This window comes from Vibrio sp. 1580 (genome assembly GCF_033340055.1).
Genome location: NZ_JAWOVT010000016.1, coordinates 1 through 57369 on the forward strand (window position 1 = coordinate 1; position 57369 = coordinate 57369).

The 57369-nt window shown below is 46.7% G+C and carries 60 protein-coding genes (1 of these 60 only partly in view); 23 read left to right on the top strand and 37 right to left on the bottom strand.

Going from position 1 to position 57369, the window contains the following annotated elements; genetic code table 11:
- The first annotated feature begins 84 nt into the window (after positions 1-84).
- Positions 85-636, top strand: coding sequence for a gamma carbonic anhydrase family protein (locus R7093_RS20465; protein ID WP_047104439.1), 552 nt, complete (start codon positions 85-87; stop codon positions 634-636).
- Positions 637-650: 14 nt separating this feature from the next.
- On the opposite strand, the gene R7093_RS20470 is transcribed toward R7093_RS20465, so the two are convergent.
- From R7093_RS20470 to R7093_RS20485, 4 genes are all read right to left on the bottom strand, one after another.
- Positions 651-914 carry a DUF1488 domain-containing protein gene (locus tag R7093_RS20470; RefSeq protein ID WP_038896204.1) on the bottom strand — a complete coding sequence of 88 codons (264 nt, stop codon included), beginning with the start codon at positions 912-914 and terminating at the stop codon, positions 651-653.
- Positions 915-917: 3 nt separating this feature from the next.
- Positions 918-1751 (bottom strand): shikimate dehydrogenase, encoded by an 834-nt coding sequence (gene aroE, locus R7093_RS20475; protein ID WP_318146787.1) that lies wholly within the window; start codon positions 1749-1751, stop codon positions 918-920.
- 101 nt (positions 1752-1852) lie between these two features.
- Positions 1853-2770: an oxygen-dependent coproporphyrinogen oxidase gene (gene hemF, locus R7093_RS20480; protein ID WP_047104448.1), complete on the bottom strand. Its 918-nt coding sequence runs from the start codon at positions 2768-2770 to the stop codon at positions 1853-1855.
- 47 nt (positions 2771-2817) lie between these two features.
- Positions 2818-3375, bottom strand: a complete 558-nt coding sequence (locus R7093_RS20485; protein ID WP_005379084.1) for an L-threonylcarbamoyladenylate synthase — start codon at positions 3373-3375, stop codon at positions 2818-2820.
- 199 nt (positions 3376-3574) lie between these two features.
- Between R7093_RS20485 and purE the strand changes: the two genes are divergently transcribed.
- Positions 3575-4060, top strand: coding sequence for a 5-(carboxyamino)imidazole ribonucleotide mutase (purE, locus tag R7093_RS20490; RefSeq protein WP_005379082.1), 486 nt, complete (start codon positions 3575-3577; stop codon positions 4058-4060).
- Positions 4061-4064: 4 nt separating this feature from the next.
- Positions 4065-5198 (top strand): 5-(carboxyamino)imidazole ribonucleotide synthase, encoded by a 1134-nt coding sequence (locus R7093_RS20495; protein ID WP_047104450.1) that lies wholly within the window; start codon positions 4065-4067, stop codon positions 5196-5198.
- 65 nt (positions 5199-5263) lie between these two features.
- On the opposite strand, the gene R7093_RS20500 is transcribed toward R7093_RS20495, so the two are convergent.
- The 4 genes from R7093_RS20500 to R7093_RS20515 all read right to left on the bottom strand — a co-directional run bounded on the left by R7093_RS20500 (position 5264) and on the right by R7093_RS20515 (position 8581).
- Positions 5264-5833 carry a type I DNA topoisomerase gene (locus tag R7093_RS20500; protein WP_047102572.1) on the bottom strand — a complete coding sequence of 190 codons (570 nt, stop codon included), beginning with the start codon at positions 5831-5833 and terminating at the stop codon, positions 5264-5266.
- Positions 5834-5911: 78 nt separating this feature from the next.
- Positions 5912-6391, bottom strand: coding sequence for a DUF494 family protein (locus R7093_RS20505; protein WP_005379074.1), 480 nt, complete (start codon positions 6389-6391; stop codon positions 5912-5914).
- A 2-nt stretch (positions 6392-6393) separates the two neighbouring features.
- Positions 6394-7503, bottom strand: coding sequence for a DNA-processing protein DprA (gene dprA / locus R7093_RS20510; protein WP_047102571.1), 1110 nt, complete (start codon positions 7501-7503; stop codon positions 6394-6396).
- Positions 7487-8581 carry a LysM peptidoglycan-binding domain-containing protein gene (locus R7093_RS20515; RefSeq protein WP_047102570.1) on the bottom strand — a complete coding sequence of 365 codons (1095 nt, stop codon included), beginning with the start codon at positions 8579-8581 and terminating at the stop codon, positions 7487-7489. Before R7093_RS20515 ends, dprA begins: the two co-directional genes overlap by 17 nt.
- Before the next feature lie 138 nt (positions 8582-8719).
- Between R7093_RS20515 and def the strand changes: the two genes are divergently transcribed.
- The 6 genes from def to R7093_RS20545 all read left to right on the top strand — a co-directional run bounded on the left by def (position 8720) and on the right by R7093_RS20545 (position 15090).
- Entirely contained in the window at positions 8720-9238 is a 519-nt protein-coding gene (gene def / locus R7093_RS20520) for a peptide deformylase (RefSeq protein WP_005379068.1), read from the top strand.
- A 33-nt stretch (positions 9239-9271) separates the two neighbouring features.
- Positions 9272-10219 (top strand): methionyl-tRNA formyltransferase, encoded by a 948-nt coding sequence (fmt, locus tag R7093_RS20525; protein ID WP_005379066.1) that lies wholly within the window; start codon positions 9272-9274, stop codon positions 10217-10219.
- A gap of 80 nt (positions 10220-10299) precedes the next feature.
- Complete coding sequence (rsmB, locus tag R7093_RS20530; RefSeq protein WP_047102569.1) at positions 10300-11583, top strand: 16S rRNA (cytosine(967)-C(5))-methyltransferase RsmB; 1284 nt, start codon at positions 10300-10302, stop codon at positions 11581-11583.
- Positions 11584-11647: 64 nt separating this feature from the next.
- The gene (gene trkA, locus R7093_RS20535) at positions 11648-13024 is read left to right on the top strand and encodes a Trk system potassium transporter TrkA (protein WP_005379062.1); all 1377 of its coding nucleotides are present in this window, start codon (positions 11648-11650) and stop codon (positions 13022-13024) included.
- A gap of 9 nt (positions 13025-13033) precedes the next feature.
- Positions 13034-14479: a TrkH family potassium uptake protein gene (locus R7093_RS20540; RefSeq protein ID WP_017821575.1), complete on the top strand. Its 1446-nt coding sequence runs from the start codon at positions 13034-13036 to the stop codon at positions 14477-14479.
- Between the two features lie 26 nt (positions 14480-14505).
- A complete protein-coding gene (locus tag R7093_RS20545) occupies positions 14506-15090 on the top strand; it encodes a DUF3157 family protein (RefSeq protein WP_017821574.1) in 585 nt (194 codons plus the stop codon).
- A gap of 33 nt (positions 15091-15123) precedes the next feature.
- On the opposite strand, the gene trhA is transcribed toward R7093_RS20545, so the two are convergent.
- Complete coding sequence (gene trhA, locus R7093_RS20550; RefSeq protein WP_005379047.1) at positions 15124-15777, bottom strand: PAQR family membrane homeostasis protein TrhA; 654 nt, start codon at positions 15775-15777, stop codon at positions 15124-15126.
- Between the two features lie 70 nt (positions 15778-15847).
- Complete coding sequence (locus tag R7093_RS20555; RefSeq protein WP_031781056.1) at positions 15848-16654, bottom strand: sporulation protein; 807 nt, start codon at positions 16652-16654, stop codon at positions 15848-15850.
- A gap of 296 nt (positions 16655-16950) precedes the next feature.
- Between R7093_RS20555 and R7093_RS20560 the strand changes: the two genes are divergently transcribed.
- From R7093_RS20560 to R7093_RS20580, 5 genes are all read left to right on the top strand, one after another.
- Positions 16951-17118 carry a hypothetical protein gene (locus tag R7093_RS20560; protein ID WP_005379043.1) on the top strand — a complete coding sequence of 56 codons (168 nt, stop codon included), beginning with the start codon at positions 16951-16953 and terminating at the stop codon, positions 17116-17118.
- Positions 17119-17284: 166 nt separating this feature from the next.
- Entirely contained in the window at positions 17285-17551 is a 267-nt protein-coding gene (locus R7093_RS20565) for a YihD family protein (RefSeq protein ID WP_033906580.1), read from the top strand.
- Positions 17552-17859: 308 nt separating this feature from the next.
- A complete protein-coding gene (gene ccoG / locus R7093_RS20570) occupies positions 17860-19281 on the top strand; it encodes a cytochrome c oxidase accessory protein CcoG (RefSeq protein ID WP_005379038.1) in 1422 nt (473 codons plus the stop codon).
- A gap of 53 nt (positions 19282-19334) precedes the next feature.
- Positions 19335-20321 (top strand): serine/threonine protein kinase, encoded by a 987-nt coding sequence (locus R7093_RS20575; RefSeq protein WP_031777274.1) that lies wholly within the window; start codon positions 19335-19337, stop codon positions 20319-20321.
- Between the two features lie 34 nt (positions 20322-20355).
- On the top strand, positions 20356-20958 hold the full coding sequence (locus R7093_RS20580) for a thiol:disulfide interchange protein DsbA/DsbL (protein WP_005379036.1): 603 nt from the start codon (positions 20356-20358) through the stop codon (positions 20956-20958).
- A 46-nt stretch (positions 20959-21004) separates the two neighbouring features.
- On the opposite strand, the gene R7093_RS20585 is transcribed toward R7093_RS20580, so the two are convergent.
- Positions 21005-21883 (bottom strand): acyltransferase, encoded by an 879-nt coding sequence (locus R7093_RS20585; RefSeq protein ID WP_047102568.1) that lies wholly within the window; start codon positions 21881-21883, stop codon positions 21005-21007.
- Between the two features lie 149 nt (positions 21884-22032).
- On the opposite strand from R7093_RS20585, the gene R7093_RS20590 reads away from it, so the two are divergent.
- Complete coding sequence (locus R7093_RS20590; protein WP_005379034.1) at positions 22033-22989, top strand: DUF2860 domain-containing protein; 957 nt, start codon at positions 22033-22035, stop codon at positions 22987-22989.
- A gap of 55 nt (positions 22990-23044) precedes the next feature.
- Here R7093_RS20590 and R7093_RS20595 read toward each other — a convergent pair whose 3' ends face one another.
- Positions 23045-24568 (bottom strand): YifB family Mg chelatase-like AAA ATPase, encoded by a 1524-nt coding sequence (locus R7093_RS20595; protein WP_047102567.1) that lies wholly within the window; start codon positions 24566-24568, stop codon positions 23045-23047.
- 464 nt (positions 24569-25032) lie between these two features.
- Between R7093_RS20595 and ilvG the strand changes: the two genes are divergently transcribed.
- From ilvG to ilvA, 5 genes are read left to right on the top strand one after another with little or no spacing between them, the layout of a single operon-like run.
- Positions 25033-26679 (top strand): acetolactate synthase 2 catalytic subunit, encoded by a 1647-nt coding sequence (gene ilvG / locus R7093_RS20600; RefSeq protein WP_005378960.1) that lies wholly within the window; start codon positions 25033-25035, stop codon positions 26677-26679.
- A gap of 11 nt (positions 26680-26690) precedes the next feature.
- Positions 26691-26975 (top strand): acetolactate synthase 2 small subunit, encoded by a 285-nt coding sequence (ilvM, locus tag R7093_RS20605; RefSeq protein ID WP_005378958.1) that lies wholly within the window; start codon positions 26691-26693, stop codon positions 26973-26975.
- 12 nt (positions 26976-26987) lie between these two features.
- Complete coding sequence (gene ilvE / locus R7093_RS20610; RefSeq protein WP_025768922.1) at positions 26988-27926, top strand: branched-chain-amino-acid transaminase; 939 nt, start codon at positions 26988-26990, stop codon at positions 27924-27926.
- A 13-nt stretch (positions 27927-27939) separates the two neighbouring features.
- The gene (ilvD, locus tag R7093_RS20615) at positions 27940-29781 is read left to right on the top strand and encodes a dihydroxy-acid dehydratase (RefSeq protein ID WP_005383859.1); all 1842 of its coding nucleotides are present in this window, start codon (positions 27940-27942) and stop codon (positions 29779-29781) included.
- A gap of 2 nt (positions 29782-29783) precedes the next feature.
- A complete protein-coding gene (ilvA, locus tag R7093_RS20620) occupies positions 29784-31331 on the top strand; it encodes a threonine ammonia-lyase, biosynthetic (RefSeq protein WP_017635600.1) in 1548 nt (515 codons plus the stop codon).
- 54 nt (positions 31332-31385) lie between these two features.
- Here ilvA and punR read toward each other — a convergent pair whose 3' ends face one another.
- A complete protein-coding gene (gene punR, locus R7093_RS20625) occupies positions 31386-32288 on the bottom strand; it encodes a DNA-binding transcriptional activator PunR (protein WP_005378948.1) in 903 nt (300 codons plus the stop codon).
- A gap of 152 nt (positions 32289-32440) precedes the next feature.
- Here punR and punC point away from each other — a divergent pair, with 152 nt between their 5' ends.
- The gene (punC, locus tag R7093_RS20630) at positions 32441-33646 is read left to right on the top strand and encodes a purine nucleoside transporter PunC (RefSeq protein WP_054579443.1); all 1206 of its coding nucleotides are present in this window, start codon (positions 32441-32443) and stop codon (positions 33644-33646) included.
- A 44-nt stretch (positions 33647-33690) separates the two neighbouring features.
- Here punC and R7093_RS20635 read toward each other — a convergent pair whose 3' ends face one another.
- Positions 33691-34467 carry a transporter substrate-binding domain-containing protein gene (locus R7093_RS20635; protein ID WP_005378944.1) on the bottom strand — a complete coding sequence of 259 codons (777 nt, stop codon included), beginning with the start codon at positions 34465-34467 and terminating at the stop codon, positions 33691-33693.
- 115 nt (positions 34468-34582) lie between these two features.
- On the opposite strand from R7093_RS20635, the gene R7093_RS20640 reads away from it, so the two are divergent.
- Positions 34583-35323 (top strand): amino acid ABC transporter permease, encoded by a 741-nt coding sequence (locus R7093_RS20640; RefSeq protein ID WP_005383852.1) that lies wholly within the window; start codon positions 34583-34585, stop codon positions 35321-35323.
- 84 nt (positions 35324-35407) lie between these two features.
- Here R7093_RS20640 and glmU read toward each other — a convergent pair whose 3' ends face one another.
- From glmU to R7093_RS20755, 23 genes are all read right to left on the bottom strand, one after another.
- A complete protein-coding gene (glmU, locus tag R7093_RS20645) occupies positions 35408-36769 on the bottom strand; it encodes a bifunctional UDP-N-acetylglucosamine diphosphorylase/glucosamine-1-phosphate N-acetyltransferase GlmU (RefSeq protein ID WP_047102566.1) in 1362 nt (453 codons plus the stop codon).
- Between the two features lie 149 nt (positions 36770-36918).
- A complete protein-coding gene (locus tag R7093_RS20650; protein WP_005378937.1) occupies positions 36919-37341 on the bottom strand; it encodes a F0F1 ATP synthase subunit epsilon in 423 nt (140 codons plus the stop codon).
- Between the two features lie 18 nt (positions 37342-37359).
- Entirely contained in the window at positions 37360-38763 is a 1404-nt protein-coding gene (gene atpD, locus R7093_RS20655; protein WP_005383849.1) for a F0F1 ATP synthase subunit beta, read from the bottom strand.
- Between the two features lie 35 nt (positions 38764-38798).
- Positions 38799-39665 (bottom strand): F0F1 ATP synthase subunit gamma, encoded by an 867-nt coding sequence (gene atpG, locus R7093_RS20660; protein WP_005378932.1) that lies wholly within the window; start codon positions 39663-39665, stop codon positions 38799-38801.
- A gap of 44 nt (positions 39666-39709) precedes the next feature.
- On the bottom strand, positions 39710-41251 hold the full coding sequence (gene atpA / locus R7093_RS20665; protein WP_005378931.1) for a F0F1 ATP synthase subunit alpha: 1542 nt from the start codon (positions 41249-41251) through the stop codon (positions 39710-39712).
- A gap of 13 nt (positions 41252-41264) precedes the next feature.
- Entirely contained in the window at positions 41265-41798 is a 534-nt protein-coding gene (gene atpH, locus R7093_RS20670; RefSeq protein ID WP_017635596.1) for a F0F1 ATP synthase subunit delta, read from the bottom strand.
- A gap of 14 nt (positions 41799-41812) precedes the next feature.
- Entirely contained in the window at positions 41813-42283 is a 471-nt protein-coding gene (gene atpF, locus R7093_RS20675; RefSeq protein ID WP_005378929.1) for a F0F1 ATP synthase subunit B, read from the bottom strand.
- 74 nt (positions 42284-42357) lie between these two features.
- Positions 42358-42612 carry a F0F1 ATP synthase subunit C gene (gene atpE / locus R7093_RS20680; RefSeq protein WP_002540812.1) on the bottom strand — a complete coding sequence of 85 codons (255 nt, stop codon included), beginning with the start codon at positions 42610-42612 and terminating at the stop codon, positions 42358-42360.
- A gap of 57 nt (positions 42613-42669) precedes the next feature.
- Positions 42670-43482: a F0F1 ATP synthase subunit A gene (gene atpB / locus R7093_RS20685; RefSeq protein ID WP_005378922.1), complete on the bottom strand. Its 813-nt coding sequence runs from the start codon at positions 43480-43482 to the stop codon at positions 42670-42672.
- Between the two features lie 8 nt (positions 43483-43490).
- Positions 43491-43880, bottom strand: coding sequence for a F0F1 ATP synthase subunit I (locus R7093_RS20690; protein ID WP_005378921.1), 390 nt, complete (start codon positions 43878-43880; stop codon positions 43491-43493).
- 189 nt (positions 43881-44069) lie between these two features.
- The gene (locus tag R7093_RS20695; protein ID WP_005383840.1) at positions 44070-44951 is read right to left on the bottom strand and encodes a ParB/RepB/Spo0J family partition protein; all 882 of its coding nucleotides are present in this window, start codon (positions 44949-44951) and stop codon (positions 44070-44072) included.
- Positions 44952-44975: 24 nt separating this feature from the next.
- Positions 44976-45749, bottom strand: coding sequence for a ParA family protein (locus R7093_RS20700; protein WP_005383838.1), 774 nt, complete (start codon positions 45747-45749; stop codon positions 44976-44978).
- 10 nt (positions 45750-45759) lie between these two features.
- Positions 45760-46395 carry a 16S rRNA (guanine(527)-N(7))-methyltransferase RsmG gene (gene rsmG, locus R7093_RS20705; RefSeq protein ID WP_318146788.1) on the bottom strand — a complete coding sequence of 212 codons (636 nt, stop codon included), beginning with the start codon at positions 46393-46395 and terminating at the stop codon, positions 45760-45762.
- Complete coding sequence (gene mnmG, locus R7093_RS20710) at positions 46395-48290, bottom strand: tRNA uridine-5-carboxymethylaminomethyl(34) synthesis enzyme MnmG (protein WP_005378901.1); 1896 nt, start codon at positions 48288-48290, stop codon at positions 46395-46397. The genes rsmG and mnmG overlap by 1 nt, the downstream gene beginning before the upstream one ends.
- A gap of 477 nt (positions 48291-48767) precedes the next feature.
- A complete protein-coding gene (gene mioC / locus R7093_RS20715) occupies positions 48768-49202 on the bottom strand; it encodes an FMN-binding protein MioC (protein WP_005378900.1) in 435 nt (144 codons plus the stop codon).
- A gap of 100 nt (positions 49203-49302) precedes the next feature.
- Positions 49303-50664 carry a tRNA uridine-5-carboxymethylaminomethyl(34) synthesis GTPase MnmE gene (mnmE, locus tag R7093_RS20720; protein ID WP_005383836.1) on the bottom strand — a complete coding sequence of 454 codons (1362 nt, stop codon included), beginning with the start codon at positions 50662-50664 and terminating at the stop codon, positions 49303-49305.
- A gap of 130 nt (positions 50665-50794) precedes the next feature.
- On the bottom strand, positions 50795-52417 hold the full coding sequence (gene yidC / locus R7093_RS20725; RefSeq protein WP_005383834.1) for a membrane protein insertase YidC: 1623 nt from the start codon (positions 52415-52417) through the stop codon (positions 50795-50797).
- Positions 52418-52419: 2 nt separating this feature from the next.
- Positions 52420-52677, bottom strand: coding sequence for a membrane protein insertion efficiency factor YidD (gene yidD / locus R7093_RS20730; RefSeq protein ID WP_318146789.1), 258 nt, complete (start codon positions 52675-52677; stop codon positions 52420-52422).
- On the bottom strand, positions 52644-52967 hold the full coding sequence (rnpA, locus tag R7093_RS20735; RefSeq protein WP_005394102.1) for a ribonuclease P protein component: 324 nt from the start codon (positions 52965-52967) through the stop codon (positions 52644-52646). The genes yidD and rnpA overlap by 34 nt, the downstream gene beginning before the upstream one ends.
- A 46-nt stretch (positions 52968-53013) precedes the next feature.
- On the bottom strand, positions 53014-53148 hold the full coding sequence (gene rpmH / locus R7093_RS20740) for a 50S ribosomal protein L34 (protein WP_005378825.1): 135 nt from the start codon (positions 53146-53148) through the stop codon (positions 53014-53016).
- 242 nt (positions 53149-53390) lie between these two features.
- Positions 53391-54128 (bottom strand): amino acid ABC transporter ATP-binding protein, encoded by a 738-nt coding sequence (locus R7093_RS20745; protein ID WP_005378827.1) that lies wholly within the window; start codon positions 54126-54128, stop codon positions 53391-53393.
- Positions 54125-54796 (bottom strand): amino acid ABC transporter permease, encoded by a 672-nt coding sequence (locus R7093_RS20750; RefSeq protein WP_005378829.1) that lies wholly within the window; start codon positions 54794-54796, stop codon positions 54125-54127. The genes R7093_RS20745 and R7093_RS20750 overlap by 4 nt, the downstream gene beginning before the upstream one ends.
- Before the next feature lie 114 nt (positions 54797-54910).
- Positions 54911-55657: an amino acid ABC transporter substrate-binding protein gene (locus R7093_RS20755; RefSeq protein WP_005378831.1), complete on the bottom strand. Its 747-nt coding sequence runs from the start codon at positions 55655-55657 to the stop codon at positions 54911-54913.
- Positions 55658-56069: 412 nt separating this feature from the next.
- On the opposite strand from R7093_RS20755, the gene dnaA reads away from it, so the two are divergent.
- On the top strand, positions 56070-57369 hold the 5' portion of the coding sequence (gene dnaA, locus R7093_RS20760; RefSeq protein ID WP_005378835.1) for a chromosomal replication initiator protein DnaA. It continues 107 nt past the right edge of the window; 1300 of the gene's 1407 nt are visible here — the first part of the coding sequence; its start codon is at positions 56070-56072; the stop codon falls past the right edge of the window.

Consider the following 57369-nt stretch of genomic DNA (forward strand, 5'->3'; position numbering starts at 1 on the left):
TGGGTGTTTTTTATTCTAAAAGGCGAGTTTTCACTACTATTCTACCTCCATACACCCTGTAATCGCCCTGAATAAGGAAAAAAGATGAGCTCAATGAGAAGCTACAAAGGTATAAAGCCTGAACTTGGTGAACGTGTTTACGTTGACTCAACCTCTGTTTTAGTCGGTGATATCCGAATTGGCGATGATTCTAGTATCTGGCCATTGGTCGCAGCTCGGGGGGATGTAAACCACATCCACATCGGAGAGCGAACCAACATTCAAGATGGCAGCGTACTTCATGTAACTCATAAGAACGCAGAAAATCCCAATGGCTACCCACTCCTCATTGGCAATGATGTCACCATAGGTCACAAAGTGATGTTGCATGGCTGCGAGATCCACGATCGCGTATTAGTCGGTATGGGAGCTATTGTATTAGACAACGTGGTGGTGGAATCAGATGTGATGATTGGTGCAGGAAGTTTGGTGCCACCAGGGAAGGTATTAGAAAGTGGTTATTTATATGTTGGAAGCCCTGTTAAGCAAGCTCGCCCTCTATCAGATAAAGAACGAGCTTTCTTGCAAAAGTCTGCCAACAACTATGTGCAGAACAAAGACGACTACATTAACGAAGTAGAAGACATCAATGAGTAGTCAGGTATAGTCCGCTAATCGATAATGATATGGCCTTCTTCATCGAAGGCTTCATCTTCTATTAGCTCTTCGGCGATTTCTTCTAGATCGAATCGGTAATCAGTAAACACTTTGATTGCCGCTTGCTCAGTTTCAATCAGAGAACCACTAAGCTTTTCTAGCTTTTGTTTTGTTACATAGCACTCAATCAACGCACCAGATTGCTGCGCAGCAAAATTTATCGATTGCGAGGCTTCATCCCAAGACTGCATGTCAGGGAATAGGATAGATTGATTCATTGATTACTGACCTTCAAGGTTCTTTCTTAGTTCTCTGAGAATTTGTTTGGCACCAGGACGTAACCCGCGCCAGAGCATGAAGCTTTCTGCAGCCTGCCCAACTAGCATTCCAAGACCATCATACGCATGAGCGGCACCATTTTCTCTTGCCCATAAGTTAAAGCTCGTGACCCCTTTACCATAAATCATGTCATAGCTTGTGCTATTGACGGCAAAGATAGAGCAAGAAATAGCAGGCAGTTCACCACTAAGAGAAGCAGAAGTAGAGTTAATGATGACATCATACTCTTCATTAATACTTTCCATCTCTTTGGCGACGATAGGACCGTGAGAGACAAACAACTCTGCAAGCTCCTGTGCTTTACTAAAGGTACGGTTAGTAATGGTTAAAGAAGCCGGCTTTTGATCAAGCAGTGGCTTAATAACACCACGAGCGGCACCACCAGCACCAATAATTAGGATTCGCGCGCCTTCCAATACAACCTGATGCTGAAGCAGATCTTGCACTAGACCTGCACCATCGGTGTTGTCACCAATGATTTCACCATCATCTAACTTCTTGAGAGTGTTCACTGCGCCCGCCAATTGAGCACGCTCAGTCAGACGGCTAGCAAATTGATAAGCGTCCTCTTTAAATGGCATGGTAATGTTGCACCCCTTGCCACCTTCAGCAAAAAACACCTTAGCTGCGTCAATAAAGCCATCAACAGGTGCACTTTCTGCGGTGTACACCAAAGACTGATTGGTTTGACGGGCAAACAAGGTGTGAATGAATGGCGACTTACTGTGTCCGATAGGGTTACCAAACACGGCATAGCGATCAATTTGCTGGGTCATTTCCTTACCTTTGTTCCTTACTTAGATATAGAGAAAACAGGGCCACCTGATTACAGATGACCCTATCACTATCTATCTATATAGAAAAGGAGATTCCGTGCTTACCACTCTCGGGGCGTTAGGTATCGCTCGTAAAGTTCAGCTTCTGGCGATCCCGCTTCTGGCTCGTAGCAGTACTCCCAGCGAGCGAGCGGCGGCATTGACATCAGAATCGACTCAGTACGCCCACCACTTTGTAAACCAAATAAGGTGCCACGGTCATACACTAAGTTGAACTCTACGTAACGGCCGCGACGATATAGTTGGAATTCACGCTCACGCTCACCATACTCGATCTCTTTACGACGAGAAACGATCGGCAAATAAGCCTGGCAATAGCCTTCACCGACTGCTTTGATGTAAGCAAAACACTTATCAAATTCCCACTGGTTTAGATCATCAAAGAACAAACCGCCAACACCGCGAGTTTCATTACGATGTGGTAGGAAGAAATATTTGTCACACCATGCCTTATGCTCTTGGTAAACATCGTCACCAAATGGTGCACAAAGCTGTTTTGCAGTGTCGTGCCATGATTGGCAATCTTCTTCAAATGGGTAGAACGGCGTTAGGTCAAAACCACCACCAAACCACCAAATTGGGTCTTCGCCATCTTTTTCTGCAATAAAGAAGCGGACATTGGCGTGTGAAGTCGGTACGTAAGGGTTTTTAGGGTGAATAACCAAAGAAACACCCATCGCTTCAAAACGACGACCCGCTAGCTCTGGGCGATGCGCTGTCGCAGATGCTGGCATTTCTTTCCCTTCCACATGCGAGAAATTCACGCCTCCCTGCTCGAAAACAAGGCCATCACGCAAAACACGTGAGCGACCACCGCCACCCAGACGCTCTCCTTTTTCACGTTGCCATGCATCTTCGACAAAGACGGCCTTTCCATCTTCTTGTTCTAACTGCTGACAAATGGAATCCTGAAGTGACATCAAGAACTGCTTTACGGCGTGCTTATCGATCGCTGACATACGTTATTACCTATTACGTGAAACCTAATGATGGCTGGCTAGCAGGGTTAACCCTGTCTTAATATTTGTGAAGTTTTGGCGTCACGAATCTCGCTGGGTTTATCACGACCGCTGGTCTCGCCACGAAGAATGGCGACCAGCTTATCACCCAACTGCTCTTCGACTTCTTCCGTGGTCATACACGGTGGTAAGCCGGAAAGATTCGCGCTGGTAGAGGTTAACGGCTTTCCGAATGCATTACACATTTTTTGCACCAAAGGATGATCAGTCACACGAACCGCAATTGAATCAAACTGCCCTGAAACCCAGTTGGATACTTTATCGCTCGCTGGCATGATCCAAGTGTATGGGCCTGGCCAAGTGGCATGAACAGTCTGTAATTGTTCTTCAGTCAACTGAGATTCATCAATATAAGGCAAGAGCTGATCATAACTTGCCGCGATGAGAATCAGCCCTTTTTCTACCGGACGCTGCTTGAGCTCTAATAGCTTTTGAATTGCTTCTGGGTTATCTGGATCACATCCGACACCAAAAACCCCTTCTGTTGGATAGGCAATCACTTCGCCTTGCTTGAGTGCGTTGAGCACTTGTTCAAAGTTATCCACCGATTACTTCCTATTTGTTTGACTGTGTTGTTTTCACTAAGTGTACAAATATTCATTCTCAGACACTAAAGCAATTTTTTTATAAAATGTATCAATAGCGCCAACAACAAGACGCAAACGTTTGCTTGAGATAAAAATCCCCGTATAATGCGCACAAATTTATAGCTCACCTAATTTTTGCAGCTTAAAGGAGTTTGAGATGAAAGTCGGTATCATCATGGGTTCTAAATCCGATTGGCCAACCATGAAACTAGCAGCGGACATGCTAGACCAATTTGGCGTGCCTTACGAAACAAAAGTCGTGTCAGCACACCGAACTCCTCAATTACTGGCTGACTACGCCAGTGGCGCAAAAGAACGCGGCATCAAAGTTATCATCGCAGGCGCAGGTGGTGCAGCCCACCTACCAGGTATGGCGGCGGCGTTTACTAGTTTGCCAGTGCTTGGGGTTCCCGTTCAGTCTCGTGCACTGAAAGGTATGGATTCACTGCTTTCTATTGTACAGATGCCAAAGGGAATTGCGGTTGGTACATTGGCGATTGGCGAAGCGGGCGCAGCAAACGCCGGTATCCTAGCAGCGCAAATCCTAGGCACTCATGATGAAAACATCATGGCGAAGGTAGAAGCATTCCGTAATGAGCAAACGGAAACAGTTCTCGCAAATCCAAACCCTGCAGAGGATTAATCAGATGCATGTACTGGTTCTTGGTGCGGGTCAGTTGGCTCGTATGATGTCTCTGGCTGGTGCGCCACTGAATATTCAAATTTCAGCTTACGATGTCAGCAGCGGTGATGTCGTTCACCCTTTAACTCAACAGGTACTTGGCCATGGTTTGGAAAATGCGATTACGCAAGTTGATGTGATTACTGCCGAGTTCGAGCATATTCCACATGACGTGCTCAAGGTTTGCGAAGCGAGCGGCAAGTTCCTACCAAGTACGCAAGCCATCAAAGCAGGTGGTGATCGCCGTATTGAAAAGGCACTGCTTGATGATGCTGGCGTGCGCAACGCGAAATACTACGTCATTGAAACTCGTGAAGACTTTGAGCGCGCAATTGAACACGTTGGTATGCCAATGGTTCTGAAAAGTGCATTAGGTGGTTACGATGGTAAAGGCCAATGGCGCTTAAAAGAAGCTTCTCAAGTCGACGACATTTGGACTGAGATGGCAGAGTGCATCGCGGCAACACCAACTCAAGCGATTGTTGCTGAAGAGTTTGTTCCTTTTAACCGCGAAGTATCACTGGTTGGTGCTCGAAGCAAAGATGGCAGTGTGGAAGTGTACCCTCTGGCAGAGAATGTTCACACCAACGGTGTATTGAGTCTTTCTACTGCGATTGATGCGCCAGGGTTACAGGAACAAGCAAAGCAAATGTTCACGGCAGTCGCAGATAGCCTAGATTACGTTGGCGTATTGGCGCTTGAGTTCTTTGATGTCGATGGGGCACTTTTAGTGAATGAGATTGCTCCACGCGTGCACAACTCTGGTCACTGGACACAGCAAGGTGCAGAAACGTGTCAGTTTGAAAACCATCTGCGCGCAGTGTGCGGCTTACCATTAGGCAGTACGAAATTGGTTCGTGAAACCTCAATGATCAATATTCTTGGTGAAGACACACTACCAGAAGCATTGTTATCAATGGATGGTTGCCACATTCATTGGTATGGCAAGGAGAAACGTGCAGGTCGCAAGATGGGACACATCAACGTGTGTGGCGACTACCCAGGAGAATTGCACCGTAGGTTGTGCGCTCTGGCAGACATCTTAGACCCAATAGCTTTCCCAGCCGTGCAAGCGTTCGCTAAACAGCCTCAACACTAACGTTTGGCAGCAAAAAAATAAAAAAAGGTCGCACGATGCGACCCTTTTTAATTCCTTTGATGTATTTACCCTTGTTGGGTGTGCTGGCACTTACGGTTGGCACATTGCAATTTCACACCACTGGCGAGTTTCTTCTCCACCAACAAAGTAAAACCACATTCTTCGCATCGCCCCTTGACCGGAGCAAGGTTCACAGCAAATTTGCATTTAGGGTAGTTATCACACGCGTAGAATGTTTTGCCAAATCGGGTTTTACGCCCAACCAAATGTCCTTTGCCACATTCAGGGCAAGCGTGTTGCTCTTGTGACTGCGCCTCTGGCTCTGGTTGATTAATCGACTCAATATGATGACAAGCCGGGTAGTTACTACAACCGACGAACATACCGTAGCGCCCTTGGCGGAGAACCAACTCATTGCCACACTCAGGACAAGGCACACCCAACTCTTTCACGATGTGACCATCATTGCTGTGTAGCGGTTTAATGTAATCACAGCTTGGGTAATGGTTACAGCCGAGGAATGGGCCATGTTTTCCGTGCTTGAGAGTCAGCTCACCACCACATTTTGGACACGGCTCGTGCTCCAAAGCGTGTTCATGGGCAGAGAAAAGGGTGTTGTCGATTTTACTACTCATACTTACCGTTTCGTGAAAAACACACAAAAAAAGACAAGCTCGCGTTTATTCTAGTTAAACTCGAACTTGCCCAGATGGTTAGTGAAGAATCCCTTGTTCCTTGGTGTACAACAGCTCTTCCATTAGCGTGTAAGCGTTTTCGTTGCCAGGCACATTAAACAGCACCATCAGAATGATCCATTTGAGATCTTCAAGCTCAAACTCACTCGTTTCTAATCCCATCACTCGGTCAATCACCATTTCGCGAGTTTCTGTGGTTAACACATTGATTTGCTCGAGAAACAATAGAAAACCTCGGCATTCCAAATCTAAACGCTGCATCTCTTTCGCTGTGTAGATACGAGTTGATGACGAAGCCATGCAAGTCGAGATTGCAGAAGAGGTGTCACTTTGCTGCAATGCGGCAAGCTCTTCTAACCAGACAAGGGCTTTGTAGATATCTTTTTGTTGGAAGCCTGCACGAAGCAACTCTTCTTCCAACTCGTCTTGTTCGACCTGTAACTCTGCATCGCTATGGATGTAGGTTTCGAATAGATACATCAGTATATCCATCATCATAGCTAGCCCCTCCCCTTTCGAATATAGCCACCTGAAACCGCAACGACATGCCCAGAGAGTTCTAACTCTAAGAGCTGCATCATGACTTCTTGGACAGGTATATTGGTCCTGTTTGCAAGAATATCAACCGGTGTAGCTTCACTTCCTACGTTAGCTAACAGCTGAGGAAATGGCAATTCTTCTTCATCATTTAACGTAGAAAATAAATCGGTACTCTGATTAATAGACCAATCAAGCAAGGACTGTATTTCATCTAAGACATCTTTCGTCTTTTCTACGAGGCAAGCGCCATGACGTATCAACTGGTTTCCACCGCAGGCATTGGGGGCATTGATTGACGCTGGCAGCGCAAATACTTCTCGACCTTGCTCAAGCGCGTAACGAGCTGTAATTAACGAGCCGCTCTTTTTCGCCGCCTCGACGACCAGTACACCAAGCGATAATCCACTAATAATACGATTACGACGCGGGAAGTTTTCTGGACGCGGCTTGGCATTAGGCCGAAACTCAGACACCAAGGCCCCATGTTCAATAACACGTTGCGCTAAACCACGATGACGTGCCGGATAAATATTTTCTAAGCCAGATCCTAGCACCGCAATCGTCTTACCACCCGCTTGCAACGCACCATCATGCGCATGACCATCAATGCCTAAAGCGAGACCACTGGTGACAATAAAATCGTGCTGAACAAACTCTGCAGCAAACTGACGTGCATGCTGTAATCCATCAATACTCGCATTTCGACTGCCAACCATCGCGATTTGTGGCTGAGAGAGACAAGTAGGGTTTCCTTGAACAAAAAGTAGAGGTGGCGGTGCAACGATTTGTTTGAGTTGAGGTGGATAACGCGGGTCAGTCAGTGTCAGGATATGATGATTTGTAGAAGCCTCAAGCCAGCTTAAACAAGCATCGACTTCTTTATCTGTTGAAGCCCAAGCTTGAATTTGCTTAGTTGTTAACCCAAGTTGTTGTAGCTGTTCAGGAGAGAAGTTTACGATGTTACGTGGCGCGTCTCTTGCCAGTAGCTTATTCATTTTGACGCCGCCAATGCCTGGTAAACAACTCAGTTTTAACCAGGCAGCGAGATCATCGTTATTTCGTCGATTCATCGATGATTAATTCGTCCGCCAACGGTGACACCACCGAAATATCTTGGTTAATGGGTTTCGTACTGTTAGTGATCAGTGCCAAGCTAAAGTACTCATAAGGACGAATGACCAGCAACTCACCAACTTTGCTTTGAGGCAAAGTGATTTTCTTATCAAGCACGCCAAACTCTTTCTTGAACTCATCGCCGTCTTTGTAAACTGGGTGCGCGTCTTCTTTTAAATCAAACACACTGCCTTGCTTGAGATTATCTGACGTGCCTTTATCAATCACCACGACTTGGTTAGTTGAACTAAAGCGAATACCTTCGATATTACCTAGCAACTTTGCAGAACTGCCTTGTGGCGACGGCAGCGGATAGAACGTAGTCGTGAAGTCAGTATTCTCAACCGATTGATTTGGCAACGCGATATCGTTACGTAGGATTTCTTGCATTTGCGATGTAAGCTTCAAACCTGAATAATCACTCGAAGCTTCAACGAGATCGCCTTTGGCAATCAAACGCAGCGCGGTAATCTCTTCCGACACATCGTCACGCGAAAAGGTAGCTACTGGTCGGTAAATAGCCCAACCTGTCGCGGTCTGATTGCCATTGATATACAGCACATCTTCTGCAGTCAGATACTTACTGCCCTTGCTGCTACCCATCACTTTTGCTGCTCTGTTCAACGAATCTTTATCTAGCAACCGATCCGATTTAAGGTAAGGCATCACCAAACCTTCCGCGACCGTTGGTACGGCTTTCTTTTCTGTGATGCGAGCTTTCGGGCTCAGCTTCTTAACTGGTTTTAGGCTCAACACGGGCTGACCGTTAATCCACACCAAAGACAGCTTGTCTCCGGGATAAATTAAATGAGGGTTATCGATTTCCGGGTTTACTTGCCATAAACGAGGCCACAACCACGGGCTATCTAAGTACATGGCCGAAATATCCCATAGCGTATCGCCCTTCACGACTACATACGTTTGTGGCGCATCATCTTTAACAGTCAGTGGGTTCGCATCCACATTTGCTACAGCGTTGAAAGAGAAAAGTAACGGCAACGTAACACTGGCAACGTTGCGGAAAATTCGATTCATGACCCTCGTCCTTGGTCTATTAAGCAGGAACCAGAATGGAAATTGGTGCAAGGATGCTGTCATTTAGGCTATAAAATGTCTAGAATTGAGCCAACAAGGTTTGTGCTGTTTCGGCACAGTTCAATATTTCGAGTGAATATGTCTGTATTACAAGTATTAACATTCCCGGATGATCGCCTGCGCACAGTCGCAAAGCCTGTTGAAGCGGTGACACCTGAGATTCAAAAAATCGTCGATGACATGATTGAAACCATGTACGACGAAGAAGGTATTGGCCTTGCTGCAACGCAGGTTGATATCCACAAACGTATCGTAGTGATTGATATTTCAGAAACTCGCGATGAGCCGATGGTGCTAATCAACCCTGAGATTCTGGAAAAGCGTGGCGAAGATGGCATCGAAGAAGGCTGTCTGTCGGTACCAGGTGCGCGCGCACTTGTGCCTCGCGCTGCAGAAGTTACCGTTAAAGCACTGGATCGTGATGGCAAAGAGTTCACCTTTGAAGCCGACGACCTGCTAGCGATTTGTGTTCAACACGAGCTTGATCACCTACAAGGTAAGCTATTCGTGGATTACCTATCACCACTGAAACGCAAACGCATTCAGGACAAGCTAGCGAAAATCAAACGCTTTAACGAGAAGCAGCAAAACGCTTAATCTCGAACCATACCAATTAGAAGGAAGTCTACCTTGAGTCAGTCTTTACGAATTGTCTTTGCAGGTACTCCGGATTTCGCCGCCCGTCACTTGGCGGCGTTGTTGTCTTCGGAGCATGAAGTCATCGCGGTTTACACAAACCCAGATCGTCCAGCGGGTCGTGGCAAAAAATTGGCTGCGCCACCGGTAAAACAACTGGCGCTAGAACACAATATCCCGGTTTACCAACCTGAAAGCTTTAAGTCCGACGAAGCGAAACAAGAACTTGCCGATCTGAACGCCGACCTCATGGTTGTCGTGGCGTACGGTATGCTGCTGCCACAAGCGGTTCTTGATACCCCTAAACTGGGTTGTATCAACGTACATGGTTCTATCCTACCTCGTTGGCGTGGTGCGGCTCCAATCCAACGCTCTATTTGGGCGGGCGATGCAGAAACTGGCGTGACCATCATGCAGATGGACATCGGTCTCGACACTGGTGATATGCTGAAGATTGCCACGCTGCCAATCGAAGCGACAGATACCAGCGCTTCAATGTACGAAAAATTGGCTGAGCTTGGTCCAGAAGCCCTGATTGACTGCCTAGTAGACATTGCTGCGGGTAAAGCAGTGCCAGTGAAGCAAGACGATGAGTTAGCGAACTATGCGAAAAAGCTCAGTAAAGAAGAAGCACGCATCAACTGGAACGACGATGCGGCGCACATTGAGCGCTGCGTTCGTGCATTTAACCCATGGCCAATGAGCCACTTTGAGGCGGCAGAAAACAGCATCAAAGTATGGCAAAGCCGTGTGGCAGAGCAAACCAGTGACAAGCCAGCCGGCACCATCGTACAAGCAGATAAAACCGGTATTTATGTTGCGACAGGCAACGGCGTACTGGTGCTAGAGCAACTGCAAGTTCCTGGCAAAAAAGCCATGTCAGTTCAGGATATTCTGAATTCGCGTGCGGCTTGGTTTGAAGTTGGCACTCTGCTGGTTTAAGCCATACTAGGGGTTATTACTCCCAACTATACGAACTTTTAGAGGGCAGAGATGCCCTCCTTTACTTTAAGGTACTCATCATGAATGTTCGCGCTGCGGCTGCTAACGTCCTGTATCTTGTCGTCGACAAGGGCCACTCACTTTCAAGCGCTCTTCCAGCGGCTCAACAAACGGTACGACCTCGTGACCATGCTCTGCTACAAGAGATCTGTTACGGTGCGCTACGTTACCTACCTCGCCTAGAAATGATCGCAAACCAATTGATGGATAAGCCGCTCAAAGGCAAACAACGTGTATTCCATCACCTAATTCTGGTTGGTATTTACCAACTGAGCTTCATGCGCATTCCTGCGCACGCAGCTGTCGGTGAAACGGTTGAAGGCACTAAAGAGCTGAAAGGTCCTCGTCTGCGTGGTTTGATTAACGCTGTATTGCGTAACTACCAGCGCAACCAAGAAGAACTCGACCAAATGGCCGTCAGCAACAACGCTGGCAAGTACGGTCACCCAAGCTGGTTACTAAAACTGCTGCAAGAGGCCTACCCACAGCAATGGGAAAGCATTGTTGAAGCAAACAACCAAAAAGCACCAATGTGGCTCCGTGTAAATCACCAACACCACACTCGAAATGAATACCTTGCGCTGCTCAAAAATGAAAACATTGATAGCACGCCACACACAGAAGCAATGGACGCCATAAAATTGGCCGCACCATGTGATGTGATGAAGCTGCCTGGTTTTGAGAAAGGTTGGGTTTCGGTACAAGATGCGGCGGCGCAGCTTTCGATCAACTACCTAAAACCACAAGACGGCGAACTGATTTTAGATTGCTGTGCTGCGCCAGGTGGCAAGACGGCGCATATTCTAGAGCGCACGTCGGGCAGTGATGTGGTTGCGATTGACTGCGACGACACACGCCTGAAACGTGTGCATGAAAACCTGAAGCGTCTCAACCTTCAGGCAAAAGTGGTTTGCGGTGATGCGCGTAATCCACAAGAATGGTGGCAAGGCGAGCAATTTGATCGCATTTTGCTGGATGCCCCATGTTCTGCGACTGGCGTGATTCGTCGTCACCCAGACATCAAATGGCTACGTCGTGCAGACGACATCGCCGCATTAGCAGAGCTACAGAGTGAAATTTTTGATGCCATGTGGACGCAACTGAAACCCGGCGGCACAATGGTTTACGCGACTTGTTCAATCACACCGCAAGAAAACGTGGAGCAAGTAAAAGCGTTTTTAGCACGTACCGCGGATGCGCAACTGCTGGATTCTGATCCCGACCAGCCTGGTCGTCAAATTCTACCAGGCGAAGAAGATATGGATGGTTTCTACTACGCAGTGCTAACTAAAACACACGCGTAACAGCATGCTAAATAGGGCGATTGGAGTGATTTCAATCGCCTTTTTCAGATAACGAGAAAAGAGTATGAAGATCATTATTCTTGGTGCAGGTCAGGTTGGCGGCACACTGGCAGAAAACCTAGTGGGTGAAAACAACGACATCACCATCGTCGATAACAATGCCGATCGACTGCGTGAATTGCAGGACAAATACGACCTGCGTGTGGTCAATGGCCATGCGAGCCACCCCGACGTGCTGCACGAAGCTGGTGCGCAAGACGCCGATATGCTCGTCGCAGTAACCAACACTGATGAAACCAACATGGCCGCCTGTCAGGTCGCGTTCACTCTATTCAACACCCCAAACCGCGTTGCACGTATTCGCTCTCCAGAATACTTGGCAGAAAAAGAAGCCCTGTTTAAATCTGGCGCCATTCCTGTCGATCACCTTATCGCCCCAGAAGAACTCGTTACGAGCTACATCGAACGTCTGATCCAATACCCGGGCGCGCTGCAAGTGGTGAGCTTTGCTGAACAGAAAGTCAGCCTAGTGGCGGTGAAAGCCTACTATGGTGGCCCGCTGGTGGGTAATGCGTTGTCTGCTTTGCGTGAGCACATGCCGCACATTGATACCCGTGTGGCAGCTATTTTCCGCCAGGGTCGCCCGATTCGCCCACAAGGCACCACGATTATTGAAGCCGACGATGAAGTGTTCTTCGTTGCAGCAAGTAATCATATTCGCTCAGTGATGAGTGAGCTTCAGCGCCTAGAAAAACCGTACCGCCGCATCATGATTGTTGGCGGGGGTAACATCGGCGCAAGCTTGGCAAAACGCCTAGAGCAAACTTACAGCGTGAAGCTGATTGAGCGTAACTACCAGCGTGCAGAAAAGCTCTCTGAGCAACTAGAAAACACCATCGTGTTCTGCGGTGATGCGGCAGACCAAGAGCTTCTCTCGGAAGAGAACATCGACCAAGTCGACGTCTTCATCGCGCTGACCAACGAAGATGAAACCAACATCATGTCTGCAATGTTGGCAAAACGCATGGGCGCTAAAAAAGTGATGGTGCTGATCCAACGTGGCGCTTATGTCGACCTGGTACAAGGCGGCGTAATTGATGTAGCAATCTCACCTCAGCAAGCCACTATTTCAGCCTTGCTAACGCACGTTCGTCGCGCTGATATCGTAAACGTATCCTCACTTCGCCGCGGCGCTGCGGAAGCGATTGAAGCCGTCGCTCACGGTGATGAAAGTACATCTAAAGTGGTTGGACGTGCGATTGGAGATATAAAGCTTCCACCTGGGACCACCATTGGTGCTATCGTTCGTGGCGAAGAAGTTCTTATTGCCCACGACCGTACGGTCATCGAGCAGGATGATCATGTGGTGATGTTCCTGGTCAACAAAAAATACGTATCAGACGTCGAAGCGCTATTCCAGCCGAGTCCATTCTTCCTCTAGGATTTTCCTATGGTCAACTTACGTCCCGTACTGTTTGTTATCGGGCTAGTTTTATCCAAACTGGCCCTGTTTATGTACGTGCCGACTTTGGTCGCTTTCTTTACCGGTACGGGGGGATTCCTCGATTTCGCCCAAGCCGTTGTGATCACGCACCTTGCCGCCTTCATCTGCCTAACGATAGGTCGAACCGCCAAGTTCAAACTCAGCGTACGCGATATGTTCCTCATCACCAGTTTGGTTTGGACCATCGCGAGTGCGTTTGCCGCCTTGCCATTTGTGTTTATCAACCACATCAGCTTCACCGACGCCTACTTCGAAACGATGTCGGGTATCACCACGACGGGCTCAACGGTGCTCAGTGGCCTAGACAACATGGCGCCGAGCATATTGCTGTGGCGCTCTATTTTACAATGGCTTGGTGGCATTGGTTTTATCGTGATGGCGGTAGCAGTGTTACCTATGCTGAATGTCGGTGGTATGAAGCTATTCCAAACCGAATCATCAGATTGGTCGGATAAAAGTAGTCCAAGAGCGAAAACGGTCGCCAAAAACATCGTAGCGGTTTATTTGATGCTAACGGGCCTATGTATTTTGGGCTACTTGATCACCGGCATGAACCTGTTCGAAGCAATCAACCATGCCTTTACTACGCTATCGACGGGTGGATACTCTACATCTGATGGGTCAATGAACCACTTCTCTAATGGCGCACATTGGGTGGCCACTACCTTTATGTTCTTAGGTGGTTTGCCGTTTTTGCTCTTTATCGCCGCATTACGTAAACGCCGTATTGATGTGTTGGTTAACGACGCTCAAGTTAGAGGATTTGCGTACCTGTTCGTATTCTCAAGCTTAGTGATTTCAGCTTGGCTAGTGATTCGAGATGGGTACACCATTTTGGATGCCCTGCGAGTGTCGATGTTTAATATTGTCTCTGTCGTCACCACAACTGGCTTTGGCTTAGAAGACTTCACCGCATGGGGCGCATTACCCACCACTCTTTTCGCATTCTTAATGATGGCGGGAGCATGCTCAGGATCAACGTCTGGCGGGATCAAAATCTTCCGCTTCCAAATTGCGATGACGCTGCTAAACAAACAAATGATGAAGTTGATTCACCCTTCAGGGGTGTTTGTACAGCGTTATAACCAGCGACCGGTGAATGATGATATTGTTCGCTCAGTGGTGGCATTTGGCTTGATGTTTTTTATCACCATTATCTTTATCGCGGGTTGTTTAAGTGCACTTGGCCTCGACCCTGTGACCAGTATTTCTGGCTCAATCACCGCCGTTGCCAATGTTGGCCCTGGTATGGGCAGTGTGATTGGCCCGACAGGCAACTTCGCGCCTCTGCCCGATACTGCCAAATGGCTCTTAAGCTTTGGGATGTTAATGGGCCGCTTGGAAATTCTGACTATTCTTGTACTGTTCTTTCCTGCGTTTTGGCGCCGCTAAGCAGACTCTAATTAAAAGGTATAACAATGAAAACATGGATTACTCTGGCGACCCTACTTGCCGCCTCATCCACATACGCCGCCGAGGTCATCACTTTAGCCGATGGTCGAGAAGTGAAGTTGAACGATGACTTTACCTGGGAATACGTCATGAAAAAAACGGCGCAGCAAGCGACGGAGACACAAACAACAGCAAGCGTAGTTGAAACAATCGCAGCTCCTGCGATTGCGACAATCCCAGTGATAACGAAAACCGTTGGCACGACCGTGGTGGTAAACGCCAAAAAGCCAACCATGCAGCTATCAGATTCAGGTGTGGATGTATTGATTGGTTCAGCAAGCTATCAAAGCGGTGAGCTTGTTTTACCTACATCAATCACCAACCAAAGCTCTCAATCTGTCATTCAAGTGGAAGTTGAGGTGCAAGTGTTTGATATGTCTGGTCAGCAACTGGCAAAAGAAAACGTGACTGTTTGGCAATCCATCAAGCGCATGGCGGATACCTACCTGCGACCTCAGCAAGCGGAGCAAGGTAAGAGCATTAAATTGGCTGTACCGCAATCACAGCAATACCAGTTTTCTGCCAAAGTGCTAGAGGTAAAAACTCGCTAATACGTGTTTAATATTCTTTGTTGAGCCTATCGGCTAGATAGGCTCAACAAAGTAATAAATAGCAAAGAAATGGCACACGCAGCCAGCCAAAACAAAGCCGTGCCAAATCGCATGGTTAAAGGGAATGCGCTTCGCAACGTAGAAAATCACGCCCAGTGAATACACAATTCCACCAGCGGCAAGCAGTGTAAGTCCGCCGACATCCAAGTTGATCGCCAACTGATAAATCACAATCAACGATAACCATCCCATCACCAAATACGTCATCAAAGAAAGCTTTTTAAATCGATAGACGAACGCAACTTTCATGATGATGCCGATCAACGCAATGCTCCAAATAACGATCATCAACCCAAATGCTAGAGGTGTTCTTAAGCTGACTAACAAGAAAGGGGTATAGCTGCCTGCTATCAAAAGATAAATAGCACAGTGGTCGAAGGTTTTTAGCCAACGTTTCGCTTTGGGATGAGGGATCGCATGATAGAGCGTCGAGGCCAAAAATAGCACGATAATACTCGCACCATAAATCGCCATACTGGTAAGCGTTAAAGTGTCAGCTTGATGGTCTATGGCTTTAACTAACAGCAGTATCAAGCCAACAATACCAAAAATCATCCCTATACCGTGGGTGATGGTATTGGCCAGTTCTTCACGTTGACTGTATTGAGGTTTCTGCAGCTCGGACATCAATGCGCCTATACTAGAGTTTGAAATTTGCTCTAGTATGGCACATTAGGCTTACACGTGTAAGCTTAAATTAAGACTCATGAACGGCAGTAGTTTGATCGAGATAATTGAGTACCAGTTCGCCAACTTGATCTGGCTTAGTCGTGGCAGGAATGGTCAGCTCTCGCTTGAGTTTGCCACTACCCAGTAAGCTCGCGAGCATGCCACCTTGCCCCTTGCGTGTGCGGTCAACTTCAAACCATAACTTGAGTTCTTGCTCACTTCGGTGGGCAACAAATTCTAATTCGCGCCACACGCCGTGGTAAGGTCCGTCGGTTGGCACCAGTTCAAACTCTTGCACAAATGGTAGATCGAATCCTTTCACTTCCTCGCATTCCACCTGGCGAATTCGTAAACCTTGCGCTTCAAATGCAGATAGTACCGCATCCATCAGTGGATCAGGTCGAACGGTGAGGATGTCTTTATCAGTCGGATCCAAAGCAGCGGCAACGTCTAAGCCGGTTTCTAACCATACTTTGGCATCACCAATGGTGATAGGCGTGTTCCAAGGCACATCGAGCTTAACATCGAAGGTACGCTCTTCGCCGGAATGGATGGTAAATGCGTAAGGGAGACTCCACTTAGCAAGCACATGAGTTTGAGGTACTCGGCGCATGCTGTGTCCTTCTCGCGCACCACGGTCATCAGGGGCTTCTGCGATGTAGCGGCAACAGAGTTTTAAATCAATGTTGTCGATCGCTTGTTCAGTCGCACCACCATATACATGGATAGACACATCCACACTTTGACCTGGGTATAGCACGTCTTGGTTTAAGATTGAGTCGACCTTCGCGCTCCCAATCCCAAAACTGGCAAGTGTCTTCTTCAAAAATGACATAGGCACCTCCTTCATCGAGATCTCATACTACTACTGCTGATCGTGGGATCAAACAAAAATTGCCTCGAACATCGCGACAAAATGACAAAATCTAAACAATTCAATTGCTCAACTATCGACCAATTATTACAAGGATGCTAATCTTACACTTGATATGCATGCATATCGGTATTCCTGACTCATTAACTGGATTGGCGAGAGCCAGAAGAGTGATTCTTCAATCTTGTTGGAGCCTAGCTCATAATGATTCAGGCCATTACATCGGCAATGGATATGCCTGACAGTTAGGTAAATTAATGCGCCCAACAACAGTCAGGTTCGCACACACTAATACTAGTGCAATGCGCCGCCGCAGTGGCTTTACTACTGCACCAAAGGCAAAGCAAGTTGCGCCAGCAATGACATTGGTTGAGAAGACAGCAATGATGTCGAGTGTTCCGGCCAAAGTTATCAAAGCAGCTTAATCAAAAGCGCGGCGCCAGCTGCGCTTTTTTCTTTGCACGCGACTCATAAAGCTTCAAAGACTTAGAACAAACTACAGTGAAAGAGATCGTTTTTCCTATTTGGTCTTCGCAAAGCAATTTGGTACCTTTACTGCTAATTACACCTATAAATTCTGTGGAGAAAGAAATGAAGTGTCATCGCATTGAAGAGCTGCTTGAGCTACTAGAGCCTGAATGGCATAAAGAGCAAGAGCTGAACCTCTTGCAGTTCATCGTTAAGCTGGCAAAAGAAGCAGGCTATGAAGGAAAGCTAGAAGATCTGACCGACGATGTACTGATCTACCACCTTAAAATGCGTAATAGCAGCAAAGATGAAATGATCCCTGGACTCAAAAAAGACCAAGAGGACGATTTTAAAACGGCGATCCTACGCGCTCGTGGCATCATCAAATAACCAGCTCAACAGCCAGTATTCTTTAAGCGACTCTCTCTGTGAGTCGCTTTTTTATAACCAAAGTTTTTAGTCCCACAATTGGTTATAACTGTTCAGCCAATTATCAGGTTAACTGTACTGATTTTTGTTGTTAAACATTGACTGCGTTAAAGAAACGGAATTGTTATTGATTGTATAATCGCCGTTCATCAGTATTTACTAAAATAATTATGTTCGGTCATCTTTATGACGGAACGAGCAGCAATGTCATCGAGCGACATCAATAGAAATGACGCCGTACATTATAAAAGCCTAAGAAGGATGAGTGCATGAGTCAGGACAAGATCGATATCAAAGATGTGACTCCTAAAACCTATAATCCCAAAACCCACAAAGGAAACGGGGATCGGTTCAACCCAAGTAATCGCATCTATGTACGCGAAAGCAAAGGGACTTACCAGAAACTGCGTCGTTACGGTGGTTGGTTCTTACTACTTCTCTTCGCTTTGATACCGTGGATCCCTTACGGTGAACGTCAAGCGATCTTGCTTGATATTGGCAACCAGCAGTTCAACTTTTTCGGTACCACACTGTACCCACAAGATCTTACCCTACTCGCCTTGCTGTTTGTGATCGCGGCGTTTGGGTTGTTCTTTATTACCACCTTCTTAGGTCGAGTTTGGTGTGGCTATCTCTGCCCACAAACCGTCTGGACCTTCATGTATATCTGGTTTGAAGAGAAGCTCGAAGGTAGTGCCAATAAACGCCGTAAACAAGACTCCAATAAGCTGACGGCGAATTTAGCGATGCGTAAAGCCGTCAAACATATAGCTTGGTTTGCCATTGCACTCGCCACTGGTTTTACTTTTGTTGGCTACTTCGTACCAATGAAGCAATTGGTTATCGACTTTTTCACCTTTAACGCCAACTTCTGGCCCGTCTTTTGGGTAATGTTCTTTGCCATTTGTACTTATGGTAATGCTGGTTGGATGCGTTCCATCATGTGTATTCACATGTGTCCTTACGCGCGCTTCCAGTCTGCCATGTTTGATAAAGACACCTTCATCGTTGGCTACGATGCAAAACGTGGGGAAAAACGTGGCCCACGTCCGCGTAAAGCCGATCCAAAGCAGCTTGGTTTGGGTGATTGTATTGATTGTGATTTGTGTGTGCAGGTGTGCCCAACAGGTATCGATATTCGTGACGGCTTGCAGTATGAATGTATCAACTGTGGCGCCTGTATTGATGCGTGTGACAACACCATGGATCGCATGGGCTACGAGAAAGGCCTAATTAGTTACACCACCGAGCATCGCTTATCGGGTAAGAGTACCAAAGTCATGCGTCCGAAGCTGCTAGGCTATGGTGCCGTACTACTCGTCATGGTCGGTCTTTTCTTTGCCCAAATTGCAGCGGTAGACCCAGCCGGCATGAGTGTTATTCGCGACCGTAACCAACTGTTCCGCGTTAATAGCTCGGGCGAAGTAGAAAACACCTACACCCTCAAAGTGATCAACAAAACTCAGCAAGTGCAAGAGTACTCGTTGGATGTTGAAGGGCTATCCGATGTAAGCTGGTATGGTAAGCAGACAATTCAGGTCCAGCCAGGTGAGGTATTAAACCTGCCAATGAGTCTTGGTGCCGATCCTGACAAGCTAAACTCTGCGATTACGACAATTCAGTTTATACTCACCGATAAGAGCAACGAATTCACTATTGAAGTAGAAAGCCGTTTTATTAAAAAACTATAGCGCTACTTCAGTGACTAACGGAAAAAGGCTCAGTAATGAGCCTTTTTGTTTATATGTCCCAAAGTATGTTTAACTTTGACGCCCTTACCCCAGACTTTATGTGGTACGCGTTAGAAAGCATCGGCGTTCGCGCAGAATCAGGCTTTCTTCCCCTCAATAGCTACGAAAACCGTGTTTATCAATTCACTGACGAAGAGCGTCGTCGTTATGTCGTCAAGTTTTACCGTCCTGAACGTTGGAGCAATGAACAGATCCAAGAGGAACACGACTTTACTTTAGAGCTGATTGGCAATGAGATCCCCGTCGCACCACCTGTGCGCATCAACGGTGAAACCCTGCATCACTATCAAGGCTATGCTTTTGCGCTGTTTGATAGCGTGGGTGGTCGCCAATACGAGGTTGACAATTTAGATCAGCTCGAAGGTGTAGGGCGTTTCCTTGGCCGAATCCATAAAGTCGGCAGCCGCCAAGCCTTCCAACATCGTCCTACTATTGGCTTACAAGAATACCTGTATCAACCAAGAGAGATTCTGCAAAACGCCAATATGATTCCAATGCACTTGGAGAACAGCTTCTTCAATGACTTGGATATGCTGATCAAATCAATTGAAAGCCACTGGCAAGAAGGCTTCAATATCATTCGTTTGCATGGCGATTGCCACCCAGGCAATATTTTGTGGCGAGATGGCCCTATGTTTGTTGATTTGGATGACGCTCGTAACGGCCCTGCAGTACAAGACTTATGGATGCTATTGAACGGTGAACGCCAAGACAAACTGATGCAGTTGGATATTGTTTTAGAGGCTTACCAAGAGTTTTGCGATTTTAATCCTGCAGAATTGAAACTAATCGAGCCACTTCGCGGTCTACGAATGGTGCACTATATGGCATGGCTAGCAAAACGTTGGCATGACCCTGCATTTCCTCTCGCTTTTCCATGGTTTAATGAGCCAAAATACTGGGAAGGTCAGGTCCTTGCATTTAAAGAGCAGATCGCCGCTTTAGAAGAAGCACCGCTGTCTTTAATGCCTCAATGGTAAGTCAGGCCAAAAATTCAAAAATGGAGATATTTCGATGAAAAAACTGTTCGCACTGTTTTCTATGCTGATGTTAAGCCTGTCGGCACATGCAGCGCAATTCAAAGAAGGTGAACATTACAAAGTATTGGATCTTGAGGCATCAAAAAAACCTCTTGTGACGGAGTTTTTCTCTTTCTACTGCCCGCACTGCAATAGCTTTGAACCAGTTATCCAGCAACTGAAAAAGCAGTTGCCAGAAGGTACTAAGCTATTAAAAAACCACGTTTCTTTCATGGGTGGCAACATGGGCCCATCAATGAGCAAAGCCTACGCAACGATGGTTGCACTAAAAGTGGAAGACAAAATGGTGCCAGTGATGTTTAACCGCATCCACAATCTAAAGAAAGCACCACGTAATGATGAAGAACTTCGTCAAATCTTCCTTGATGAAGGTGTAGATGCGAAAAAATTCGATTCTGCATTCAAAGGCTTCGCGGTTGATTCAATGGTTCGCCGTATGGACAAGCAATTTGAAAACAGCGGTCTAACCGGCGTTCCTGCGGTTATCGTTAACAACAAATACCTAGTTCAAGCACAAAGCATCAAAACGATGGATGAGTACTTCTCTCTGGTGAACTACTTGCTGACACTAAAATAAGCACATCGATATCAATCAAAAGGGGAGCACGTCGCTCCCCTTTTGTTTACTTGTAAATCTCTTGTAGTAACCGATCTTTTTCTTGCCACACATCCCCCAACCATTGCTGAAATTGCCGCTTATAGGGCTTATCGTTGAAGTAATCACCAAGCACTCTTTCATCAACGGGTAACACATTTACACGCACAACCACCTTGCTCATGCGGCCCATCAATAAATCCTTGAACGGTTTATGCGTATTTTTTGGGTACGCCAACGTCACGTCGATAATGCTCTCGAACTGTTCCCCCATCGCCGCTAACGTGTACGCAATCCCGCCCGATTTTGGTTGCAGCAAATATTGATAGTTTGCTTTACTCTTACGCTGCTTTTCTTCGGTAAATCGGGTTCCTTCGACATAGTTAACCACTGTGGTTGGAGTGTGTTTGAATTTAGCGCACGAGCGACGTGTCGTTTCTAAATCTTGACCTCGCTTATGAGGGTTGCGGATCAGATACTCTCGCGAATAGCGACGCATAAATGGCATATCGAGCGCCCAACACGCCATCCCGATGAAAGGCACATACAGCAGTTGTTGCTTGAGGAAAAACTTCGGCATGGGAATACGGTCTTTAAACACGCAGCAAAGCACAACAATATCTGTCCAACTGAGATGGTTACTGATCAGCAGATACCACCCGTCTTTTTTAAGCGCTTCACCGCCCTGAACATCCCACTCAACACGGTTAGATACCGCCAGAATGCACGCATTAACGGTAGCCCATAACCACATCACCTTATTGGCACAAGCGGTCGCTATCGCTTTTAGCTTTACGCCAGGAAGCAATATTTTAAATACAGCGATAACACAAATTGCGAGTGAACAAACCGCAGAATTGAGAATCACAAAAGAAGCGTTAAAAAAAAATAACAAATATGCCAACATGATAGTCAAACAACAGTGATAATGTGTGAAGAATAAAACAGCGTGTAATTATACTGCGCCTTTGCCACATTGGAACATGCGTGGGAATGGTCAGATTTGTTACCGCAACCAATATGTGCACCACTCATTCGACAACAAGGAGATAACGAATGAAACCAAGGCTACTTCTCTTGCCTTTGGCCTTTGTCGTCAGTTCTGCTCAGGCTCAACTCGCTGAAACCGCAGGTTTTGGCGGTGAAATTTCGCTGAATGCCGGATTCATATCATCAGAATCCAATTTCAATACAGAAAATAGTAACACCATCGATTCTCTCGATAAGCGTGCCGATAGTGACAGTTCCGTTATCGCTGCACCGCTAGGGAGTGTGACATACACCTTTGGTAGCCGACTCAACCACCAAGTTTACGCCGGTACCACACGCTCAGATGTCGCGGTAGGTACACTCGCTTTTCAGTTGGGCTATCAACACGAGCTACAATCTGGCACCGTGCTCGATGTTTCCTATCTGCCGACGGTACTCAAAGGCGAAACTTGGCGCAACCCTTATCAAGTAGGAACCGCACGTAAAGAGACGGATGTTGACGGCAATGCGTATCGCTTTCAGATCAAAGGGTTAATTGATAAGAACTTCAACCTTGATCTAGCTTATGCTGATAAAGACATCGAGCAGGAGGAAGTGACAGACCGCTCACTTGCTCGCGATGCTAACCTTTACTATGTCAAAGGCGACTATCGCATTCCACTCAACCAAACGTCTATGTTGCAACCCGCTTTCACCTACATCAATCAAGATGCCGACGGTAAGGCGGAATCATTTGATTCGTACGGGTTTGACATCAGCTGGTTTAAATTTATCAATCGCCATCGATTGGCTCTCACCGCGGGTTACGCATGGAAAGACTATCAAGCCGCTAGCCAAACTTTTGCTAAAACACGAAATGACGACACCATCAGCCTATTTGCGGCCTACGAATATCAAAACGTATTTGACTGGCAAGACTGGTCGTTCATTTCTTTAGCCGGCTATAGCCAAACTGACTCGAATATCACGTTTTATGAGGAGAAAGAGTACCTATTGTCGCTTGGTCTCAACTACACCTTCTAACGTCCTTCATCGCAACAAGGGGCTTACAACACTTGTTGCGATGACACTTTGCTGTCTATACCGCTTGCGCCGTAAGCTGTTTCAGTAAACGGTCCATCGCTCGATACCCAAGTGCCTCGGCCAAGTGCGTTCGTTCAATTTGCTCCGCCCCATCCAGATCGGCGATTGTTCGCGCCACTTTGATAATACGATGATACGCACGAATCGAAAGCCCTAAACGATGCAAAGCGGTTTCAAGAAACTCAGCATCACTCTTGTGCAAGGGACAAAACGCCTCAATTTCTCGACTACCTAGCAGTGCATTGACCTTACCACTGCGGTTTAGCATATTGTTACGCGCATCGCTCACACGCGCTTTTACGATAGCAGTCGGCTCACCGCGATCACCACCTTCTGCTAATGTCCCTTTGGGCAAAGCTGGGATTTCTAAAGACATATCAAAGCGATCTAACAGTGGTCCAGATAATCGACCAAGGTAGCGCAAAATAGCTTGTGGATTGGTGCGCGCTTGATTGCCTTCGTAATATCCTGTCGGGCTTGGGTTCAATGCTCCAACTAATTGGAAACGAGCCGGAAAGCGTGTTTTACCTTGCGCTCGAGAGATAATGATCTCTCCAGATTCGAGCGGTTCGCGTAACGAGTCCAGAACTTTACGATCAAATTCGGGCATTTCATCGAGAAACAATAACCCGTTGTGGGCTAAAGAGATCTCCCCTGGTCTGGGTACCGAACCACCGCCGACTAATGCCGCCATTGAACTTGAATGATGCGGAGAACGAAACGGACGCGACTTCCAGTTATGCTCATTAATTTCACTCTGAGTCAACGATGCCACCGAAGCGGTTTCCATTGCTTCTTCGTCACTCATTTCCGGTAATAAGTCACACAAACGCGAAGCCAACATCGTTTTTCCAGTACCTGGCGGGCCAAGGAAAAGTAAGTTGTGGTTTCCAGCGGCAGCAATCTCCAGTGCTCGCTTACCTTGTTGTTGGCCAATAATATCTTGTAAGTCTCGACCATGTTTTTCGATCGTTTTTCGCTTAGGCGTTTGAAAAAGATTCAGTCGATGTTGACCACAAAGCTCGGCACATACTTCCAGTAATGATTGGGCCGATTTATGTTGTTCCTTCCCCACCAGCGCCGCCTGATCGCCATTCACATGTGGGACGACCAAATGACGTTGAATCTTACTGGTTTCCAGCGCAGCAGGCAGCACACCTTTTACAGGTCTCAGACCACCAGATAACGCTAACTCACCAACAAATTCGTAGTTTTTGAGCTTATCTGTCGCGATTTGCTCCGAAGCGGCCAAAATTCCCAATGCAATAGGAAGATCAAAACGCCCTCCCTCCTTGGGTAGATCTGCCGGAGCCAAGTTCACGGTGATCCGCTTAGCAGGAAATTGAAAGTTAGAATTAATGATCGCACTGCGTACGCGATCTTTGGACTCTTTTACCGTTGTCTCTGGCAAGCCTACTAAGGTAAACCCTGGCATGCCGTTGCTGATATGAACTTCTACACTAACCGATGGCGCTTGCACCCCGACGCTTGCTCGACTATGAATGATTGCCAGCCCCATACGTTCCTCAATTTTTTGAACACTCTGTAAACAAATGTTTTATCTAGTTGGTTATGTTATATACCGCGTCCCAATTGAGAGTTAATGTGAAAAAAGAATGACTTTTTGCTTGTCATGCAGCGGAATTGTGTGATACCACTAATGACGCAAACAATTTCGTAGAACATTACACAACATTTTTTAACGAAAAAAGAACGACAGACAGATGAACCTTTTCGCTCATATCAACGCACTGCTAGCCCTGATTATCGTGGTCATTATTGGCACCGCGCGGGGTATTGTGGGCGAAAGGTAACCACAAATTACAAAAAACCCCCGCACTGAAAAGTCCGGGGGTTTTTTTACAACTACAAGTTGTCATCTGTCTAACCCTCGGACAGTTTAACGGGAAGAATGGGAGTGCACATGAAGTGCAATAAATATGGCAATCGCTACGAGCCACAACGTAGCAAAGGAGGTTTACGATGACTGGTGCACAACTTGTCGTAGCCGCTTTAAGACAGCAAGGCATCGAAACCGTTTTTGGCTACCCCGGCGGGGCCATCATGCCAATCTATGATGCTTTGTATGACGGTGGGGTGGAACACATCCTATGCCGTCACGAGCAAGGGGCCGCTATGGCAGCTATCGGGATGGCTCGTTCCACTCAAGACGTTGCTGTGTGCATGGCAACTTCTGGCCCAGGAGCCACTAACCTTGTTACCGGCCTTGCCGACGCTTTCCTTGACTCCGTACCTCTAGTTGCCATCACAGGCCAGGTTGCTAGCTCTCATATCGGTACCGATGCATTCCAAGAAATGGATGTGATCGGAATGTCCCTAGCCTGTACTAAGCACAGCTATCTCGTGACCGAAATTGAAGATCTAGCTCCGACACTTGCCGAAGCCTTTGAGGTCGCAAAAACCGGTCGTCCGGGTCCTGTCATTGTCGATATCGCCAAAGACGTTCAACTCGCTCAAGCACCTACAGACCTTCTTCCTCCATACATAGCACCAGCAATCGAAGATGTCAGCGCTGAAGATATCAAACGTGCGCAAGATGTGCTGGCAGCATCTACTCGCCCAGTGTTGTATGTTGGTGGTGGCGTGCAACTTGCGAAAGCAACCGATGCAGTACGCGAATTTCTTCGCTTAAACCCAATGCCTGCAGTTAGCACATTAAAAGGCCTCGGTACCATTGAACGCCATGATCCCCACTATCTTGGTATGTTGGGTATGCATGGCACCAAAGCCGCCAACCTAGTGGTTCAAGAAGCCGATCTATTGATCGTGGTTGGCGCGCGTTTTGATGACCGTGTGACGGGTAAGCTCGATACGTTTGCACCAAATGCGAAAGTGATTCACATCGACATTGATGCTGCGGAGATTCATAAACTGCGCCACGCCAACGCACCATTACGTGGCGACATCAACACCATTCTTCCTCAGCTAGAGCTGACTCAAGATATCTCACCGTGGGTTCATCACAGTGAAAGTCTGCGCAGCGGCTTTAAGTGGCGTTACGACCACCCAGGCGAGTTAATCTACGCACCGCTATTGCTTAAACAACTGTCTGACATGATGCCAGATAGCTCAATTGTCTCGACCGACGTCGGTCAGCATCAGATGTGGGCAGCGCAACATATCCAGCCACGCGAACCACAAAATTTTATCACTTCTGCTGGCCTTGGCACCATGGGCTTTGGCTTGCCAGCAGCGATGGGCGCTGCAGTCGCACGTCCTGATGATCAGTCTATCCTTATTACAGGTGACGGTTCATTTATGATGAACGTTCAGGAATTGGGCACGCTGAAGCGTCGGCAGATTCCAGTGAAGATTGTCCTTCTTAATAACCAACGTCTTGGCATGGTTCGCCAATGGCAGTCATTGTTCTTTGACGGTCGCCACAGTGAAACCATTCTTGATGACAACCCAGATTTCGTGATGTTAGCAAAAGCATTCGATATCCCGGGCAAAACCATCACCAAGAAAGAAGAAGTCGAACCTGCTCTCAAAGAGATGCTAGCGAGTGAAACTTCTTACATGCTTCACGTTTTGATTGATGAAGAAGAAAACGTGTGGCCATTGGTGCCACCTGGCGCATCAAACAGTGATATGTTGGAAAATACATAGGAGACAATCGCATGGACAGATATTTACTCGACATCAAAGCCGATGACAAACCGGTACTGTTGGAGCGCGTTCTACGTGTGATTCGTCACCGAGGTTTCGTGATCAAACAAGTCGCTGCTACGCAAAACCACGAAAGCAAAGTAGCCAGCGTCGAGATCATCGTCGACAGCGATCGACCAATCTCGTTTTTGATCAATCAAATAGAGAAGTTGTGGGACGTTCGTAAGGTTGAGGTGCTAAAAATCCGCAACGATGAACTGCCAAATCACAACTTACAACAACACGTAAGTGCATAAGGAAGGCAACAAATGGCAACGAAAACTGCAGATTTCATTTGGTTTAATGGTGAGATGGTTCCATGGGCAGAGGCGAACGTTCACGTTCTGACTCACGCAATGCACTATGGTACATCCGTGTTTGAAGGCGTGCGCTGTTACAACACACCAAAAGGCCCAATTGTCTTCCGTCACCGTGAGCATGCACAACGTCTAAAAGATTCTGCCAAGATTTACCGCTTTCCGATCCCTTTCTCTGTAGAAGAAATCATGGAAGCGACCCGCGAAACACTGCGCCAAAACAAACTCGACAGCGCTTACATTCGTCCATTGGGTTTTGTCGGGAATGTTGGCTTAGGCGTATGTCCACCAGTTGGCACTGAGATGGATCTAATCATTGCAGCATTTCCTTGGGGCTCTTACTTAGGCGAAGAAGCGCTAGAAAAAGGTGTCGATGCGATGATTTCAAGCTGGAATCGCGCTGCGCCAAACACCATCCCAACTGCGGCTAAAGCAGGCGGTAACTACCTATCTTCACTACTGGTTGGTGGTGAAGCGCGTCGTCACGGTTACGACGAAGGTATTGCGCTAAGCGTAGATGGTTACCTATCGGAAGGGGCTGGTGAAAACATCTTCGTTATCAAAGATGGCGTAATCACTACACCACCAGCAACTAGCGCGATTCTACCGGGCATCACTCGTGACTCGATCATGACAATTGCACGCGATAAAGGCTACAAAGTACGTGAGGCGAACATTGCTCGTGAAGCCCTTTACCTTGCCGATGAAGTCTTCATGACAGGTACTGCGGCTGAGATTGTACCAGTGGCAACCATCGACAAAATTGAAGTAGGTACAGGTAAACGCGGCCCAATCACTAAAGAACTACAAGCAGCCTACTTTGGCCTATTTGACGGCACCACGGAAGATAAGTGGGGCTGGTTAGACTATGTGTACCCAGAACAGAAGTAAGAAGGATTAGGAAATGCCAAAATATAGATCAGCTACCACCACACATGGTCGTAACATGGCGGGTGCACGAGCACTGTGGCGTGCAACGGGTGTGAAAGAAGAAGACTTCGGTAAACCAATCATCGCCGTTGTAAACTCGTTTACTCAATTTGTTCCGGGTCACGTACACCTGAAAGACATGGGCCAGCTTGTAGCGCGTGAAATCGAAAAAGCCGGCGGCATCGCAAAAGAATTCAACACCATCGCGGTTGATGATGGTATCGCAATGGGTCACGGCGGCATGCTGTACTCACTGCCTTCACGCGAACTGATCGCAGACTCTGTGGAGTACATGGTCAACGCGCACTGTGCCGATGCCATGGTATGTATCTCTAACTGTGACAAAATCACTCCGGGAATGTTGATGGCATCTATGCGTCTCAACATCCCGGTTATCTTTGTTTCTGGTGGTCCAATGGAAGCGGGTAAAACCAAGCTTTCTGATCAGATCATCAAACTAGACCTTGTAGATGCGATGATCCAAGGCGCGGATCCAAAAGTGTCTGATGAGCAAAGCGAGCAGATCGAACGCAGCGCATGTCCAACGTGTGGATCGTGTTCAGGCATGTTCACTGCAAACTCAATGAACTGTCTAACGGAAGCACTGGGTCTTTCTCAACCAGGTAACGGTTCTATGCTGGCAACGCACGCTGACCGTGAACAACTGTTCCTTAATGCAGGTCGTCGTATCGTTGAACTGACTCGTCGTTACTACGAGCAAGATGACGAATCAGCACTGCCACGCAACATCGCTACGTTTGATGCGTTCGAAAATGCGATGGCACTGGATATTGCAATGGGTGGCTCAACCAACACCATTTTGCACCTGTTGGCTGCAGCGCAAGAAGGTGAAGTGGATTTCGATATGGAAGATATCGATCGCCTATCACGCCAAGTACCACACCTATGTAAAGTGGCACCATCTACCCAGAAATATCACATGGAAGACGTACACCGCGCTGGTGGCGTCATGGCAATTCTTGGTGAGTTAGATCGTGCAGGTCTTCTACACAATGATGCGCGCACCGTGCTTGGCCTTTCGATGAAAGAGCAGCTGGCGAAATACGACATCATCCAAACTGAAGACGAAGAAGTACTTAAGTTCTACCGCGCAGGTCCTGCGGGAATTCGTACTACTCAAGCGTTCTCACAAGATTGCCGCTGGGATCGCCTTGATGACGACCGTGCGGAAGGCTGTATTCGTACTATCGATCATGCCTTTAGCCAAGAAGGTGGCCTAGCCGTTCTATCAGGCAACATCGCATTAGATGGTTGTATCGTTAAGACTGCTGGTGTGGATGAGAGCATTCATAAATTCACTGGCCCAGCCGTAGTTTTCGAAAGCCAAGAAGACGCCGTAGAAGGCATCTTAGGCGGCAAAGTAAAAGCTGGCGACGTGGTTGTTATCCGTTACGAAGGCCCTAAAGGTGGTCCGGGCATGCAAGAAATGCTTTACCCAACCACTTATCTAAAATCGATGGGCCTTGGCAAAGAGTGTGCACTTCTGACTGACGGCCGTTTCTCTGGCGGCACATCAGGTCTTTCTATCGGCCACGCCTCTCCTGAAGCAGCAAACGGCGGTGCAATTGGCCTGGTAAAAGAAGGCGATATGATCGCAATTGATATTCCAAACCGTTCAATTTCACTCCAAGTGTCTGAACAAGAACTTGCTGAGCGCCGTGCAAAACAAGACGAACTAGGCTGGAAACCAGTTGACCGCCAACGTGAAGTTTCATTTGCACTCAAAGCGTACGCGAGTATGGCAACCAGTGCTGACAAGGGTGCAGTACGAGACAAGTCGAAGCTAGAGGGCTAGCAATGATGGAAGCTCAACCCGAAAAACAAGTGAACCAAACTGGCGCAGATTATCTGCGCCAAATCCTTCGCGCACCTGTTTATGAAGTAGCAACAGTGACGCCACTGCAAGAAATGCCTCGTTTATCTGCACGTATCGGGAATAACGTGCAGATCAAGCGTGAAGATCGCCAACCCGTACACTCGTTCAAATTGCGCGGTGCATACAACATGGTGGCGAGTTTATCTGAAGCACAAAAAGCCGCTGGTGTCATTGCAGCATCGGCAGGTAACCACGCTCAAGGCATGGCGCTCTCTGGTACTAAGCTAGGCATCAAAACCACCATCGTGATGCCTAAAACCACACCAGACATCAAAGTCGATGCGGTACGTGGCTTCGGTGGCAATGTAGTGCTGCACGGCAGCAACTTTGATGAGGCAAAAGCGGAAGCGGAACGCCTTTCTGATCTGCATGGGTACACATTTGTCCCTCCTTTCGATCACCCACTGGTGATTGCAGGTCAAGGCACCATCGGCATGGAAATGCTGCAGCAAAATGGTCACCTTGATTACATTTTCGTCCCTGTCGGTGGTGGCGGTTTGGCTGCGGGTGTTGCGGTACTTGTGAAGCAGCTCATGCCAGAAATCAAAGTGATTGCAGTTGAGCCAGAAGATTCGTCATGCCTCAAAGCTGCTTTGGATGCTGGTGAGCCAGTAGTACTAGACCAAGTCAGCATGTTTGCCGATGGCGTCGCTGTAAAACGCATTGGCGAAGAGACTTTCCGTCTATGCCAAAAGTACATTGATGGCCATATTGCCGTCTCTAGCGATGAAATCTGCGCAGCAGTAAAAGACATCTTTGAAGACACCCGTGCGATTGCAGAGCCTTCTGGCGCGCTTGCTCTGGCGGGTTTGAAGAAGTTTGCTGAGCAAAACAAACTGCAAGGTAAGAATTTAGGTACTGTGCTGTCTGGTGCCAACACTAACTTCCATGGCTTACGTTATGTTTCTGAGCGTTGCGAGCTTGGTGAGAAACGTGAAGGTTTGCTTGCCGTCACCATTCCTGAGCGTCAAGGTGCCTTCTTTGAGTTCTGTAACCTCATTGGCGGCCGCGCCGTAACGGAGTTTAACTACCGCTACAACGATGACGCATTGGCAAATATCTTTGTCGGTGTGCGTTTGCAAGGCGGTCAGGAAGAGCTAGAACATATCATTCACGACTTACGTGATGGTGGCTACCCAGTGGTTGATTTGTCTGATGATGAAATGGCGAAGCTGCACGTGCGCTACATGATTGGTGGTAAGCCGTCTAAGCCGCTTAAAGAGCGCCTCTACAGCTTTGAATTCCCAGAATATCCGGGAGCGCTACTCAAGTTCTTAAGCACACTCGGTACTCATTGGAATATCAGCTTGTTCAACTACCGTAACCACGGCGCTGACTACGGACGTGTTTTATGTGGTTTCGAGTTAGATGAAAGCGATTTAGCTCAGTTTTCTGCACATTTACGTGAACTTGGCTATCAATGCAAAGACGAGACAGACAACCCATCGTATAAGTTTTTCTTGTCATAAAACGCCACATTTTAAACATATCAATGAAAACACCTCGCTAATGCGAGGTGTTTTTTATGACTGTAACCAATCTTTATGTAGCTGATTAGGCGACCCAAGATAGTCCACCATCCACTGGATCAATTTATGATTATCATCTTTGCGCCATACTAAGCAGCAGTGACTGAGCGGTTTATCATCCGGCATGACCTTCTCCACCAGCACACCATCATTGATTAAGGGTGTTGCAATATGACGTGGCATGTAACCCACGCCCACCCCATTTTTTAAACATTCAATCGCACTATACCAATTGGGCAATAATAATCGGCGCTGTTGCGGATAATGGCCAGTATGGCGTTTTGGCAGCACGTTCGAAGTATCATCAAGACAGATCGCCGGAAATTGACTCACAAACGCTTCAGTAAGCACTTGTTGTCGAACGCAAGGATGAGCGGGTGACATTACAAATGCCCAATCTAATACGCCCATATCTTTGACTTCAAAATCTCCCCCAACGGGAACCGCAGATGTCGCGCCAACGACAATGTCGGCTCGACCTTGTGCTATGGCTTCCCAAGAACCATTGAAGACCTCCATATTGATCTGCAATTCAGCAAATTCAAACTCGCGATAGAAATCTTCCACCAAAGGTTTGAGTTTTTCTAACTTCACCACGTTATCTAAGGTCAGCTTTAACGTGCTTTTCCATCCTTGAGCCGCTCGCCGCGTTTGTGCTTTCACCTCTTCCATTTGACGCAGCAAAGAGCGCGCCTCGGCCATAAAAAGTTCACCCGCTGGAGTTAGCTCGACTTTCCTTGGTAAACGTCGAAACAGCACCACATCTAAATCTTGCTCGACCTGCCTTACTCCATAGCTGATGGCTGAGGGGACTTTATGCAATACCTCAGCCGCAGCGGTGAAACTGCCTAAACGGGCAACCGTATCCAGCATTTCCAAAGACGCTTTAGAGAACATGATTTAACCTTTCAAAAAATTTGATTGATAACCAACAATTTTAGCGTTTTATTTTCTCAAAATCGAAAAATAGAATAATAAGGTAAATAAATCAGGGTTGGCGCCAACTGATGTTGATTAAAAAATGATTAAATAATTTGACTGGTTGAATCATGAAAATCTCAAAACTACAGCTCATTTATCTGGCAGCATTATCGATGCTTGGCTTCGTTGCTACCGATATGTATCTGCCAGCATTCAAAGCGATGGAAATCGACTTTGCAACAGGCCCTGAGCAAATTGCGCTCTCTTTAACGGTATTCCTCGTTGGTATGGCGATTGGCCAGCTAATGTGGGGATTGGCATCCGATAAATTTGGCCATCGTAATACACTCGCAGCCGGGTTGGTGCTATTTACTATCGCGTCATTCGGTTTGGCTTTCTGTGATCAAGTATGGCAACTACTCACACTGCGCTTTATCCAAGCTATCGGTGTGTGTGCACCAGCCGTGATCTGGCAGGCTATGGTCATTAAACGCTACTCAAGCAGTAGCCAACAAATTTTTGCGACAATCATGCCACTCGTCGCGCTATCACCAGCACTAGCACCTCAATTAGGGGTTGTGTTGGCAGATAACTTCGGCTGGCACAGTATCTTTATTACGCTAACACTGGTTGGTGTCTTTTTGGTCTTTGCGACCATGGCACAAAAAGACGAGAAAGCAGAAATCAAACAAACCAGTATGTCTGCCGACATCAAAGCGCTGCTGAGTTCTAAAAAATACCTTGGCAACGTGTTTATGTTTGCGACGGCTTCAGCTGCATTCTTTGCTTACCTAACTGGGATGCCAGAAATCATGGCGCAACTGGGCTACGAAGCAAAAGATATTGGTTTGAGCTTTATCCCACAAACCATCGCGTTTATGGCTGGTGGCTACTTAGGTAAAGTAGGCGTTCGAAAATTTGGTGATGAAAAGGTTCTGCGCCAACTGATTGGCCTATTTAGTGTCGCGGCATTAATGATTTTCATTGCTTCACAGTGGGATCTGTCATCGATTTGGCCTATTCTTGCGCCATTCTGTTTGATTGCCGTTGCTAACGGCGCGCTGTACCCAATCGTGGTAAACCGTGCATTGGCCAGCGCACAACAGAGCCCTGCAACAGCAGCAGGTCTGCAAAACAGCCTGCAAATCTGTGTAAGTAGCTTCTCAAGTGCATTGGTAGCCGCAATGGCAAGCCAAGCTCAGATGGTTACTGGCATCGCAATAATCATCTGTATGGGTGGGCTGTGGATGGGATACATTCTGTCGAATCGCGAATTATCCAAGCACTTTACGACTCCTGACAACGCCCGAGTCGTGAGTGAAGACGAACTTTAATCGTTCAGATAATAAAAAGAGCCGCGCAATGCGGCTCTTTCTGTTTATAAGCTTTTCAACCCCCATTTCTTGGCAGTCTGCTTAAAAAAGCCTTGAGTCTTTTTCAACTCTACCCAGTGATTGATGTAATTAATCCATACTTGATCGTCTTGCGGCAACAACATAGCAATTGGGGTTGGTTTACGCGGTGCGGTCACTGGCACTATCGCCAATTGTTTAAACTTATCCACCAACGTCGCTGCTTCCACATTGGACGTCACCGATACATCGGCCCTGCGAGCTAGTAGTTCTTGGAAGTCGCGCGCTGGCGCTTCAATAACAATATGCTGAGCAGACGGGAAGAACTCTTTCACCATTTTTTCTTGTACCGTACCTAACGTCGCCGCGACTTTTACTTCTGGTTTATTAAAATCCGCCCAATCAGAGAATTTGGCGAGATCTTTCTTTTGCACCACAGGTACAAAGGCAAGGTAGAAATATGGCTGGCTATATCCAGCTACTTTCGCGCGAGACATGTTCAGAGATGCGCTGCCAGTAATATCGTATTTGTTGGCGGTAATGCCATTAACTAGCGTCTTCCAATCCGTGGGCACATACTCCACTTTTACACCGAGATCTTTAGCAAGTTCTGTTGTTACATCGATATCGAAGCCACGATAACTGTTTGTCGCGGGGTCTTTCATCGTCATCGGATTCCAATCTCCCGTCGTTCCAACTCGGAGTACGCCATTGTCTAAAATGGATTGAAGACGGCTTTCAGCGTGAGCGACTTGAGTCGCAGCAAGCAAACACATTCCTAGCACTAGTAAAATCTTTCTCATTTTTATTCCCTTAAAAATAATGACCTTATACGGTTTAATAATTAACCTTTATTAGAGCTCTACTGATAACATAGCAGCAACAAAGGAAGTTTTTTAGTTAATTCAGGGAGTAAATGTGACGTTTCGAACTCTATGGCTGTTTTCACTGCTATTACTCACTGGTTGTTCAGATTATCAATGGGGCTGGTATGTACTTGACCCTTCGACGGATCAAGGACTCACCAATCTAAAGTTTTTAATCGCTGGGTTTAATGACACCATTCAGGTATCACTCCTCAGTATGTTGTTTGCGATGAGCTTGGGTCTGATCGTTGCGTTACCCGCTCTGTCGGACTCAGCCTCTCTGAAGTGGATAAACCGTATTTATGTCGAGGTGATCCGTTCAGTGCCAGTTTTAGTCTTACTACTTTGGGTGTATTACGGCATGCCTACGCTATTGGATGTCTCACTCAATCACTTTTGGGCGGGTGTTATTGCACTGACTATCGCTGAGAGCGCGTTTATGGCGGAAGTATTTCGCGGTGGAATACAAGCTATCAGCCGTGGCCAGCATGAAGCGGCTGAATCTTTGGGCTTAAGCTATTGGCAAAAGATGCGCTTGGTAATTCTTCCCCAAGCGTTTCGGCAAATTCTCCCACCACTGGGCAATCAATTTGTCTACATCCTCAAGATGAGTTCTTTAGTCAGCGTGATTGGTTTAAGCGATCTCACTCGCCGTGCTAATGAGCTGGTGGTGAATGAGTACTTACCCCTAGAAATTTATACCTTCCTCGTTTTGGAGTACTTGTTGCTCATCCTATTTGTATCTCAAGCCGTTCGTTGGCTCGAAAAACGTATTGCTATTCCTAGCTACTAACGATGAAGCCTGAGCTAGAAACAACAAAGCCGCTCTTGTTGAGCGGCTTTGACAGTATAGCGATAGAGTGAGTGCAGGTAATGTTTATTTCTGTTTTACAGGACGCTGCCAGCCAGTAATTTTGCGCTCTTTGACGCGAGTAATTACTAACTCACCTTCTTCAACATCTTTTGTTAGTGTCGTGCCTGCACCGATGGTTGCGCCATCAGCGATAGTGACAGGCGCCACCAGCTGGCTATCAGAACCAACAAAAACATCATTACCGATGATGGTTTTAAACTTGTTCGCACCATCGTAGTTACAAGTGATAGTACCTGCGCCGATGTTAGTACGTTGACCGATCTCTGCATCACCTAAGTAAGTTAGGTGGTTCGCTTTTGAACCTTCTCCGATGCGCGCATTTTTCACTTCAACGAAGTTACCCACATGGGAATCGTTACGCATTTCAGCACCAGGACGAAGGCGAGTAAATGGACCAACCGTACATTCTTCACCAACCGTTGCACCTTCAATCACACTGTAAGGGCGAACGATGGTGTTGTCGTCGATTTCACAATCTTTCAGTACACAACCCGCACCGATAACCACGTTATCACCCAGTGAAACTTTACCTTCGACGATAACATTCACGTCGATTTCACAGTCCATACCGCACTGTAACTCACCACGCAAATCAAAGCGTGCTGGATCGCGTAGCATGACACCTTGCTCTAGTAGCTTCTGAGCTTGCATTGACTGGAAAGCACGCTCTAGACGAGCAAGCTGTGCGCGGTCGTTGACCCCTTCCACCTCAATGGCATTGACTGGGTGTACTGCCTCAACGGCACGACCTTCATCGTGTGCAGCTGCAATAACGTCAGTTAGGTAGTATTCGCCTTGTGCGTTGTTGTTGTTTAAGCCAGACAACCAACGCTTAAGATCCCCACCAGTCGCAACCATCACGCCAGTGTTGATCTCTTTAATTTGTTTTTGTTCTTCTGTTGCATCTTTTTGCTCAACGATCGCCACAACAGGACCATTCTTACGGATAATACGACCATAGCCTGTCGGGTTATCTAGAATCACTGTTAGTAGTGCAATACCGCCAGTTGGCTGTGCATCTAATAGGTTTTCAATCGTTTCAGCTGAAATCAGTGGAACATCACCGTAAAGCACCAGTACTTTTTCATCGTCTTCAAACTTCGGAGACGCTTGATCAACCGCATGACCTGTCCCTAACTGCTCCGCTTGAAGCACCCAATTTACAGGCTCTTCTGCAAGAGTGGTTTGCATTTGATCACCACCGTGACCAAAGACCAAGTGGATGTTTTGTGCGCCAAGACCTGTACATGTATCGATAACATGTTTTGCCATTGGCTTGCCTGCCAAAGTGTGTAGCACTTTAGGCATGTTCGAATGCATACGGGTACCTTTACCCGCTGCAAGAATCACAGCACTGAATTTCATTGATAACCTATTGACGTTTTATGTTAATTGGCCGTTATTTTAAACAGCTCTTTTAAAATAGTTAATGGAGTAAGGTAAATTTCCAACTAAAATTAATCAAAAAGGCGACCAATTGGCCGCCTTTTTTCATGCAACGTTGCTAATTGAGCTTAGCGACGCTTTTTTGTCAGCTCGATAACTCGTAGCTGAGCAATGGCTTTAGCCAGTTCACTGGCCGCTTGTGCGAAGTCCATGTCACCATGCTGATTCTGGATTTGCTCCTCAGCGCGGCGTTTGGCTTCTTCTGCCTTCGCTGCGTCTAGCTCTTCACCACGGATAGCTGTATCAGCTAGTACAGTCGCTGTACCAGGCTGAATCTCTACCATACCACCAGAAACATAAATAATTTCTTCGTGGCCGTGCTGTTTCACAATACGCACCATACCAGGCTTGATAGCGGTCAGCAGCGGTGTGTGACCATGGAAAATACCAAGTTCACCTTCGCTACCGGTCACCTGAAACGTTTCAACACGACCAGAGAAGATTTTCTTCTCAGCGCTTACTACGTCTAGGTGAAAGGTTATTGCTGCCATATCGCCTCCTAGTTAGCCTTATAGCTTCTTCGCATTCTCAATAGCATCGTCGATGCTACCGCAGTACATAAATGCCTGCTCAGGAATGTCGTCGTATTCACCAGCTAGTAGACCTTTAAAGCCACGTAGAGTCTCTTTTAGAGGTACGTAAATACCAGGGTCACCTGTAAATACTTCTGCTACGTGGTAAGGCTGAGTTAGGAAACGCTCAATCTTACGTGCACGAGATACAACTTGCTTATCTTCTTCAGATAGCTCGTCCATACCTAGGATAGCAATGATATCTTTCAGCTCTTTGTAGCGCTGAAGAGTCTGCTGAACACCACGAGCAACTTCGTAGTGATCTTGACCAACGACTAGTGGATCAAGCATACGAGATGTTGAATCTAGCGGGTCGATCGCAGGGTATAGACCCATTGCAGCGATGTTACGGTTAAGTACAACCGTTGCATCCAAGTGCGCGAACGTTGTTGCTGGAGACGGGTCAGTCAAGTCATCCGCTGGTACGTATACCGCCTGTACAGACGTGATAGAACCTGATTTCGTTGACGTGATACGCTCCTGAAGTACACCCATCTCTTCTGCAAGAGTTGGCTGGTAACCTACCGCAGAAGGCATACGACCTAGTAGTGCTGATACCTCTGTACCTGCAAGTGTGTAACGGTAGATGTTATCAATGAACAGTAGTACGTCACGACCTTCGTCACGGAAACGCTCTGCCATTGTTAGACCAGTCAGTGCAACACGTAGACGGTTACCTGGTGGCTCGTTCATCTGACCGTAAACCATCGCTACTTTTGATTCTTCAGGCTTCTCAACGTTTACAACGCCCGCTTCCTGCATCTCGTAGTAGAAATCGTTACCTTCACGAGTACGCTCACCAACACCAGCAAATACTGATAGACCTGAGTGCTGTAGTGCGATGTTGTTGATAAGTTCCATCATGTTAACGGTCTTACCTACACCAGCACCACCGAATAGACCGATTTTACCACCCTTAGCGAATGGACAAATTAGGTCGATTACTTTAACGCCCGTTTCTAGAAGTGCAATTTCGTTTGATTGCTCTTCGTAGCTTGGTGCACTACGGTGGATAGAGTAAACCTCTTCCGCACCCACTTCACCACGCTCGTCAATCGCGTCACCTAGGACGTTCATGATACGACCTAGAGTTTTAGTACCTACTGGTACTGAAATTGGAGCGCCAGTGTTAACCACTTCTACTCCACGACGTAAACCATCAGAGCTACCCATTACGATACAACGAACTACGCCACCGCCTAGCTGTTGTTGAACTTCAAGAACTAGACGCTCTTTTGAGTCCGTTACGTTTAGAGCGTCATATACACTAGGTACATTGCTCTGTGGGAACTCTACGTCGACTACCGCACCGATGATCTGTACGATCTTACCTGTAGCCATCGTTAATCCTCTAAACTATTTCGTTTTACCTAAGCTTAAACCGCAGCTGCACCACCAACGATTTCTGATAGTTCTTGTGTAATCGCAGCCTGACGGGCTTTGTTGTACACAAGTTCCAAATCGTCAATCAAACTGGTTGCGTTATCCGTTGCAGCCTTCATCGCAATCATTCGAGCCGCTTGCTCACAAGCAAGGTTCTCAACCACACCTTGGTATACCTGAGACTCTACGTAACGCACTAATAGCGTATCCAGTAGAGGTTTTGGTTCAGGCTCATAGATGTAGTCCCATGAATGCTCACGCTGCATCTCTTCGCTGTCCGATTTAGGCAAAGGTAGCAATTGATCGATCGTTGGTTGCTGAACCATAGTATTAACAAACTTGTTGAATACTACATATAGACGGTCCAGTTCACCTTCATCGTATTTCTTCAGCATTACGCCAACAGAGCCGATTAGGTCTTGTAGGCTTGGATTATCTCCAAGACCAGAAACCTGTGCCGCAACTTTTGCGCCACCATGTTTAAAGAAAGCTGTTGCTTTTGAGCCAACAACGGCTAGCTCAATCTCAGCACCTTTCTCTCTCCATGCTTGCATGTCTGTAACGGCTTTTTTGAACACGTTAATGTTCAAACCACCACACAGACCACGGTCTGTCGAAACGATGATGTAACCAACACGTTTAGCTTCACGCTCTTCTAGGTACGGATGACGGTACTCTAGGTTTGCGTTAGCCACATGACCGATCACTTTACGCATTGTTTCAGCGTATGGACGAGAAGCTTCCATTGCATCTTGAGAACGACGCATTTTTGAAGCTGCTACCATTTCCATCGCTTTCGTAATTTTCTGAGTGCTTTTAACACTACCGATTTTATTACGTATCTCTTTTGCGCCGGCCATCGTTACTCTCCGTTAGTTGGTGGCAGAAACTGCCACCGACCTAATTACCAAGTTTGGGTTGCTTTGAAGTCGTCAGTCAGTTTCTTCAACTGAGCTTCGATTTCATCGTTGTAAGCGCCAGACTTGTCGATCTCAGCTGCTAGTTCAGCGTATTGACCGCGAGCGTACGATAGTAGAGCCGCCTCGAAATCTAGAACTTTGTTAAGTTCTACATCATCAAGGTAACCGCGCTCTGCCGCGAAGATAGTTAGAGCTTGGTCAAATACAGACATTGGAGCGTACTGCTTCTGCTTCATTAGTTCTGTAACTTTTTGACCATGGTCTAGCTGTTTCTTCGTTGCGTCATCAAGGTCAGAAGAGAACTGAGCAAATGCCGCTAGTTCACGGTATGCAGCTAGTGCTGTACGGATACCACCTGATAGTTTCTTGATGATTTTCGTCTGAGCTGAACCACCTACACGAGATACTGAGATACCAGGGTCAACAGCAGGACGAACACCAGCGTTGAATAGCTCAGTTTGTAGGAAGATCTGACCATCGGTAATCGAGATTACGTTAGTCGGTACGAATGCTGAAACGTCACCTGCTTGAGTTTCGATGATAGGAAGAGCAGTCAAAGAACCAGTCTTACCTTTCACTTCACCGTTAGTGAAACGCTCTACGTACTCTTCGTTTACACGAGCTGCACGCTCTAGTAGACGCGAGTGTAAGTAGAATACGTCACCTGGGAATGCCTCACGGCCTGGTGGACGTTTAAGTAGTAGAGAGATCTGACGGTAAGCTACCGCTTGCTTAGATAGATCATCGTAAACAATCAGTGCGTCTTCACCGCGATCGCGGAAGTATTCACCCATCGCACAACCTGCGTAAGGCGCTAGGTATTGAAGCGCTGCAGATTCAGAAGCTGATGCAACTACAACGATAGTATTTTGTAGTGCGCCGTGCTCTTCTAGTTTGCGAACAACGTTAGCGATAGTCGATGCTTTCTGACCGATTGCTACGTAGATAGAGAAAATACCAGAGTCTTTCTGGTTGATGATCGCGTCGATCGCCAGTGCTGTTTTACCAATCTGACGGTCACCGATGATAAGCTCACGCTGACCACGACCGATTGGGATCATTGAGTCAACTGACTTATAACCAGTTTGCACAGGTTGGTCTACCGATTTACGGTCGATTACACCTGGTGCGATCACTTCTACAGGCGAAGTCATTTTCGCTTCGATTGGACCTTTACCATCGATAGGCTCACCCAGCGTGTTTACTACGCGGCCTAGTAGTTCTGGACCAACTGGCACTTCAAGAATGCGGCCAGTACCTGTAACTTTCATGCCTTCCTTAAGGTCAGCATATGGGCCCATTACAACCGCACCAACCGAGTCACGCTCAAGGTTAAGTGCCAGTGCATAACGGCCACCCGGTAATTCAATCATTTCACCTTGCATCACGTCCGCTAGGCCGTGGATGCGGATGATACCATCGCTTACCGATACGATAGTACCCTCGTTGCGAGCTTCACTAACAACTTCGAAAGATTCGATACGTTGTTTGATCAGATCGCTAATTTCCGTGGAATTAAGTTGCATGCTCCAATCCCCATTAAGACTGCAATGCATCGCTCAGGCGGTTCAAACGACCACGCGCTGAGTCATCGATGACTAGGTCTCCGGCTCGAATAATAACCCCACCAAGTAGGGTCTCATCTACACTGCAATTCAGCTTCACTTTGCGTTCAAGACGCTTTTCAAGTTTGCTGCCAATGTTTGCAAGTTGTTCATCAGAAAGCTCTGTTGCTGAAATTACTTCAACATCAATTTCTTTCTCATGTTCTTTTTTCAGAGTAAAAAACTCCGTGCAAACATCAGGAAGGGCCGCTAAACGACCATTCTCAGCCATTACCTTCAAAAGGTTTTGACCGTGCGCATCAACTTGTTCGCCGCAAACTGCAACAAAAATTTCTGCCATTTTGTCAGCAGAAACCGAACCCGTTAGTAGTTCGTTCATTTGTTCGTTTTTGGCCACTTCAGCAGCAAAAGATAACATTTGGCCCCATTGGTCCAACTGGTCTTTCTCTAAAGCAAAGTCGAAGGCTGCTTTAGCATAGGGGCGTGCGATAGTAGTCAAATCAGACATATGCGCCCCCAGACTTAAAGTTTTGCAGTAATGTTGTCGAGAATATCTTTTTGCGCATCTTTATCGATAGAACGCTCAAGGATTTTCTCAGCACCAGCTACAGCCAGAGTAGCAACTTGTTTGCGCAGCTCATCGCGTGCACGATTGCGTTCAGCTTCAAGTTCTGCTTCTGCTTGCGCTAGGATTTTCTGGCGTTCTGCCTGAGCTTCCTCGCGAGCTTCATCAAGAATTTGAGACTTACGCTTGTTCGCTTGTTCGATGATCTCAGTTGCTGTGCGCTTCGCTTCTTTCAATTGATCAGAAGCGTTGGCTTGTGCTAGATCCAAGTCTTTCGCAGCACGTTCTGCTGCTTGAAGACCATCAGCAATTTTCTTCTGACGCTCTTCGATCGCTTGCATCAATGGTGGCCATACATACTTCATGCAGAACCACACAAATAGTGCGAACGAGATTGCTTGACCTAGCAGAGTTGCGTTTATGTTCACAACAGCTACCCCTCTATTTGGACTTAGTGTTAATCAGTGACAAGCGATAATCGCCCGTCCCGAGTTAAAGGTGATTAACCTAGTTGACCAACGAATGGGTTTGCGAAAGTGAATAGTAGCGCGATTACGATACCGATCATTGGAACCGCATCAAGTAGACCCGCGATGATGAACATCTTAACTTGTAGCATAGGAGCCATTTCTGGTTGACGTGCAGCACCTTCTAGGAATTTACCACCTAGCAGTGCGAAACCAATCGCTGTACCAAGAGAAGCAAGACCGACGATAATACCTACGGCGATTGCAGAAAAGCTCAGTAAAGTTTCCATTACTATCTCCAATTTATAGTTGTTGGCTTAGTGCCCAAATAAAAAGCTTTAAAAAAATTAATGATCAGGATCTTCGTGTGCCATTGACAGGTAAACAATTGTCAACATCATGAATACGAAGGCTTGAATCGTAATAACCAAGATATGGAAGATTGCCCACGGTAGTGAACCCATCCATTGTAAGTACCATGGTAGCATTGCCGCACAAAGAATGAATACAACCTCACCCGCGAACATGTTACCGAATAGACGCATACCAAGTGATAGAGGTTTCGCTAATAGCGATACCACTTCAATTAGTAGGTTAAACGGAATCATCAGTGGGTGATTGAATGGATGTAGTGCAAGTTCTTTTGCGAATCCACCTAGACCTTTTACTTTGATGCTGTAGTAAATCATCAATGCAAAAACGCCTAGAGCCATAGCCATGGTGATATTCACATCAGCAGACGGTACAACCTTAAGGTAAGGAATACCTAGCCAATGCTCTGCTGGGTATGGTAAGAAGTCGATAGGAACTAAGTCCATCACGTTCATCAAAAATACCCAACAAAAGATAGTCAGTGCTAAAGGCGCGATCAGTGGGTTGCGTCCATGGAACGTGTCTTTGACGTTATCGGCGACAAATTCAACGATCATTTCTACAGCACACTGAAGCTTACCCGGTACACCCGCTGTTGTTCTCTTTGCTACTTTGTAAAAAATTCCGAGGAAGATTAAACCAGTAAACCAAGAAAAAAACAGGCTATCGATATGTACGTTCCAGAAACTTGTCTCCGACCCTACTAAACCCAACTTGTATAGCGATAGGTTAGAAAGGTGGTGGGCAATGTAACCGGACGATGTTAGCGCTTCACCTGGCGCAGCCATAACTCATCCTATTTTTTGTTGTTAATGAATAGCACTGGTGCACAGATATTAATACCTAGTACCAGCAAATAGGTTAGTTTGAGGGGAACAAGTTCCACCTGCATATACATGTAGGCAACATAGAACAGTGCAACCGTGATGAGAATTTTCAGTACTTCACCCGTATAGAAGGAAGCAGCGATGCGCTTGGCAGCGCGAGCTCCACTAAACATGAAAGCACACAGCGCGAATACTGCATTGGCAACAACAAAAATGCCTCCGCCAATCAGCGCTGAAAATCCCCAGTCAGGATTTATGGCTACCGCCATTCCTGCTGCCACAAAAATAACCGCGCCAGACTGGATCATTAACAATTGCCTTGCGAGCTCTCGTCCTGGTCTAGCTAACGCAGCTACCATGTATTCGTACCTCTAGTAATATCCACTTCGCACTTAACTCTCTGTGCTGGGAAATTGGCGAAAATTATACGTTCAGTTCAACGTAAAGCAATTCGATTGCATCAAAAACTTACAGTTTTGTTTACAAAACGACAACTTTCGCACAAAATTCGATTAATTCGATTAATTGACCTAAATCAATTATCTCATCTAGGCCTCAAGCTTGGCAATTAGTTGGTCCAATTTGTGAGGCTCATCAAGACTTATCGTCAATTTCGCTTTTCCGTTTGCAGAACGGGTAAGAGAAACTTTTGCATCAAGCAGCTGACTCAATTTATGCGACATTTGCTCGGCTTCGGTATCCTCTTGTTGCCCTTTTTGCTCATTTTGTGGGGCTAAGCACTTTTTTACTAACTGTTCGGTTTGGCGAACAGTCATTTGCTTCTTAGCCACTTGTTGAGCTACTTCGACTTGCTGTTCGCCTTCTAACGCTAACAGAGCTCGAGCATGACCCATTTCCAATTTTTTATCTGCAACCAGACCTTTTACATCAACTTCCAACTGATTCAGACGTAATAGGTTACTGACCGTCGTTCTTGATTTACCAATCACATCGGCCACTTGCTGATGTGTCAGCGTGAATTCATCTTGTAGACGTTCAAGCGCTTGGGCTTCCTCAATCACATTCAAGTCTTCACGTTGAATGTTTTCAATCAACGCCATGGCGATGGCGGCACGATCTTCAACTTTTTTCACCAAACACGGCACGCGTTTTAAACCCGCCTGCCTTGCAGCACGCCAGCGGCGCTCACCTGCGATGATCTCAAACTGACCATTTTCGACCTGGCGAACCACGATTGGTTGAATAATGCCTTGTGATTGAATCGAAGCCGCTAGTTCTTCTAGCGCTTCAGGCGCCATATCTTTACGCGGTTGGTATACGCCCGGCTGCAATTGACCAATCGCTAAATCGGTTAACTCACCGTCTGCCGATAATTCTTGGCTATGCGATGCAATATGCTGTTTTTCACGAGCAAACGAACTGGTCGACAATAACGCATCCAGTCCTTTTCCGAGACCACGCTTAGACATGGGATTGAATTCCTTAGGTTAGAGTTAAACTGGGATTTCTTCGCGGCGGAGCATTTCGCCCGCTAGAGCAAGATACGCTTTGGCACCTGCGGAGTACTTATCGTAGTACATTGCAGGCTTACCGTGACTTGGTGCTTCAGCCAAACGAACATTACGCGGAATGACAGTACGGTAAACTTTATTCCCAAAGTGTTTTTTAAGTTGATCGGATACTTCATTCGATAAGCGGTTGCGTGGGTCGTACATGGTACGCAATAAACCTTCGATTTTGAGGTTTTCATTCACAACAGCCGCTAACTTGCTGATTGTATCCATAAGAGCAGTTAAACCTTCTAACGCAAAGTATTCACATTGCATCGGCACCAACACAGAGTCAGCTGCCGCCATCGCATTGATTGTAAGAAGGTTTAGAGAAGGAGGACAATCAATAAAGATGAAATCATAGTTATCGCGAACTGACGACAATGCATTTTTTAGACGCACTTCACGAGCGAAAACTTCCATCAATTTGATTTCTGCCGCGGTTACGTCTCCGTTCGCCGCGATCAAATCATACTTCCCTGTTGTTTGGGTACAAACGACTTGATCGAACGGTGTATCTTCGACCAAAAGATCGTATGCGGTGGCGTCGACCATATACTTATCCACGCCACTGGCCATCGTAGCATTGCCTTGCGGGTCGAGATCGATCACCAAAACCTTGCGCTTTGTTGCCGCCATCGAAGCCGCTAAGTTAATGCACGTTGTTGTTTTGCCGACCCCACCTTTCTGGTTGGCTATTGCTACAATTTTACCCACGATTACCTCGCTAATTTTCCTTGCGCGATAAGATTACTAGATGACGATCACCTTCCAACTCAGGAACAGCCAAAGATATGATCTCTGTCACACTGCACCATTCAGGAAGCTGATCCATTTCATCTTTAGGGTGCTGTCCTTTCAGCGCTAGAAACACCCCGAGCTCTTGTTTCGGCAAATGGTGGCACCATTCCACCATGTCTGTCATTGAAGCAAAAGCTCGACTCAAAACGCCATCAAATTTTTCTTCAGGTTGGAATTCTTCGACGCGACTTTGAATTGGTGTCACGTTTTTCAGCCCTAATGTGTGCACGACTTGCTTGATAAAACGGATGCGTTTGCCAAGACTGTCGAGCAAAAAGAAGGTTTTCTCAGGGTTCATGATTGCCAAAGGGATGCCCGGTAACCCCGGACCAGTACCAACATCAATGAAGCGCTCACCGGACAGGTGTGCGCTTACAACGATACTATCAAGAATATGTTTCACTAACATATCAAGCGGATCACGTACCGATGTTAAATTGTACGCTTTGTTCCATTTGTCGAGCAGTTCGACATAACCAACTAACTGCTCTCGTTGCTGTTCTGACACTTCCAAATCGGTTTTCGCGATCAGTGAATCCAGCTTTGTTCGCAATGCGCTCATTATTCTTCCTCACCTTTCTTCAGCAAACCATGCTTTTTCAAGTGAACAAGTAGAATAGAAATTGCAGCAGGCGTAATACCAGAAATGCGTGATGCAATACCGATGCTCTCTGGTTTGGCCTCGCTCAGTTTAGCAACGACTTCATTTGATAAACCTTTTACATCGCGGTAATCCAAATCAGCAGGTAACTTGGTATTTTCGTGACGCAGTGATTTTTCGATCTCTTCCTGCTGACGCTTGATGTAACCATCGTATTTCACTTGAATTTCAACTTGCTCAGCCGCTTGCTGATCTTCAAGTGCAGGAGCAAACGCTTCAAGTTGCGTCAGTTGCGAATAAGTGATCTCTGGACGACGCAGAAGATCCTCACCACTCGCTTCACGGGCCATTGGGGTTTTCAGCAGCTTGTTCAGCTCATCAACACCCTCTGACTTCGGATTCATCCACGTTGCTTTCAAACGCTGACGCTCCGTTTCCATATTGTTGATTTTCTCGTTAAAGCGAGCCCAACGAACATCATCAATCAAGCCTAGCTCGCGCGCTTTTTCCGTTAAACGCAAATCGGCATTATCTTCACGAAGTAGCAGGCGGTATTCCGCACGAGAAGTGAACATGCGGTACGGCTCTTTGGTACCCATGGTCGATAAGTCATCAATCAACACGCCCATGTAAGCTTGGTCACGACGTGGGCTCCAGCCTTCTTTGTCTTGGCTAAACAAGCTTGCGTTTAGACCGGCCATCAAGCCTTGCGCTGCGGCTTCTTCGTAGCCAGTCGTACCATTAATCTGGCCAGCAAAGAACAAACCATGGATGAACTTCGTCTCGTACGTTTGCTTCAAATCACGTGGATCGAAGAAATCATATTCAATCGCATAACCTGGGCGAACGATGTGTGCATTTTCAAACCCTTTCATTGAGCGCACGATTTGTACTTGCACATCAAATGGCAAGCTGGTCGAGATACCATTAGGGTATAACTCGTGCGTGGTTAGGCCTTCTGGCTCAATGAAGATTTGGTGGCTGTTTTTGTCAGCGAAACGCATCACTTTGTCTTCAATAGACGGACAGTAACGAGGACCAATACCTTCAATCACACCTGCGTACATTGGACTGCGATCCAAGTTACTACGGATCACATCGTGAGTTTGTTCATTGGTGTGGGTAATGAAACATGGAATCTGACGCGGATGCTGTTCACGTTTGCCCATGAACGAGAATACAGGCGTTGGGTTATCACCGTGCTGAGCTTCTAGCACTGAAAAATCAACTGTACGAGCATCAATGCGCGGTGGAGTACCTGTTTTTAAACGATCCACACGGAACGGCAGTTCACGCAGTCGATCCGCTAATGCGATCGATGGTGGATCCCCGGCACGACCACCAGACGAGCTTTCCATACCTATGTGGATCTTACCACCAAGGAAGGTACCCACGGTTAGCACAACGGCTTTCGCATGGAAGCGAAGTCCCATTTGAGTTACCACACCAACTGCGCGATCTTGTTCAACAATCAGATCATCAACTGACTGCTGGAACAACGTTAAGTTAGGCGCATTTTCTAATGCATTACGAACGTACGCTTTGTACAGAGCGCGATCGGCTTGAGCTCGAGTTGCTCGTACTGCAGGACCTTTGGAGGCATTTAGTGTACGAAACTGAATACCTGCATGGTCGATGGCTTCAGCCATCAAACCGCCCATAGCATCTACTTCTTTTACTAAGTGACCTTTACCAATACCACCGATCGCCGGATTACAAGACATCTGGCCTAATGTATCGATGTTATGGGTAAGGAGAAGCGTTTTTTGTCCTGTGCGTGCAGATGCGAGCGCGGCTTCCGTTCCTGCGTGTCCGCCACCGACAACAATGACGTCAAAGTTTTCGTGATAAAGCATGAACTGACCTCAGGTATTCAAAGGGATTTAATGGACAGATAAAGGAGCCGTATTTTACCTGCTTTATGCCAGAGAGAAAAACGTTTTCTCGTTTTATCCGTTTTAAGCTTCAAGATAAATATATATAAGATCTATATATATGATCTTTTATTAGATCTACTATTAGGATCGAGCGTTTCTGTGGATAACCTAAAAATGATCAACAAGATCATGGGTCTTCTTTGGATCATATCTTGTGATCATGATTGGATCAGATCGAGGATTACCTGGGATCAAAAGTGGTGGTTATACACAGGGGGTAAAATTGATCAAAGTTGTTATTGGGATAACTAAAGGAAAATCACTGGATCTTATTGTAGTTATCCACAGTCTGTCTGGTTGGTTTTTGAACGGTTAAACAAAATAATTTGGTGGGAGTTATTCACATGGGAGAAAACAGAGCCGAATTTCGACTCTGTTGAAGGGAAAGTCGTGAGTTTAAAAACGTTCGATATTCTCTTTTAACCACATCTCTGCGGCGTCTTCTGGCACATCATGGCTCAGTACATCGATTTTAAAGCAATCTGCGAGAGGGGTTGCACCAATATCCTCTAATAAATCATAAGCGTGTTGACCAGCGGCACAGAACGTATCGTAGCTAGAGTCACCAATCGCAATCACCGCAAATTTTACATCAGTCATTTTTGGCGGTGTATTTTGTAATGCTGCGATAAAAGGTTGGATATTATCAGGATACTCACCAGCTCCATGTGTAGAGGTGATCACCAACCACGTACCTTGATTTTCGATATCACTGAGGGAAGGCTGGTTGTGGATCGTTGTTTCAAATCCATTCTCGTTGAGTAGATCACTCAGGTGATCCCCTACGTATTCTGCGCCACCTAACGTGCTGCCTGTAATAATGTGGATCATACTTCTTCCTTATTGAATGCGACGGCTAAAGCTCATGGATGGCTTGCCGTACAAAAAGAAACGCGGTGTGAGTTAAGCTCAGCACCGCGCGTTCGATTATTTACTTCCCGATACAGAATGAAGAGAAGATTCGTCCCAGTAAGTCGTCAGAACTGAACTCACCGGTAATCTCATTGAGATGTTGTTGGGTGATGCGTAGCTCTTCAGCCAATATTTCACCTGCCATATAGCCTTCAAGCTGCTCCTGGCCTATTTGAAGGTGCTGTGCGGCACGTTCTAATGCATCGAGATGACGACGACGAGCCATAAACCCACCTTCACTGTTGCCAGAGAAGCCCATACACTCCTTGAGATGATCGCGCAGAGCTTCAACCCCTGCACCAGTCTTCGCTGACAAACGGATAAGGGTAGGGTTATTGACGTGGCAGATCCCCATATCTTCACCCGTTTGATCCGCTTTATTACGGATCACAGTTATACCAATGTTGTCTGGTAGGCGATCCACAAAATCTGGCCAGATATCTTTCGGATCGGTGGCATCGGTTGTCGTGCCATCCACCATGAACAACACGCGGTCTGCTTGGGCTATTTCATCCCACGCGCGTTCGATACCGATTTTCTCTACTTCATCGGAAGCATCACGCAAACCTGCTGTATCAATGATGTGCAGAGGCATGCCATCAATATGGATATGCTCACGCAGTACATCACGCGTGGTTCCTGCGATGTCGGTTACGATTGCAGACTCTTTACCCGATAGTGCGTTCAGTAGGCTTGATTTGCCCGCGTTTGGACGACCCGCAATCACGACTTTCATCCCTTCACGCATAATAGCGCCTTGGTTAGCTTCTTTGCGCACCGCATCTAGGTTGTCGATGATGGCTTGTAGGTCACCAGCCACTTTACCGTCGGCCAAAAAGTCGATCTCTTCTTCAGGGAAGTCGATGGCTGCTTCAACATAGATACGCAAATGAATCAGCGACTCAACTAAGGTATTAATGCGGCCTGAAAATGCGCCCTGTAAGGATTGCAGTGCCGATTTTGCTGCTTCTTCAGAACTGGCATCAATGAGGTCTGCGATCGCCTCGGCTTGAGCGAGGTCGAGTTTATCGTTCAGAAATGCGCGTTCAGAGAACTCACCAGGGCGAGCAGCTCGAATACCATCTATACCTAGAATGCGTTTTATCAGCATATCCATCACGACAGGGCCGCCATGGCCTTGCAGCTCAAGTACGTCTTCACCTGTAAATGAGTGTGGGTTAGGGAAGTACAGTGCGATGCCCTGATCAAGCACAGTGCCATCTTCTGACTTAAACGGCAGGTACTCTGCGTAGCGGGGCTTTAGTGTTTTGCCAGTGACTTCTAACGCCACTTGGTTGGCTTTAGGGCCAGAAACACGAATAATACCGACACCGCCACGACCAGGCGCGGTCGCTTGAGCGACAATCGTATCTGTAGTCATAATTTTGCCTTTTGAGCTGGGCTATAGGGAAGATACCTAGGGAGCCATTACAATTAATTAGCTGAATTGTAATCAGCCAAAAACAAAAAGGCGACCTTTTGGCCGCCTTTCTCAATCATTTCCTAAAAGGTTACTTGCTGTGTAAGCCTTTTTTCTCTAATCCTTTGTAGATCAGAGTTTGCTGGATAAGCGTTACGATGTTTGACACCAACCAGTACAGAACGAGACCTGATGGGAAGAACAAGAAGAAGAAGGTAAACATAACCGGCATAAAGGTCATGATCTTCTGCTGCATTGGATCCGTTACCGTTGTCGGGCTCATCTTCTGGATTAGGAACATTGACGCACCCATCAGTAGAGGCAGGATGTAGTAAGGGTCCTGCGCTGAAAGGTCATGAATCCAACCGAAGAATGGAGAGTGACGTAGCTCAACCGATTCCATTAGTGCCCAGTAAAGCGCGATGAAGATAGGCATCTGTAGGATAAGAGGTAAACAACCACCTAGTGGGTTCACTTTCTCTTTCTTGTACAGTTCCATCATTTCTTGGCTCATGCGCTGACGGTCATCACCGATACGCTCACGCATTGCTTGCAGCTTAGGCTGAAGCATACGCATTTTCGCCATAGACGTGTATTGCGCTTTTGTTAGTGGGTACATTGCACCACGAACGATGAAGGTCAGGCAGATGATTGCCACACCCCAGTTACCAACAAAGCTCTGGATGAATGAAAGCAACATATGAAGAGGCTTCGCAATGAACCATAACCAGCCGTAGTCCACTACTAGGTCTAGGTTAGGTGCCACTTCTGCCATTTCATCTTGCAGTTTTGGACCAACCCAAAGTGTTGCTTCAAACTTAGCCTGATCGCCTGTTGCGATAGTTTTGTTCGGCATACGAACGCCGATGTCGCCTAGGTTGCCAATTACACGAGTGTATAGGTTAGTACCTGGTTCGTTACGTGGGATCCAAGCTGCGGCAAAGTAGTGCTGAATCATTGCTGCCCAACCTTGGCCATCGGCTAGGTTAAGAGACAGGTTGCGATCCTGCATATCATCAAAGCTGTACTTCTTGTAACGCGTATCTTCTGTTGAGTATGCGCCACCACGGTAAGTAGGCATTGTGATGCTACCACCATCGTCCATTAGGTTTTGACGTAGGTGAGCGTACATACCAAATGTTGCGTTGTTGCCTGAGTTGTTCACTACATCGTATTCAACATTAAGCGCGTAGCTGCCGCGTTTAAAGATGTAAGTTTTGGTGTATTCGATACCGTTTGCAGTGAATGTCATCGGAACGCGAAGTTCATCTTGACCGTCAGCCATTGTGAAGCTGTCTGCACTTACGTTGTAGTGAGGGCGATTTGTGCTGCTCAAGTCGATACCTTGAGGACCCACTAGACCGCTTTGAGCGATAAATTGGTGACCTTGAGCGTCTTTAAGCAGAACAAAGGAATCTGATGAATCTAACTCAGCAGAGTATTCGTTAAGGTTGGCATGTACCACATCGCCACCAACGGTGTCGATCGACAGAGTTAAAACATCAGTCGTTACTGTGATAGTTTTTGCAGAAGCTTGCTGTTGACCAGGAACTGGGTCAAGTTCATCAGCAAAAGATGGTGCAGGTAGAGTGCTGCTTGATTGAGCCTGTTCAACTGCTTGAGGTTCTGGATTCTTTGCAACTTGCCATTGTTGAAACAGCAAAAAAGAAACCAGGGCCAAACCGATGAGCAGGATATTACGTTGAGAATCCATCGTTAGTTATCTCTGTCTTGTTTTTGGACTGGTGGAACGGGGTCATACCCCCCTTCATTCAAAGGGTGGCATTTTAATAGACGTTTGCCTGATAACCAACATCCTTTTACAAAACCGTGAGCTCTCAAAGCTTCTAGCGCGTAAGTGGAACAGGTTGGTGTGAGCCGGCAACGAGGACCAATCAAAGGGCTGATAAACCAGCGATACAGATAAACGAGCCCAATGGCTATCCACGTGAAGGGCGAGACAGGCGTTGCCATAGCTTATCAAACAACTTAAAAATTTCCTCATTGCTTAAATCTTGCGCGCTTTTCTTTGCAATCACAACAAAATCTTTGTTTGGAAGCTGATGTTGATTGTTACGAAAGCTTTCACGAGCCAAACGCTTAAATCGGTTACGACCGACAGCCGTTTTGATTTGCTTTTTGGGAACCGCTAAACCTAATCGTGGGTGAGAAAGTTTGTTATTGCGAGCAATGATGGTGAAATGAGGCGAGCCAGCTCGATGAGCTTGCTGGAAGACGTTTTGATAATGCTCGGGAGTTAACAAACGTAACTCCCGATTAAACGCGTACGTGTTCAAAATAAACTAGCGATTATTTTGATAGGCGCGCACGGCCTTTTGCACGACGTGCGTTGATAACTTTACGACCGTTCTTAGTTGCCATGCGAGCACGGAAGCCGTGAGTACGCTTGCGCTTTAGAACTGTAGGTTGAAAAGTGCGTTTCATGATAATTACCTTTACTGATCAGTAGTTTTAGGTTCTTGTTAAACCCGGCGTGGGTATTTGCTTTCTTATATAAAGAAGCTCTTTATATAGAGAAGGACAACCGACGCCTCTCAACAAAGAGGCGGAATTGTAATCACACTCACATAATGTGTCAATGACTCAATGAGTACGAAATTCCGGCCGGGCGATTATACGTAGTGTGAGTAAAATCTCAAGGATCAATCGATCCTGATGCTTGATCGTTACTCTATTCCTACTTGGTTAAGGAATTTTTTCAAACGAGGATCTTGTGGATTATCGAAGATATCCTGTGGAGAACCTTGCTCAACGATATTGCCTTCCGCCATGAAGATCACTCTATCAGCGACTTCTTTCGCGAATTGCATCTCGTGCGTCACCACCAGCATGGTTTGATGCTGATTAGCTAACTTCTTCATTAATGAGAGAACTTCACCGACCCATTCAGGATCCAGCGCAGAAGTTGGTTCGTCAAACAACAGCAGTTCTGGTTGTAGCGCCATCGCTCGGCCGATACCCACACGTTGTTGTTGGCCGCCAGATAATGCCGCTGGATAACTATCGCCTTTATCCCCAAGACCGATGTCATCCAGAATTTGTTGCGCTCGTTTGAGAGCATCGGCTTTTTTCCAACCTCGAACGGTCACTAGACCTTCGGCAATGTTCTGGCGCGCATTCATGTGGGCAAACAGGGCATAGTTTTGGAACACAAAGCCAGTTCGACGACGCAGCGCTAATACTTCGGCTTTAGTGTGTTTTTGAGTATCAACGGAGATGTCATCTATCGTGATACGACCTTCATCTGCTTGTTCTAGAAAGTTCACCGTACGCAGCAAGGTTGATTTACCCGTACCACTTGAGCCGATAATCACGATGATCTCACCTTGCTTAATATCGAGGTCGATGCCTTTCAGCACTTCAGTCTCACCAAAACGTTTGTGAATATTTTCTAACTTAATCATCGTACGTACGCCTTATTCAGTTTTGCTTCTGCCCAGATTTGTACGCGAGTCAGAATTACCACCACGCCCCAGTAAATAAGAGCAACCGCAAGGAAAGCTTCAAAGAAACGGAAACTTGATGAGGCTTCCATCTGTGCTTTCGCCATGATTTCGGCCACACCAAGCGTGAAAGCGAGAGACGTTGACTTGATCATATCGATGAAATAGTTCATCAATGAAGGCAGTGCGACACGCGTTGCTTGAGGTAAAATCACTCGGCGCATTGCTTGGGATGTCGTCATACCGACCGATAAGCTCGCTTCCATTTGGCTGCGATCAATGCCAATAATGGCGGCACGAATACTTTCCGCCATATAAGCGGCAAAGTGCAGCGTTAAACCGATAACCGCTGCTGAAAAGGCGTCGATACCGACCATCAATGGAAAAATTTGCGGTAAGCCGTAATAAAGCAGGAAAAGCTGAACCAACAGTGGGGTGCCACGGAAGAAGCTGATGTACAGTTGGCTTAATTGATCCAGAACTGGCAGTTTAAATACGCGAATATTGGCTAAAATGACGGATAAAATCAGCGAAAACACCAATCCCCATGTCGCCATTTCCATGGTTGTGCCAAGATATTTCAGCAATATCGGCAGCAGTTCCAACATGTAATTAAAGTCAAATCCCATACGGCTTACCTAAAGGCTAGAGAAAAGAAAAGGTGGAAAACAAGTTCCACCTTTACGTAAGTTTATTTTAGTCCGAGAGTGATACCACTTTGCGGCCTAAAGTACAAAGAGTTCTTATTTCGTGATGTCAGCGCCAAACCACTTCACGGAAATTTTCTCTACTGTACCATCTGCGCGCATCTCAGCCAGTGCTTTGTTTACTTCTTCTTGCAGCTTACGACCTTTCTCGTTGTCAACGAAAGGCCATGCGTTTTGAATGGTCTCAAACGGTTCGCCTGCCAATTCCAGAGGAAGGCCAGTTTTCTTAATCAGCTCTAACGCAGAAAGACGATCCATTACAAACGCGTCTGCACGACCGAGCGCCACGTCATGTTCGATACCTGTGTCGTACGTTTTAATGTTGATCTTGCCGTCTTTGTCGTATTGACGCAGCAGTTGCTCAAAGTTAGAGCCTAGGTTCACCGCAACGGTTTTGCCCGCAAGATCGTCAACACCTTTGATGCTGTCGTTGCCTTTACGCACGGTAATTTGTGCGCCATCTACAACGTAAGGGTCAGCAAATAGGTATTTAGCTTTACGCTCATCAGTCATGGTGATTTGGTTGGAGATCGTATCGATACGACCTGTTTCTAAAAGACCAAATAAACCAGAGAAGTTGGCTGTTACGTATTCGATTTTGTAATCGTTACGTTTACCGATTTCATCCCACATGTCGACTTCAAAGCCTTGTAGCTTGTCTTGCTTTACAAAAGTAAACGGGAAGTAGCGACCTGACATACCAACTTTGACTTCAGTAGCGGCTTGTACGGTTGCTGCCGACAGTGCAATGGCTGCAACGGCAACCTTAATCCAGTTTTTCATAATACATCTCCATAATTTTATGGTTGGAAATACTACTGTTAGTTAGCTCAATTAAATAAATAACCAAGAGCAATAACCTAGACCTGTGAGTTATTAGATAATAGAAGAAGAATGTTAAATGTGACGAAAATGCGAACTGAACCTAGCGAAATGATCGACAAAATCAGCATTGGGAATAAAATAATACACAGACTTATCACCAATCGCTCGATCTTGTTAATTTTGCCCAATTGTGGATCGTTGTGTGGGCAAATTTGGGGCAAGGTGTGTTGATCTCATCAAGTTTGCAGAAATAATTGTGAATAACTTGGATCTTATTCACTGGATCGTCGATCAATCGCTGGCGATCTTGGTTATCAACAGGTAAAATTGCCAGTCTTTTCCGATAATTCAATTACTCAGTGGGGGCACCGTGTCATCTTCGCTTTGGCTGCAATGTTTGCAGCAGCTTCAAGAAGAGCTACCAGCTACAGAATTCAGCATGTGGGTTCGTCCGCTACAAGCGGAGCTCAATGACAATACTCTCACTCTATTCGCGCCAAACCGCTTTGTGTTGGACTGGGTGCGTGATAAGTATCTGAACAATATTACTCGCTTACTGCAGGAATACTGCGGTGGCGATATTCCTAACTTACGTTTTGAAGTGGGGAGCCGACCTGTCTCTGCACCAAAACCAGCGCCGACACGTACGCCTGCAGATGTGGCTGCCGAGTCATCTGCACCTGCGCAATTACAGGCGCGTAAGCCAGTACACAAAACCTGGGATGACGACGCTCAAGCGATTGCGGCTATCAATCACCGCTCAAACATGAACCCAAAACACAAGTTCGATAACTTTGTTGAAGGTAAGTCGAACCAACTGGGTTTGGCTGCGGCGCGTCAGGTATCGGATAATCCTGGTGCAGCATACAACCCGCTGTTCCTATACGGCGGCACGGGCTTGGGTAAAACGCACTTGTTGCATGCGGTGGGCAACGCGATTGTGGATAACAACCCGAACGCAAAAGTGGTCTACATGCACTCAGAACGTTTTGTGCAAGACATGGTAAAAGCGCTGCAAAACAATGCGATTGAAGAATTCAAACGCTACTACCGCAGCGTGGATGCGCTCCTTATCGATGACATCCAATTCTTTGCTAATAAAGAACGTTCACAAGAAGAATTCTTCCATACCTTCAACGCACTATTGGAAGGTAATCAGCAGATCATTCTAACGTCTGACCGTTATCCTAAAGAAATTAATGGCGTTGAAGATCGTCTTAAATCTCGCTTTGGTTGGGGTCTTACTGTTGCGATCGAGCCACCTGAGCTTGAAACGCGTGTGGCGATCTTGATGAAAAAAGCTGAAGATCACCAAATCCACCTTGCTGATGAAGTGGCATTCTTCATTGCCAAGCGTCTGCGTTCGAACGTTCGTGAGCTCGAAGGTGCACTGAACCGTGTTATCGCGAACGCGAACTTTACTGGTCGTCCAATTACGATTGATTTTGTTCGTGAAGCGCTGCGCGATCTGCTTGCTCTACAAGAGAAGCTGGTGACGATCGATAACATTCAAAAGACCGTGGCGGAATACTACAAGATTAAAGTAGCGGACTTGCTGTCTAAGCGTCGTTCTCGTTCTGTAGCGCGTCCTCGTCAGCTGGCTATGGCGTTAGCAAAAGAACTAACCAACCATAGCTTGCCTGAAATTGGCGATGCGTTTGGGGGCCGCG

What these genes read in the sequence shown, in the direction of transcription:
- R7093_RS20465 (WP_047104439.1), top strand. Translation starts at nt 85, where the DNA reads ATGAGCTCAATGAGAAGCTACAAAGGTATAAAGCCTGAACTTGGTGAA.
- R7093_RS20470 (WP_038896204.1), bottom strand. Translation starts at nt 914, where the DNA reads ATGAATCAATCTATCCTATTCCCTGACATGCAGTCTTGGGATGAAGCC.
- aroE (WP_318146787.1), bottom strand. Translation starts at nt 1,751, where the DNA reads ATGACCCAGCAAATTGATCGCTATGCCGTGTTTGGTAACCCTATCGGA.
- hemF (WP_047104448.1), bottom strand. Translation starts at nt 2,770, where the DNA reads ATGTCAGCGATCGATAAGCACGCCGTAAAGCAGTTCTTGATGTCACTT.
- purE (WP_005379082.1), top strand. Translation starts at nt 3,575, where the DNA reads ATGAAAGTCGGTATCATCATGGGTTCTAAATCCGATTGGCCAACCATG.
- R7093_RS20495 (WP_047104450.1), top strand. Translation starts at nt 4,065, where the DNA reads ATGCATGTACTGGTTCTTGGTGCGGGTCAGTTGGCTCGTATGATGTCT.
- R7093_RS20500 (WP_047102572.1), bottom strand. Translation starts at nt 5,833, where the DNA reads ATGAGTAGTAAAATCGACAACACCCTTTTCTCTGCCCATGAACACGCT.
- R7093_RS20505 (WP_005379074.1), bottom strand. Translation starts at nt 6,391, where the DNA reads ATGATGATGGATATACTGATGTATCTATTCGAAACCTACATCCATAGC.
- dprA (WP_047102571.1), bottom strand. Translation starts at nt 7,503, where the DNA reads ATGAATCGACGAAATAACGATGATCTCGCTGCCTGGTTAAAACTGAGT.
- R7093_RS20515 (WP_047102570.1), bottom strand. Translation starts at nt 8,581, where the DNA reads ATGAATCGAATTTTCCGCAACGTTGCCAGTGTTACGTTGCCGTTACTT.
- def (WP_005379068.1), top strand. Translation starts at nt 8,720, where the DNA reads ATGTCTGTATTACAAGTATTAACATTCCCGGATGATCGCCTGCGCACA.
- rsmB (WP_047102569.1), top strand. Translation starts at nt 10,300, where the DNA reads ATGAATGTTCGCGCTGCGGCTGCTAACGTCCTGTATCTTGTCGTCGAC.
- trkA (WP_005379062.1), top strand. Translation starts at nt 11,648, where the DNA reads ATGAAGATCATTATTCTTGGTGCAGGTCAGGTTGGCGGCACACTGGCA.
- R7093_RS20540 (WP_017821575.1), top strand. Translation starts at nt 13,034, where the DNA reads ATGGTCAACTTACGTCCCGTACTGTTTGTTATCGGGCTAGTTTTATCC.
- R7093_RS20545 (WP_017821574.1), top strand. Translation starts at nt 14,506, where the DNA reads ATGAAAACATGGATTACTCTGGCGACCCTACTTGCCGCCTCATCCACA.
- trhA (WP_005379047.1), bottom strand. Translation starts at nt 15,777, where the DNA reads ATGTCCGAGCTGCAGAAACCTCAATACAGTCAACGTGAAGAACTGGCC.
- R7093_RS20555 (WP_031781056.1), bottom strand. Translation starts at nt 16,654, where the DNA reads ATGTCATTTTTGAAGAAGACACTTGCCAGTTTTGGGATTGGGAGCGCG.
- R7093_RS20560 (WP_005379043.1), top strand. Translation starts at nt 16,951, where the DNA reads ATGCGCCCAACAACAGTCAGGTTCGCACACACTAATACTAGTGCAATG.
- R7093_RS20565 (WP_033906580.1), top strand. Translation starts at nt 17,285, where the DNA reads ATGAAGTGTCATCGCATTGAAGAGCTGCTTGAGCTACTAGAGCCTGAA.
- ccoG (WP_005379038.1), top strand. Translation starts at nt 17,860, where the DNA reads ATGAGTCAGGACAAGATCGATATCAAAGATGTGACTCCTAAAACCTAT.
- R7093_RS20575 (WP_031777274.1), top strand. Translation starts at nt 19,335, where the DNA reads ATGTCCCAAAGTATGTTTAACTTTGACGCCCTTACCCCAGACTTTATG.
- R7093_RS20580 (WP_005379036.1), top strand. Translation starts at nt 20,356, where the DNA reads ATGAAAAAACTGTTCGCACTGTTTTCTATGCTGATGTTAAGCCTGTCG.
- R7093_RS20585 (WP_047102568.1), bottom strand. Translation starts at nt 21,883, where the DNA reads ATGTTGGCATATTTGTTATTTTTTTTTAACGCTTCTTTTGTGATTCTC.
- R7093_RS20590 (WP_005379034.1), top strand. Translation starts at nt 22,033, where the DNA reads ATGAAACCAAGGCTACTTCTCTTGCCTTTGGCCTTTGTCGTCAGTTCT.
- R7093_RS20595 (WP_047102567.1), bottom strand. Translation starts at nt 24,568, where the DNA reads ATGGGGCTGGCAATCATTCATAGTCGAGCAAGCGTCGGGGTGCAAGCG.
- ilvG (WP_005378960.1), top strand. Translation starts at nt 25,033, where the DNA reads ATGACTGGTGCACAACTTGTCGTAGCCGCTTTAAGACAGCAAGGCATC.
- ilvM (WP_005378958.1), top strand. Translation starts at nt 26,691, where the DNA reads ATGGACAGATATTTACTCGACATCAAAGCCGATGACAAACCGGTACTG.
- ilvE (WP_025768922.1), top strand. Translation starts at nt 26,988, where the DNA reads ATGGCAACGAAAACTGCAGATTTCATTTGGTTTAATGGTGAGATGGTT.
- ilvD (WP_005383859.1), top strand. Translation starts at nt 27,940, where the DNA reads ATGCCAAAATATAGATCAGCTACCACCACACATGGTCGTAACATGGCG.
- ilvA (WP_017635600.1), top strand. Translation starts at nt 29,784, where the DNA reads ATGATGGAAGCTCAACCCGAAAAACAAGTGAACCAAACTGGCGCAGAT.
- punR (WP_005378948.1), bottom strand. Translation starts at nt 32,288, where the DNA reads ATGTTCTCTAAAGCGTCTTTGGAAATGCTGGATACGGTTGCCCGTTTA.
- punC (WP_054579443.1), top strand. Translation starts at nt 32,441, where the DNA reads ATGAAAATCTCAAAACTACAGCTCATTTATCTGGCAGCATTATCGATG.
- R7093_RS20635 (WP_005378944.1), bottom strand. Translation starts at nt 34,467, where the DNA reads ATGAGAAAGATTTTACTAGTGCTAGGAATGTGTTTGCTTGCTGCGACT.
- glmU (WP_047102566.1), bottom strand. Translation starts at nt 36,769, where the DNA reads ATGAAATTCAGTGCTGTGATTCTTGCAGCGGGTAAAGGTACCCGTATG.
- R7093_RS20650 (WP_005378937.1), bottom strand. Translation starts at nt 37,341, where the DNA reads ATGGCAGCAATAACCTTTCACCTAGACGTAGTAAGCGCTGAGAAGAAA.
- atpD (WP_005383849.1), bottom strand. Translation starts at nt 38,763, where the DNA reads ATGGCTACAGGTAAGATCGTACAGATCATCGGTGCGGTAGTCGACGTA.
- atpG (WP_005378932.1), bottom strand. Translation starts at nt 39,665, where the DNA reads ATGGCCGGCGCAAAAGAGATACGTAATAAAATCGGTAGTGTTAAAAGC.
- atpA (WP_005378931.1), bottom strand. Translation starts at nt 41,251, where the DNA reads ATGCAACTTAATTCCACGGAAATTAGCGATCTGATCAAACAACGTATC.
- atpH (WP_017635596.1), bottom strand. Translation starts at nt 41,798, where the DNA reads ATGTCTGATTTGACTACTATCGCACGCCCCTATGCTAAAGCAGCCTTC.
- atpE (WP_002540812.1), bottom strand. Translation starts at nt 42,612, where the DNA reads ATGGAAACTTTACTGAGCTTTTCTGCAATCGCCGTAGGTATTATCGTC.
- atpB (WP_005378922.1), bottom strand. Translation starts at nt 43,482, where the DNA reads ATGGCTGCGCCAGGTGAAGCGCTAACATCGTCCGGTTACATTGCCCAC.
- R7093_RS20690 (WP_005378921.1), bottom strand. Translation starts at nt 43,880, where the DNA reads ATGGTAGCTGCGTTAGCTAGACCAGGACGAGAGCTCGCAAGGCAATTG.
- R7093_RS20695 (WP_005383840.1), bottom strand. Translation starts at nt 44,951, where the DNA reads ATGTCTAAGCGTGGTCTCGGAAAAGGACTGGATGCGTTATTGTCGACC.
- rsmG (WP_318146788.1), bottom strand. Translation starts at nt 46,395, where the DNA reads ATGAGCGCATTGCGAACAAAGCTGGATTCACTGATCGCGAAAACCGAT.
- mnmG (WP_005378901.1), bottom strand. Translation starts at nt 48,290, where the DNA reads ATGCTTTATCACGAAAACTTTGACGTCATTGTTGTCGGTGGCGGACAC.
- mioC (WP_005378900.1), bottom strand. Translation starts at nt 49,202, where the DNA reads ATGATCCACATTATTACAGGCAGCACGTTAGGTGGCGCAGAATACGTA.
- mnmE (WP_005383836.1), bottom strand. Translation starts at nt 50,664, where the DNA reads ATGACTACAGATACGATTGTCGCTCAAGCGACCGCGCCTGGTCGTGGC.
- yidC (WP_005383834.1), bottom strand. Translation starts at nt 52,417, where the DNA reads ATGGATTCTCAACGTAATATCCTGCTCATCGGTTTGGCCCTGGTTTCT.
- yidD (WP_318146789.1), bottom strand. Translation starts at nt 52,677, where the DNA reads ATGGCAACGCCTGTCTCGCCCTTCACGTGGATAGCCATTGGGCTCGTT.
- rpmH (WP_005378825.1), bottom strand. Translation starts at nt 53,148, where the DNA reads ATGAAACGCACTTTTCAACCTACAGTTCTAAAGCGCAAGCGTACTCAC.
- R7093_RS20745 (WP_005378827.1), bottom strand. Translation starts at nt 54,128, where the DNA reads ATGATTAAGTTAGAAAATATTCACAAACGTTTTGGTGAGACTGAAGTG.
- R7093_RS20750 (WP_005378829.1), bottom strand. Translation starts at nt 54,796, where the DNA reads ATGGGATTTGACTTTAATTACATGTTGGAACTGCTGCCGATATTGCTG.
- R7093_RS20755 (WP_005378831.1), bottom strand. Translation starts at nt 55,657, where the DNA reads ATGAAAAACTGGATTAAGGTTGCCGTTGCAGCCATTGCACTGTCGGCA.